This is a genomic window from Rhodothermales bacterium, assembly GCA_013002345.1.
Taxonomy (GTDB): domain Bacteria; phylum Bacteroidota; class Rhodothermia; order Rhodothermales; family JABDKH01; genus JABDKH01.
The window spans coordinates 1-53182 of sequence record JABDKH010000059.1 but is presented as its reverse complement, the minus strand read 5'-3'; the positions used below and the strand labels follow the sequence as shown (position 1 = coordinate 53182).

The window sequence follows — 53182 nt, the reverse complement described above, 5'->3', positions numbered from 1 at the left end:
ACCTCTGCCGCAGTTCACGGTAATCCGCCTGAGGGTTTCTGCCACCACTTCGGTCAATGCGCCCGGTTCGAATCGCCACGACCAGTTGCCCGTCGCTTCTCCGGGGACATTCATTCTGGCTTCGGTTCCGAGCCCGAGTACGTCCTGCAGCGGGAAGACCACCGAGTCGGCTACGGACATGGCCAGCGCGCGAATGAATCGCCAGTGCAGATCGGGTTCATTGCCTGTCGAAATGTTCAGGTAATCGCGACAAAACCGACGCGCCTGCGCGACTTGCTGCTCGTCCTGAGTGCTCAAGTCGCTCCGGTACCAACCGTGAACGGTGTCGTTGTCATGCGTACCCGAGTAGGCCACAAGATTCCGATGGAAGTTGTGCGGAAGGAATTTGTCGTCTGCGTCGTTGTCGAATGCAAACTGCAATACGGCCATCCCCGGGAAACCGTATCGCTGCATGAGCTCCACCACTTCCTGGGTGATCAGGCCCAGATCCTCTGCTATGATTGGCATGGAGCCGAGGCGGCGTCTTAGCGTCTCAAACAGATCTGGCCCCGGACCTTTGGCCCACCTGCCTTTGATTGCCGTAGGTTCGGTGGCCGGCACCTCCCAGTATGCTTCGAAACCTCGAAAGTGGTCCAGGCGCACGACGTCAACCTGTTGAAGGACAGATTGAAGTCGGCGCGTCCACCATTCGTACCCACGCTCCTCCATGATGTCCCAGCGATAAATCGGGTTACCCCATCGTTGGCCCGTCTTGCTGAAGTAGTCAGGCGGTACGCCCGCTACGACGGTCGGCTCACCATCAGCATCAAGCTGGAACAGGTCCGGATGCGCCCACACGTCCGCACTGTCATGAGCAACATATATCGGGATGTCACCCACCACCCGGATATCACGATCGTTGCAGTAGCCACGAAGCCGGGCCCACTGATCGGAGGCAATGAACTGCCAGAAACGATGTTGTTCGACCTTGTCCGCCAGCTCAGCCGACGCGTTCCTCAATGCGTTCGCATCGCGGTCGCGCAACTCCTCCGGCCATTCCGTCCACGGAACGTCGTCGAACCGGGCTCGAATCGTCATGAACAGCGCGTAGTCGTTAAGCCAGCCGGACTCACGCGCGCAAAACGCACTGAAGGCGTCGCGCATTTCCGCCGGGTCCGCTGCCTCGAAACGAGCATGCGCGGCGCGGAGTAAACGCGACTTGTACGAGATCACCTCTGCAAAGTCGACCTGTGATGTGGGCAACAACGGAAGAGAGTCAAGGTCGCGATCCTCAAGCAGGCCGTTCTCCAGCAGCAGGTCGGGACTGATAAGAAGCGGATTGATGGCAAAGGTCGACGGGCTGGAGTACGGAGAATATCCGTGGCCCACGGGTACAAGCGGAAGCGATTGCCAGAGCTTCTGGTCTGCGCGGACAAGGAAATCAGCGAACTCGTAGGCCGCGGGTCCAAAGTCACCAATTCCGTAACGGCACGGAAGAGAAGTGATGTGCAGGAGAATTCCGCTTGCTCGGTAATCGGCCATGAAGTGAACGGTTCACGGAGTTTCGAGTGAGATCCCGACGATACATCCGGGAGGGCGTTCAAATATAATCGAGGGTCCGCCTAAGGAACGGTGAATGTGACAATAATGTCTCATTTGGTGAGTTACACTGTGGGCTTCCCGGGTATCGTAACAACCGGGATTGTATGTCCGTACCCGACCCGGTAACCTGATGCAACCATGAAAGAAATACTCAACTCGCTGGAAGTGGCCGACTACGACTTTGTAGCGGCTCTCATGAAGAACTGGGTCAATTTCACCGATGATGCCGAGGTGGACCGACGCATCCGAGCGTTTGAGGCGTCGGGATCGGAGGAAGATCGGGCGCGGGTGGTGGAGAAGCTTGAACGGGAAATCCGTTATCTGGGGAGCTCCGATATCGCCTACGTGATGCGGTACGTCACAGGTCGCGAACCCGGCGTGAGTTTTCGGGAGATCCTTCGCGACGTCGCCCATACGCTGAAGGTGCGACCCGACCGGCTCGGTACGGATCGGGAGGTCACGATTGACCTGGTGCATCAGTATGCGACAAGTCAGTTTGCCGATCTTTCGGCCGACGAGCAGCAACGAATGCTCGAGGATCTAGGAGTGGAGAAGGAGAAGGCCACGGCGTTTCTGATGCGCTCCGCCGGTGTGTTCGCGCTGCCGGTCATGATCGAGGCGTTCAGCGCCGTGATTGTCGAAGGCCTGATCAAGCGCGTCGTGCTCGCGACGATTGCGAAGTTCCTGGGCGAGCAGGCGGCGCAGAAGATCTTCCTGTGGGTCGCGGGCCGATTCCCGTGGTGGCTGAAGTGGGTAGGTCCGGCCGCCTGGACCGCATCGGTCAGTTGGACTGCTCTCGATCTCCAGGGTCCGGCAATGAGGAAGACGGTCCCGGTCGTTCTGTATCTGGGATTGTGTTGCGTCCGTCAGTCGGTACCGGCGGCTGAATAGCGGAATCATCGGCATGACCAGACTTCTGGTAGACCTCGAACAGCTGCCGGAGCAGCAGGTCGGCCTGGTCGGCTGGCAGATCTACAATCATCGGGAAGTGCATGGCCGATGCGCCGGCGGTATCCACATAGAACGTCTTCAGATTAAGGCGTCGCTGGAAGATGGATTGGGTCACGTAGAAAACGTGGAATTTCTCGATCGGGATGTACCACATCATTCGCCGGATGAAACCGCGCCGAATCACGAGGGCATGATCGGACGCGGCATAGCCGTGATGCCTGTACTGGAGATAGGCCCACGCGATGATCAGCGGAATTAGCGTGAACGCCCAGACCGCCGGCTGCCACCAGAACGAGACGGTCGTCGCAATCGCCGCCAGCACGAAGCCGTATCGTATCGACATTCGTCGGATCGTGAGTCGGGACACCGGCAGCAGCCTCTCGGGCCACACCACCGGGAAGATCAGCTTTTCAATCGGTCGGATCTCAGCGGCTTTTGCGAACGGGACAGCTACCTGGTGCCCATGCTCGCGGACATTAAGTCCCATAGTTTGCAGTTCCAGAGCTCGCCAGCCAAAACGGCTCATCAACGGATTTGTCCGATAGATCAGCGTCTGGATCTTCTTGAGGGGGATCGTTCCCTCGGCGATAGTCAGCAGGCCATGTTTCTTGTGGAGCCGGTTGCCTTCCAGGCTCAAGCGGAAGTCGTAGAACTTGTTCAGGTTGACAAGGATGCCGCTGGCCCACGACAACAGCGCAGCAGCGACGATGCCGCCAAACGCTGCCATCCACGGAGATCGAATGACCATTGCCGTCCATTCCCCGAAGCGACCTCGTGTCAGGAAGTCGGCGAGTACTTCCGGGTCCGGTTCAAAGAGCTGCAGTGCCGAGAAGATGATGGCGATGTAGAGCAGGGAAAACCGAAAGACTCCCGACAGAAGAACACGTTCAAGCGTGAGGCGGATGAGCGGCTGTACGTCCGGCGTGGCGACAGCTGGTGCCACCGACGAGTCAAGGACGGTTGTCTCGCCGGGGTCGTCGCCCTGCACGTGTAGCTGGAGAATCCGGATGGCTTCCCGAATGCGATTTGCCTCGGGCACCGAAACGTATTCGAGCACGCCCTCGGCCGAATCGCTGCCCGCCGTCACGACTTTTACTCGTGCCGTGCCAAGCAGGCGGGGGAGGAGCTTCCGCTCGATTTCGATGTTCTGGATTCGATCGACGGGAATATTCCGGCGTCGCCGCGTCAGTACACCGCTGTGAATCACCAGCTCCTTTGGCGTGATCCAGTACCGGAACCGCTGATACTGCAGGAAGATGAGGGGGAGCGTGATCAGTCCGTACAGAACCGCGAACCCCAGGTTGAACCAGCTTGTCGTCGACGGCGAACGCACAACCGGAAGCAGCAGAATGACGAAACCGGGGAGACTGAGGATGACTCGCTGGATCAGCGTCATCGGATGAAGACGCTTCACGTCCACGCCGGGTACGTCTGTTTCCATCGGCTTCAGGGCGCTAGATCGTGTCTTCCAGGATGAAGTTCTTCAATTCGTCTCGCAGCCGTTCGGCCTCCTCGAAGTCGAGACCCGGCAGGACGACGTCACTGCTTCTCGTGCCCGCCGTGTGGACGATGAGCTTCCCGAGGTCGAACTCTCTCTCGATGATGTCCTGCGAAACATCCAGGTGCTGGATTCGCCGCAGCGGAACGACCGTACGCACCCGATTGAAGACGCCTCGCTCAAGGAACAGCACTTCGTCGCGCAGAGCGTATCTCCAGAAACGATACCACAGTCTAGGAAATACGACCCCGAACAAGACAGTGATCACAATCGCGACTCCTGTAGCGAGTCCCAGTGGAAGCAGACGCTCGTCACGGAAGATCGATGTAACATCGTACACCAGGGCTAGAAGGATGAGAATGGACCCAAACAGCATCATCTTGATCATCCAGACAGTCCGCGCTGACGGATGCAGCGGCTTTAGCGCGGTCGACAGATCGCCTCGCGGCGTTGAAGTTGTCTGGGGCATGACCGGTTCGAGCATCATTGTCGAGGGGACGTGCGCTGGTGCACTCCCGTGGGTGGAGGCCGATTGGCTTTCTGGAATCCGACGGGTCAGCGGTGGACCGATCCGCCGTTTCGTCCAAAATACGACATCGGATGCGCCTGAACAGGAGATCGGTTCACTTCACACAGAGCACGCACAGTCGCAGGGTGCGTCCTACTGTCTCCGATATTGTTCGCGCGCGCGACTACTGCGGCTGGTCGCTCGAATTCGCAGGGGACAGCAGTGCTGCCGCCCGGGCCTTTACTCGCACCTCCTCGGAGCTACGGGGCGAGAGCACGCGCAGGAAGCGAAGGTGTGAGTCGGCCTTGTCCGGTTTGCCGAGAGCGATGTACGTTTGTGCCAGCTCGAAATGCGCGATAAGAAGGGTGTTGTCCAGTTTGAGGGCCTTTTCAAGATATGCTTGCGACTGCTCGAGGCTTCCGTCCGGAACTCCTCCAAACAACGCCCTGGCCGCAAGCTTCTGGATCCACGACAACTGCGCGACCTCGCGGTTGAAAATGCCTGCAACCATGTAGGCCAGCGCATAGGTCGAGTCGAGGGTGATTGCGCGCGTGTAGTACTCCTCGACGGCTCGTCCAATTTTGACCTTGTCTCTGCCGCCACTGAATTGCGCCATCTTGCCGTTTGTCGCGGCCAGAATGAACCACGACGCCGCCTGCTCCGGATACGCGTCACGGAGCTTTTCTGCATGATCAATCGCCACGCGATACATCTCTTCTGCCTCGTCCCGCCTGCCCTCTGCCTCCAGATCCTGTGCTATTTCGTTGGCTGCGACGGCTGTCTTGAACAACACGGACAGAGTGGGGGTGGCGGTGCGCGCCTTCGAGTACGCCTCAAGGGCACCGACATTTTCGAAGTGGGCATATAGCGAATCGCCGACCTCCTCGAAGGATCGCTGTCCCAGGGCCGGCGCGTTGATCAGCAGGCACACCAGCAGAAGGGTAACCGTCAGGGCGCAATTTCCGTGCGTTCGATTCTGAATCATGTAGGGGGCACCTTTGTGTGGGCGGATGCGTACGCCGAGCCTCTGCTTCGGTTCGCGATGCGGGCCACGCTTGATTCCGGCAGGGGGGCATCTTATTTATGAAACGTATTCACGCCGAGAGCAACCCACCGTAGTAACCCCGAATAGACGTACCAAACGAGTCCCAATGCAGGTTCAAACAGTCAAGAACGGCGCTGCAGCGGCTGACCGCTCCATTGCCTCTCTCGCAGAACGCTATCGGCAAATTCGTGCCATGACACGCGCGCTGTGCGCACCGCTCGTGACGGAGGATTACGTCATACAGTCGATGCAGGACGTCAGCCCCACAAAGTGGCATCTCGCTCACACGACGTGGTTTTTCGAGACGTTTGTCCTGACTCCGTTTGCAGAGGGATACCGGCCGTTCAATCCAGATTTTGCCTATCTGTTCAATTCCTACTACGTCCAGGCGGGTGACCGGCATTGCCGCCCGAAGCGCGGATTGTTATCCCGTCCGACGGTCGAAGAAGTGTATCAATATCGGAAGTTCGTAGATCAGCAGATGGCGCAGCTCTTTGAAACCACGAGCGACGCCGAATCGACGGAGGCCCGCCGCCGGATTGAGATTGGTTTGAATCATGAGCAGCAGCATCAGGAGCTCATCCTGACGGACATCAAGCATGTCTTGTCCGAAAACCCGCTACGACCGGTCTACGCGGAGGGAGCGCAGATTGGCCACACGGCACTTCCGCCGCCTGCGGAGTGGATCGAAAACGAGGGAGGGCTTGTTGAGATAGGTTATCAGGGCGACGGCTTCTTCTACGACAACGAGGGTCCGGTCCATCAGGTTTTCGTCGAACCGTTTGCGTTTGCATCGCGACCGGTCACGAACCGGGAGTACATCGAGTTCATGGAGGCGGGTGGGTATGATCGCACCGAACTGTGGTTGTCGGAGGGGTGGACTGCGGTCGAAACGAGCGGCTGGAAGGCGCCCGGCTATTGGGAAAGCAGCGACGGGCAGTGGTGGAATTTCACCCTGCGAGGATTCAGACCCGTCAACCTCGACGAACCCGTTTGTCATGTGAGCTACTTCGAGGCGGATGCGTACGCGCGCTGGGCGGATGCTCGCTTGATGACGGAGTTCGAGTGGGAAGTGGCGAGTCGAGACGTAGTCATCGAGGGGAATTTCGTGGAGCGGAAGAACTTTCATCCGATCCGGGCGCAGGGCAGAAGCGGCGCGGTGGAACAGATGTTTGGTGACGTATGGGAGTGGACGCGCAGCCAGTATTCGCCCTATCCTCGCTACAAGCCGGAGCCCGGTGCGCTGGGCGAGTACAACGGCAAGTTCATGTGCAACCAGTTCGTGTTGCGCGGTGGCTCGGTGGCCACGTCAGAGACGCACATACGCCGGACCTATCGCAACTTCTTCCATCCATCTGCGCGTTGGCAGTTCACTGGAATACGGCTCGCACGCAACTGATCAGCGCGACATCGTCCCTGTCTATCGTGTGCTTCGACTTGTGCTCGCACCCGTGGTCCAAACCCGGACAAGATTGTGATGGAAGCCAGTTTTCTGAACGACGTGCTGACCGGTTTGTCCGGCTCGCCCAAGAGCTTGCCGTCCAAGTATTTCTACGACGCGACCGGATCCGCACTCTTCGATAAGATCACTGAACTCGAAGAGTACTACCCGACGCGGACAGAGCTGCAGATCATGCGCGAGAACATCGATGCGATCGGGGCATCGCTCGGTGAGGAGCTCGCGATCATCGAGTATGGAAGCGGGTCGAGCACGAAGACTCGCATGATTCTGGAGCACATCCCGCCAGGTTCGACGTACGTGCCCATCGATATCTCGGGCGTTCATCTCAACCAGGTGGCGGATGGGTTGACGGCCGACTATCCGGATCTTCATGTGATCCCGGTTCACGCGGACTACACCACCCCGGTCGACCTTCCCGAATTCGATGGCCGGAGGGTCGTCTATTTCCCGGGCTCAACAATCGGTAACTTTCGCCCGGCGAACGCCACACGATTCCTGAAGCGAATGCACACCATTGTCGGCGATGATGGGGGAGCGATTATCGGAGTGGATTTGAAAAAGGATCCCGAGGTACTTCTCAATGCGTACGACGACGCGTCGGGAGTCACTGCGGAGTTCAATCTTAATCTACTGGCGCGAATCAATCGCGAGCTTGCAGCGGACTTCGATCTTGACGGGTTCGCACACCGGGCCATCTACGATGAGGACGAGGGACGGATTGAGATGCATCTGGTCAGCCGGAAAGCGCAGACCGTCCGAGTTGCGGACCGGGCTTTTCGTTTTGAGCGTGGCGAATACGTTCACACGGAGAACTCCTACAAGTACGGTATCGATCAATTCAGCGAGCTGGCGCGCGGTGCTGACTTCTGGGTCGAGCAGGTCTGGACGGATAAGCGTAGCTGGTTTGCCCTATTCTTATTGCACGCGAAACAAGCTGAGGTTTGAATGAAATATGTTGGTTTTGCCCTGACACTCGTCATGATGTTGACGCCGGGTGTTGACGGAAGTATTGCGGACGGAGTGCCCGGCGGTGACGACGACCATGTGGCTGCTTTTGACACGGTCGCGACGCGGTTGATAGCTGCTGCACTCGAAGACAGTTCGGCCTTCGTACGACTGGCGTACATGGCGGATACGTTTGGGCCGCGCTTCAGCGGTACGCGGAATCTGGAAGACGCCATTGACTGGATACTGGCCAGCATGGAAGCGGACGGTCTCGAGAATGTGCACGGAGAACCCGTGATGGTTCCGAAATGGATTCGGGGAAGCGAATCGCTGGTGTTGACGAGCCCGAGGCGACAGGAGATGCAGATTCTCGGGTTGGGAGGGAGTGTCGGAACGGGTCCGGATGGAATCGAGGCGGATGTCCTGGTTGTCGGTTCGTTCGACGAATTGTTGTTGCGCCGCGACGAGGCCGAAGGCAAGATCATCCTATACAACGTGCCGTTCACAACGTACGGTGCAACCGTTCAATACCGGGGTCTCGGCGCAACGCGAGCGGCCGAAGCAGGCGCGGTGGCAAGCCTCGTACGGTCGGTGGGACCGGCTTCGCTCTATACACCGCACACCGGAGCGATGCGTAGCTATCAGGACGGAGTTGAACGAATACCGCATGCGGCTGTCACGCTCGAAGACGCGGAGATGATGCAGCGCATGCAGGACCGCGGGCAGCGAGTTCGAGTCCGGCTGCAAATGGATGCCAGGACGGAACCGGATGTTCTATCCCGAAACGTCGTCGCGGAGATCGTCGGATGGGAGCGACCGGAGGAGGTGGTAATAATGGGCGGGCACATCGACTCCTGGGATGTGGGCCAGGGGGCGATGGATGATGGCGGCGGCTGTGTTGCCGCGTGGCAGGCGTTGTTGCTGATGAAGAGGCTCGGGTTGCGACCCCGCCGAACGGTACGCGTCGTGCTCTGGACGAACGAGGAAAACGGACTTCGAGGTGGAACGGGTTATCGCGATGCGCATCTCGATGAGATCGCAAACATGGTGCTGGCGATCGAGTCCGACTCGGGTGTGTTCAAGCCTCGGGGGTTCGGTTTCAGTGGTTCGGACGAGGCGTTCGAGACAATAAAGAAGATTGGCGGACTTTTGGAGCAGATCGGTGCGGGTGAAGTGACGCGCGGTGGTGGAGGTGCAGATATCGGCCCGCTGATGCGAGAAGGCGTACCGGGAATGGGCCTGCGCGTCGAGCGCTCCAAATATTTCTGGTATCACCACACGAATGCGGACACCATGGACAAGCTGGATCCGCACGAGTTGAACCTGTGTGTCGCGACTCTGGCCGTCATGGCGTACGTGGTGGCGGATCTGCCTGAGAGGCTGGGAGGGGAGAGAGCGGCCACCAACTGACTCGCCCCCCGATCATGCTACAGTAGGCCGTAAACAAGAAAGACGCAGAAGTGGAGACCGAACAGCAGCCACAGTCGGACAAACAGCGGTGGACGTTCTGCAAACCAATCCAGGACCGCCCCGAACCGTTCCCGCCCGACAACCGGGATGGCGATTGCGGCAACGATGGCGATCCCGCCTAACGCCGTGAAGACGCCTGGAAATCGGGAGGCCGGAGCTGCGTAGATCAGCGCTGCGCCAAGGATCAACCTCACAACGACGGCTACGTACATCGCCCAAGGTTTGTCCCACTCCGTCTGGACGAACCGCATCAATCTGTCTGGCGAGTACAGCGAGATGATACACGCGGAGCCGATTGCGATTGCGAATACCAGGACAAGACCACTCGCGAGCGATTCAAGAATCATGTTGTGTGCTCCCGGCTACAGGAGTTGGCTGAGACTCATTCGGTGGTCGTCTGGCCCACTGCGTCGAGCAACGCAATGCCGACTATGAACGTCGCATTCGGTGGGATGCCGGCATTCGGTACGCCCTCAGCACCGTATGCGAGATCGGGCGGCACAATGAGTTGTCTCGATCCCCCGACTCTGATTCCAATCATCCCTTCCTCCATTCCCGGTATCAACGTGCCTTCTCCCAGGACGACGGTCGCTGGAGATCCACGGTTGAGACTCGTATCGATGACACGGTCATCCTCAAGCCACATCACGTAGTGGAACTGAACGATGGACTGCGGTCGCACGCTGATTCCCTCGCCGACCTTCAGGTCGAAGTACCGAAGACCACTCGCCGTAGTCGTGTAGTCCTCGGGCCTGACGTCCTCTGGAAGGAGAGGGTCGCTGTTCACGGTTTGTGGCTCAGCCGAGTCACACGCGGGGAGCATTAAGACGAGCAGGAGGAACACGGAAAGTCGCAAGATTCTTGTGGCGATCACGCCATTTCGGCATGCGTTCCCGGCTTTGCCCTCCACGTCACGCTGACGAGGTCCTGCCGCAAGGGAGAGTCGAGGGAAATCAAACATAAACAACGAGATGGGTCCTGGAATTGCGCAAACTGGTAGTCCCTGAGCTGCCAGTTGTTCCCATCGCCTGTGTCGCGTGATGCGACGTCATCACTCCGTTCTGCACCCAATTCCGGTTGAATCCGCTGCGTCCCTGGAGGCGCGTAGAGCAACGAATCGGGCAGTCGGTGTAGCGATTGTCCGGCTCATCTTCGCATGATCCGGTAGCCTCCGGTTCCGTCGCACCGGCGCAGATATGTCGCGTCAGTCCACGAAATTTCCGGTCAGGGTTATGCCGGAGTCATTACCGCGCAATTTCTTGAGGCAGTTCAGAGGCTTGAAAAATCCGGACTGCTGGCGTTCGGAGAAGAGACTGCCCTGCGCGATTCCAATGATCTGTCCGGTCTCGGAGTCGATGACTGGAGACCCTGATGTGCCCGGCAGAAAGGGTGTATCGATCTGCACCACCATTCGGCCGTCACACCGACCGACTCTGTCACGAGACGGAGGAGACTCGCCGATCCAGGCATAGTCAAGAACGCGGCCTCTCTTGATGACGACCTGCCCATCAAACTTGCGGAGCCAGAAAACTTCTTGTCCTTGCTGTACCGTGACGTGCTCATTGAGAGACAGGTCGTTGCAATGACTCTTACAGAGTTCGTCAGGAAGCGGAAACACGGCAAGGTCGTGGTCTGCACTCACACGCATTGCCCGAACGACCACACCGTTTACGTACGACGTCTTTCGAAGCTTCGGCACATGGTTGGAGGACGCAAGATTGTGGTTGACGGTGTAGAAACGATTCCCAACGATGAATCCGTTTCCGTTGTTGTACTCGACGATTCCATTCGCGTACTCGGTCGCCGTCGTGATGGGCTGGATGATGCGGTACAACGTGCCCGCGTCAATCCTCGGTTCGATCACGGCCGCGATGGGCGTGTCGGGAAGGAATGACGGCGAGTAGTAGGACGTCTGAGCCGTTGCATGGAATTGTGGTACGGCTAGTGTCAGACAGACCAGAGCCGCGATGGGCAGCGTTGAGGGAATCATGGCCGTCACCTCATTATTGAACCCGGAGGACGCCGCCCGTAATCGGCTTCCGAAAATCGGACCCCCTTATGTTGGACATCGGCGGTTGTGAACTGAGTTTTAGACCAGCGGGCCTCCACTCGGCCTGATGCAGGGGTAATTACATGAGCCCCAACGCGAACGAATCATGGGTAGACGCGGCCTTACAGTGCATGTCGAAGGGTGATCGGGCTGATGCGTGGTATGTGCCTTGCGCCGAAGCGGCATCGTGTGGCTTCTCGCACGAGGAACGTCGACTGATCTGGCGTCAGGGTACACGTCTCCCGGAATCAAGAAAGTGACCTCGCAAGACACCGCCCCAGCCATGCCGTCGCCGTCTTCTGACATCTCATTCGTTTGCGGTCACGGACATGCTGAACTCAGACGCTTCACCGACGAATGACAGCAAGCAACGCCGGCCGCAGATGACAGTGTCCATCACCCGGTGTACATTTGCGACGTGCAGCGCAGACGTCGCGCTGCGGTCGAATCCGGCAGGTCGAATGCGCTCGCCAGACCTGTGGATCGACGGCCCGTGATGAAAGACGTTATCGTCAGGCTCAAGAATCAATGGATACGAAACGCATTTGTCTGTGGTCGGGGCCGCGCAATGTTTCGACGGCATTGATGTATTCGTTCGCGCAACGCCCGGGTACACGTGTCATCGACGAGCCGCTTTACGCTCACTACTTGCGGGTCTCTGGCGTGGACCACCCGGGACGGGAGCGGATCATCGCGAGCCAGGACAACGACGGCGAACGTGTGATCGCTGACGTCATTCTGGGTGACACGGCCGACGGAACCATCTTCGTCAAGAACATGGCGCACCACCTCGTAGACGTCAGTTGGGACTTTCTGGAGCGAACGGCCAACGTCATTCTTACAAGAGCGCCCGCTCAGGTACTTCCGTCCCTTGCACGCAAACTGCCGGATCCGAGAATTGATGACACAGGCTTTCCCGTTCAGGTCCGGTTAGTCGAACATCTCGCCTCCATCGGACAGAATGTGGTCGTCATTGACGCGCGCGAGCTGCTGGCGGATCCGGAGTCCGTTCTCCGGCAGGTCTGCGAGCGAATAAGCATTCCGTTCGTGAAAGCGATGTTGCACTGGCCGAGTGGTCCGCGACCGGAGGACGGCGTGTGGTCGGACATCTGGTACCATGATGTTCACACCACGACGGGATTCGCGCCGTATCGGCCGAAAACGACTCCGCTGCCGCCCAAGCTCGGTCCGCTGCTGGTTGAGTGTGAGCCGTACTATGCACGCCTGTCCGAGCTGGCGATCCGTGCGACGCCGTCCGCGCACACGAGCGTCCGTCCGGTTACAATTGAAAAGGCGCAGCGCTCCGACGTCGCGCGTGTGAATGAACTGCTGTCTGCGGCCTCGCTACCGGTCGACGGCATCGAAGATGTCTTTGACACTTTGCTTGTCGCGAAGCGCGGCAACGTGCTTGTTGGTGCGGCGGCTATTGAAATCCACGGGTCGCAGGCCCTGCTGCGGTCTGTCGTTGTCGCGTCATCCGAGCAGTCGGACGGAGTAGGGGCGCGACTCGTTCGGGATGCCGTCGAGAGCGCGGCATCTTTAGGGATCTCGGAAGTGGTCCTCTTGACAACAGATGCGTCGGACTATTTCAAGCGCTTCGGTTTCGAGGCCGTGAGCAGGGAGTCGATCTCCGGTCCGGTGATCGAGTCGAGAGAATTCACCACACTCTGCCCGAGCACCGCCACCGCCATGAGGCTGTTGCTTTCCGGGTCGCATGGACTCGCGGATCGATGAGTGCCGAATCCAAAGTCAACGTCGAGATAAAGGCTCACTGCGATGATCCGGAGGGCGTCTGCGATCGGCTGAAGTCGGCGGGTGCCCGGTACGTCGGGCTTGATCATCAAACCGACACGTATTTCAGGGTTCGCGAAGGCAGGCTGAAACTGCGCGAGGGCAACATCGAGAACACGCTGATCTACTACAGGCGCGGGGATGAGGCGGGACCCCGGCCGTCGTTCGTTCGGCTCTATCACCCTCCGGATCCCGAAGGTCTTCGCGCCCTGCTTGTGGAGGCACTCCGCGTCGAAGTGGTGGTCAAGAAGGCGCGTCACATCTACTTCCTCTCAAATGTTAAGGTGCATGTGGACAGCGTCGAGGGCCTGGGACACTTCCTCGAGATCGAGGCGATAGGGGACCCCGGGCCGGACGTAGAGGCAGTGCTCGAGCAGCAGTGCCGGCGAACGATGTCTCTGCTCGGCGTTGAGGATGATCAACTGGTCGATCGATCCTACAGCGATATGCTTGCGGAGATCAGGCGGTAGAGGAGCGGCCGTGCACGGCAACCTGTGACTGTCACTCGGGGGCCGCCAAACGAGGCTCTTAAGTCTCCAGACGACTTTTTTGCAGCCCGATTTCATCTAAAGTTTGGGGTATGGCATGCCGATACAACGCGATGTAGCCAGCGGGCCATTTTCGTACTTGTATACTCCGCATGAAGTTAGAGCCGTCCCCACTTTCGCCGACCGGACTGGGAGTAGTCGGTTCACCCAACCCTGGAGCCCTCGACGTGCGCCAGGTCGAGACGGGCTTTCTGGAAGAGGGACCCGACGGCCTCATTCGACATCTCAACGTTTCGTTCTGTCGGCTACTCGGATTACCTGATCCCCCGCAATCGTATGTGACGAGATCTCTCAGCGAAGTACTGGGATCAGCGTCTCGTCCGCTGCCTGAGCTCACGGCATTCCGCAACCAACTGGTGGGTCAGCCTCACGGTGATGCCACCACGTCTCGCACTACCGAGATTGATTTCGGCCCTGGACGACGACTCGAGATCACCTACGTCCCGAGAATGCGCGACGGCGACGTTATGGCACATCTGTGGATGCTTCGTGATGTCGGCGACAACCGTGCAGCCGTCGAGAAACTGCGGTTCCAGGCTGAGGTTCTTGCGCAGGTGAGCGACGCCGTTGTAACGGTGGGCTCAGACATGGCCATCAAGTACTGGAACAAGGGTGCTGAGGTACTGACTGGTCTAAGCGTAGAAGACACGCTGGGGAGAGGTCCGGAAGAGTTGCTACAATTTCGCTTTGAGAAGCCCGAAGAAGAGCACGCCGCCTGGGGTCTTCTGGCAGACCGCGGAACGTGGTCGGGAGAGATCATTATCTCCACACCTCATACCGAAGGTGAGCGCCACATCCACGCATCGGCCAGTGTTCTCTACGGTCCTACCGGCGAGTTTAACGGTCTGCTCGCCGTGATGCGAGACGACACCGAGCGGCGTGAGATGCAGGATCGATTGATCCACCACGCATATCACGACACGCTGACCGGCCTGCCCAACCGTATGATGTTCCTGCGATCGCTCGACAGCGCGACCGCGGAATCTCGGGATGGCGAACCGGACTATGCGGTCGTTTTCCTCGATCTGGACCGCTTCAAGATGGTGAACGACAGCCTCGGCCATCATGCCGGAGACGCGCTACTGAAGATGTTCGCGTTCCGCCTCAAGCAGGCTGTTCGTGATGGAGACGTGATCGCGCGGCTGGGCGGAGATGAATTCGCTGTCCTGTTGAGTGGAGTCGGTGGCCAGGATGGGGCGCTGTACGTGGCCGAGCGAATCCTGGAAAGCCTGGCGTCGCCATTTATCATCGAGGGGATGGAGGTCTTTTCGTCGGCAAGCATTGGCATCGTGATGGGCGACCCCCACTATGATCTGGCCGAAGATCTGCTTCGCGATGCAGACGCCGCCATGTATCAGGCCAAGCGCAAGGGCCGCGCATGCTTCGCCGTGTTCGACGAAACGCAGCAGATGCAGGCGTCCGCGTTGCTACAGCTCGAGTCCGACCTCCGACGCGCGATCGAACGCGACGAACTTCGCGTGTTCTATCAGCCAATTATCCATCTTGCATCCGGGACACTGTACGGGTTCGAAGCACTTGTGCGCTGGTATCATCCGCATAGAGGACTGATCACGCCGGCCCAGTTCATGTCCGTAGCGGAAGAGACCGGATTGATCGTCGACCTGGATCGATGGATGTTCCAGCAGGCGACCGAGCAGGTTGCCGCGTGGGATCGCCGCTTCGGTGATCTAGATCTGTCCATCTCCGTGAACTGCTCGAATCGCAGCTTCCACGATCCCGAACTGGTCGACTACATCGCGTCGGTCATGGATCTGACGGGACTCGGAGACTCGCGAGTTGCACTGGAGATAACCGAGAGCGTTCTGATTGACGACGGAGAACGGGCGGTGCGTGATCTCGAGCGTATCAAGGCGCTCGGCGTCAAGATCAGTCTGGACGACTTTGGTACAGGATACGCGTCACTGAGCATGCTGCATTCTCTGCCGATCGACATTCTGAAGATCGATCGCTCGTTTATCAAGAGAATGGAACGACAGGACGACGGACTGAAGATGGTCAAGACCGTACTGGATCTGGCCAAATCGCTGAACATCCACGCCGTAGCCGAAGGTGTGGAAACGACGCGTCAGCTGGACCACCTGCAGTCGATGGACTGCATGTTCGGGCAGGGCTACCTCTTCTCGAAGCCGCTGGATGCTGACATGACGGGCGCGCTCATCGCCCGCCGTTCGGAGTGGCTGGGAGAGATCTTTCAGCAGCCTCCGGTGCCGATCCGATCAGTCGCGTAGACCGGGCGTCCGACGCTCCGCAGGTCGCCCGAGCACGTCACTGAACCTTCCGCACAATTACGCCGCACGCGAGTCGCTTGCCCGCATTGCCGGTTGGCTGTGTTACAAAGTCATCGGCGCCAGAGTGTACGATCACCGCCTTGCCCTCGATTGTCTGCTCCCCGGTGAGCCGAATCACGGAGTCGACTGACTCGAACTCGGCGACGCCTTCGGCCAGTTCTTCCAGGTTGCCCAGATCCCCGGCATGTCGCTCAGTGGCAGGGTTGCCGGGCGCTCCGTGTGGAGAGCCCATCGGATTGTAGTGACCGCCTGCCGAACTCGCATCGGGCGCACTACAGTCTCCAAACTCGTGGACGTGAAAGCCAAACCGTCCGCCAGATTCCAGCCCCGAAACAACAGCTGTGACGAGAACAGTCCCGTCTGCCACGGATGAGAATTCAACTGTGCCGGACACCCCGCTCTGGTTGGCGGGGCTCAGCGAGGCACTATATACCGCATCGACCTCTGTCTGCGGAGCGGGTTGTGCTTGTTCTTTGTCACCGCTCTGGCAGGCCACGCCGGCGATCATCAGCGGAAGCGACAGGAGGAGGGTTGATTTCATAGAATGATAACCGGGCCGGGATGCGTTTGTGGTGCGGGATTGAAGAGGCGCGGGGAAATGAACGCCTTTTCACAAGGTAATGATCAGAGCCGACGGCCACACGCAGTACATTGCGGCGGACAAATGTGCTGGATGCGCCGGTTACTACTCATCAACGGAGGGACCGTTGGCCTTGCTTCTGAATCGCTTGACAGCAGTCGACATCGGCAAACGATTTGGTCGCCGTTTCATCTTCCGACATGTGCACGTCGAATTCGCGGCCGGAGAAGTCGTCGCGATTACCGGTCCGAACGGATCCGGGAAATCGACTTTGCTCAGGATTCTCGCTGGACTTCTGACGCCGACGGAAGGGCATATCGATGCGAGTTGGAACGGGTCCGAAAGCGTGGACGATCTCACGAGGCACGTTGGCTTTGTGGCGCCCTACATCAACGTGTACGACTCGTTCACCGCCGCTGAGAATCTGGCGTTTCTCGTACGACTTCGACGGCTCGGCGGTGGCGACGCTACGATAGAACGCGCGCTCAGGGAGGTCGGACTGGAAGCAGCGGCCAACCAGGAGGTCGGCACGTACTCGAGTGGCATGAAGCAGCGGCTCAAGCTCGCAATGGCAGTCATCCACGATCCTGCGGTGCTGATGTTCGACGAGCCCAGTTCCAACCTGGACGCAGCTGGCCGGAGGGTCGTCACGGAACTGATAGAAGCCCACAGGGAGAGGGGGCGGATCGTACTTGTGGCTACGAATATCGATGACGAGGCTGCTGTCTGTGACCGGCAGGTGAACGTAGCTGAGTTTGTTGCGTTAATCGCGCGCTAGGCCCACCGCCGCAATCGTGACGTGCTCGAAGCCTACTGCACGGAGAGCAACGGCTGCCGAAAGGGCCGTGGCCCCGGTCGTGACGATGTCGTCTACCAGCACGGCGTGGGAATGCCCCGGACCGGGCGCTGACGCAGCCCGGAACGCATCTTGCACGTTCTGCCATCGGTCGTCACGATTTAAAGTCGTCTGTGTGTGCGTCGGCCTCGTCCTCAGTACCAGGTTTTCATGTACGGGTATCGAAATCCGTTGTGATACGGCCGCGGCGATCCAGGCGGCCTGGTTGTAGCCCCGATCGAGGCGTTTGATTGGATGCAGAGGAAGGGGGGTGACCACAGAGGCCGGGCTGTCCAGCGCCAGCGTGACCGCCAGCGCGTCGCCAAGAAATCTTCCGTACCAGGGCCGATTCTGGTACTTCAGAGCATGCGCAACGTCCCGGAGCGGGCCGTCCTTGTCGAAATACCACAGGCACTGTACCTGAATGCCGTCCGCATCGCGGGGAAAGGGCTCCAGCAGCCCTACAGTATCGCACGCCTGAACGCGTTCCAGGGTGCGGAGGCACCTCCAGCAGAGGGGCGCCGCATCCTCGGATCGTGCACCGCAGTGCTCGCAGACTGAAGGATACAGCAGACTTATTAGTCCCCGGCGGGCGCGTACCAGCGTGTTTCGCATAGACAGCCATGATCCGAAACGGCAGCTGCCAGGTCAATTGCACGGCCATCTTCAAGACTTCTTGCCGACCATGCAGCGCGGACCGCTCGTAATCTTTCGTATTATGCTGTAATTGAGACGAATTCCGGCAACGAGAGCTGATCCGATGGTTACGAGAAAAAGACGGGGAATGATCATCAAGAACACCCACTTGAGTTCCGTCGAGATCAAAATGAAGTCGCGCAAGATTGTGGTGGACCCTGGCGAGGAGATGCTTCTGACGGCCGACGAGGTACGAGATCCCGTACTGCGAGAACATCTGCAGGTAAGGTCTGTCTCGATCGTCCGACCCGCGACGGAAGAGGAAGAGCAGGAATTCCGGAAAAAGCAGGGGATCCGGGGCTGATCGTTGTCCCGCGTCCTGAACGTCCTTGCGCTCGAACCATGGTTCGGTGGCTCCCATAAGAGTGCCCTGCTGGGTCTTTCGTCCCACAGCCGGCACGACTTCCGCCTGATCACGCTGCCAGATCGGTTCTGGAAGTGGCGAATGCAAGGAGCCGCTGTCTCGCTCGCGCAGGCGACACTCGATGCGGTGTCAAGCGGATATCGGCCGGACCTGTTGTTCGCGAGCAGTATGGTCAACGTGCCGGCATATGTGGCGTTGACACGCGACGCAGCTCCGCGACTTCCCATTGTGCTCTACATGCACGAGAATCAGCTCACCTACGTCCTGCCCGACAGTGGGCCTCCCGATTACACGTACGCGTTCATTAATTATCTGTCGTGTCTGACCGCCGATGAAGTGGTGTTCAATTCGGAATTTCACCGGTCCGAATTCCTCGGAGCACTACCGGAGTTTCTCAAGCGTTTTCCGGATCACACTCACGGTGACACGACCTCCAGGATTCTATCGAAATCATCTGTGCTGCATCTCGGCATAGACGCTGCCGCGATCGACGCGCGGCTGACTCCGAGGACTGCCACTCGGACATCCGGTCCGACACCCGCAATTCTCTGGAACCACCGGTGGGAGTACGACAAGAACCCGGAGTCCTTTTTCAGGGTGCTGAACAGACTCGATGATGCCGGCCTGGAGTTCGATCTTATCCTGATCGGGGAGAAATTCGAAAATCGACCGACGGTTTTCGACGAAGCGCGGGATCGGTACGGGAGCCGGATCCTGCAGTTCGGATTTGCACCCACGTTCGACGAGTACTGTACCTGGCTGGATCGGTCGGACGTTGTTGTGTCGACGTCCGACCACGAGTTTTTCGGGATCTCGATGGTTGAGGCGATACACTGCGGGTGCCATCCTCTCGTGCCGAATCGCCTTAGCTATCCCGAGATCGTGAGCAGCGTGGAACGGCCTCCCGCCGGCGAGGCCCGGATATTCTACGAGACGGAAGAGCAGCTTTATCAGGCCCTCGTGTCGCTGCTGAGCGGCGAGACGCAGATGCTATCCCGCAGCAGGCTGCGGAGCCTGGTTGCGCGTTTCGACTGGAAGACCCGTGCGTCCGAATTTGACGCGATGCTGGACCGTGTGGCCGGAGCGTCAGTTCGCCTCGGGTGACACGACGGGCCGCGTGACGCCTAGCCCATATTCTCGATCATCGCCGTCGCGAACTCGCTGGTCTTCAACAAGGTTGCACCATCCATCAGACGGTGGAAGTCGTAGGTGACCTTCTTCTGAGAAATCGTTTTCTCCAGCGAGGCAACGATGGCGTCAGCGGCCTCGTTCCACCCCATGTACCGGAACATCATCTCCCCAGAGAGAATGACGGAGCCTGGATTCACCTTGTCCTGATCCGCATACTTCGGAGCAGTTCCGTGCGTCGCCTCGAAGATGGCCAGTCCCGTCTCATAGTTGATATTGGCACCCGGGGCGATTCCGATTCCGCCGACTTGTGCCGCGAGGGCGTCTGATATGTAGTCCCCGTTGAGGTTCATGGTCGCGATCACATCGTACTGGCCTGCACGCGTCAGTATCTGCTGCAGAAATGCGTCTGCGATCACGTCGTTCATGATGAGGCCGCTCGGAAACTTGCACCATGGCCCACCCTCATATTCGACCGCGCCGAACTCCTCTTTCGCGAGCTCATATCCCCAGTCACGAAAAGCACCCTCGGTGAATTTCATGATGTTTCCCTTGTGGACGAGGGTGATGTACTTGGCCTTCGACTCGAGCGCGTGCTTGATTGCGGCTCGCACGAGGCGGCGAGTTCCCTCTCGAGATATCGGCTTAATTCCGAGTCCGCTCGAATCCGGGAAGCGGATCGACGTGACGCCGAGTTCCTCCTGCAGGAATCGCATCAGCTTCGCGTTCTGCTCAGTGCCGCTTCGATACTCGATGCCCGCGTAGATGTCTTCCGAGTTCTCCCGGAAAATAATCATGTCCACCAGCTCCGGATTTTTCACCGGAGACGGGACACCTGTGAAGTACTGGATCGGCCGCACGCAGGCAAACAGATCGAGTATCTGGCGAAGCGCTACGTTGAGCGATCGGATTCCGCCTCCAACAGGCGTGGTGAGCGGCCCCTTGATCGCTACCAGGTGATGCCGAATCGCTTCGAGGGTGTCGTTCGGAAGCCACTCACCCGTTTCGTTGAAGGCCTTCTCGCCCGCCAGAACCTCGAACCAGACGATTTTTCGATCTTGACCGTAAGCCTCCTTGACGGCGGCGTCCAGAACGCGCTGTGACGCTCTCCAGATATCAGGTCCGGTCCCGTCGCCTTCAATGAACGGGATGATCGGGTCAGTGGGGACGTGAAGGCCGGAGCCGTCTTTCTTGATCAGGTGTCCTTCGGTCGGCGGCGTGAGGTGCGTGTATTCGGGCATCTGTAGAGATCTCAGGGTCGTGGAGTTGGGGTTGTGGAGTTGGGAGACGTGGGAAGGTAGATCAGTCCGCGGTCATGGCTCAAGCGGGGAGGGCCGCCACAAGCTCATTTCACGAAGATTTGGGCTATCAGAGCCGCCGGAAGATCGACCGCAGTCTCAATTCCCACACCTTGAGTGTCGCTTCTCTTACGATCTGTCGGTTCATCTTCGACAGGCCTTCCGTTCGTTCGGTGAAGACGATCGGAACCTCCTTCAGCCGGAAGCCCATTCGCCAGGCCTTGTAATTCATTTCGATCTGGAACGAATAGCCGTTCGAATTAACCCGGTCCAGGTCGATCGCCTCGAGCACTCGCCGATGGAAGCACTTGTAGCCCGATGTGACATCCATAATCGGAATGCGAGTTACGAGCCTCGTGTAGATTCCGGCTCCGTACGAAAGCACCAGCCGTGGCAGGGGCCAGTTCATGACGCGAACGCCATCGATATAGCGCGAACCGATCACGAGGTCGGCATCACCCGCGCGAACCGGGGCTACGAGGCTGGGCAGATCGTGCGGGTCATGCGAGCGGTCGGCGTCCATCTCGCACACGTATTCAAAACCGCGTTCCAGAGCGTATCTAAACCCGGCGATGTACGCCGTCCCGAGTCCTTTCTTGCCATCTCGAACGAGAAGCTGAACCCGTCCCTCGTGCCTGGTCGCGAGTTCCTCTACGGTCTTGCCCGTGCCGTCGGGCGACGAGTCATCGACCACGAGAATGGCCATATCGTCCCCCGCCTCGAAAACGCGTTCTACGACGGCTTCGATATTCGCTGCCTCGTTGTAGGTAGGCACGACGACAAGCACCGGCCAGCGAGGGTCGCGCGCCGCCGGGCCGGTAGACGTTGATAGCGTGAAATCCGTCAAATCGACGTATGGGATCTTAATTCAGATATCGGGAAGATAAGCCGGACCGTCGAGAATGGGTGATTCTCGTTCAGCGCGTGGATCGCGGCGTCCGGGCCGGTTACGCAGGATCTGGCAGCGTCCGTACATCAAATCAACGTCAAAGGGGGCATTCACTTGCGTTCACGCTCGAAAATTTCTAACTACAGTAATTCCCGAGACCTCAATGCGTACGGGATTTCGGGACGCCCATCTCGATCTTGATCCTTATCTCAAGTTTAGTCGGAGGCGACTGATGAACAAACTGATATCGCTGCTCACGAGCACCCTTTTCATTTTGGCGGGCTTTCTGACGACAGAGCTCGTCCTGCCACAGACTGCTCAGGCACAGTACACTGTTGGTGACGATTACAAATTAGCCTGGAGTCTGGATCCGCGTGATGATGCGGTGTTGTTTCCACGTGGGCCGGCTTTTGGTGCGCGCAGTGTGCTGGCCGGCATGGATCTGGACAACGACGGGAACAAGGAGATTCTGTTCTCGACCGACGAGACGCTTGCTCCAAGTGGACCGGATCCGGGTTTTCTGGACGTGTTCCTGTACGAGAACAACGGCAATGACTCGTTCGAATACGTCTGGCACTACACACATCCGGACGGATCGAATTCGTTACCTGCCATGGCGTATGGAGACATCGACTCCGACGGCAACTGGGAGATTTATTTCGGTATTCCGACGATCAACGATGATCCTGAGGATGTATTCATCTTTGAGGCTGAGGCAGGTGTGTTTCCGGCTACACCGACGGTGTCACTCCAGGTGCGAACCGATGGGACCGTCGATTTTCGTCCGTCGGGATTTCAACTGGTTGATGTGGACAAAGATGGAGCGACCGAGTTGATCATCCAATCGCGAACGGGTGGCAACAGGGAGCTGGTTGTGATGTCGCTTGCGACGCCTCAGTTGGACGCGTTTGCGACCTTCAACATCGAGTTTGAGGCCGGTGAGGCGGTGCTCGGCGGTGGCGGCACGTACGATGTGGATGTCGTGGACTTTGACGGCGACGGCAACAACGAGATCTGGTACAACACGTGGGACAACTGGACGATGGCCATCTTCGAGGTGACGGGTCCGGACACGTATGCGTTGCAGGTGGAGTTGGACGGTGTGATCCCGGTGGCCGATCCGGGTTCGTTCAACTCGCACGACATGGCCTTCGAGGACTACGACGGTGACGGGAAGATGGAGGGATACTTCCCGATGACCGACGGCAAGTTGTACTACGTTGATGACATTGCGGACATCTCGACGATGACGGTTGCGGACATTCAGACCGTGGGGACGTTTGACGCGACAGCGCGGTCAAGAGGGGCTGATGTTGGCGATCTGGATGGCGATGGTCTGACGGACATCGTGGCGTCGCACGGTACCAGCGAGAAGGTCTCGTTGATCGAGTACGACGGTGTTGGCAATCGAGCGGACTCGACGAGTTATTCATGGTCGCTTCTTCTGGACAGTTCGGGTGGGACGCCGGAGCGTTACTATCCGATGCGTATCGCGAACGACCTTGACGGCGACGGGAAGAACGAGGTGGTCTTGACCAACCTGTTCGCTTCCGAAGCAGGACAGCCGATGATCATCGTCCTCGAGTACACGGGCGTGCCAACGGCGATCGACGATCTTGCCGAGGTTCCGGACGGGTTTGTTCTGGATCAGAACTATCCGAACCCGTTCAATCCGACAACTTCCATCGAATTCGAGTTGCCTTCAGCGACGGCAGTGACCGTTCGCGTGTACAACGTGATGGGGCAGCTGGTCCGGACGCTGGTAGATGGTGAGATGAAGGAAGCCGGTCGTCATGGCGTCTCGTGGGACGGTCGGAACGCGAGCGGAATGCAGGTTGCGAGCGGGACATATGTTTACGCCCTCGAGTACGGCAAGACGCAGATGGCAAAGACCATGGTTCTACTCAAGTAGTCGAAACACGACGGCGGGGTTCGGTCTCCGAATCCTGCGTTGATAAAGGAATGGCCCGTCGCAGGTGTTGCGGCGGGCCATTTCTTGTCTGGCTGGCTTGGCCGACTTCTGGACTCGCTTCAGTCCGAGGCCGAAGCGCCATCAGCCCACCTCGTCCGGAGAAACGCGAGCGTCTTCTCGACGAGCTCCTGAGGCGGTGTGATGTGGCCCGCCTCTCGCGTCACATCGATTGTCGCCGTGTATTGCTCAAAGAAGCGGCCGCAGGTTGGACAGTCGCCAATATGCGCCCAGAACTTCTTCCTGGTCTTCTCATCGAGTTCGCCGTCCAGGTACTTTACGATGAAGCCGTTGACTTCCTCGCACGACGGCTCCAGTCCGAGCATGATTTTTATTTTGTGCAGGATCATGAGTTCGGTCAGTACCTCATCTGTGGGTCGAGGAGACTCTTGAGGGCCTGTCGGGCACGATGCAGTCGGACGCGAACTGCTCCCTCGGTGATGTCGAGCATCTGTGCAACCTCCGCCGTGGGCAGTGCGCGAATGTCACGGAGTGTCACAACCATCCGGTAACTTTCTGGCAGCCGGTCGATGGCCTCCCTGACGATCCGCTGAGTTTCATTTCGCTCAGTGAGCTTGTGCGGATCCCAGTCCGCTCCGGCGTCCCGATACATTCCCTTCGCAAACTGCGGCTGCAGCCTGTCCAGATCCGCCTCGTCGAGAGCGGTCGTTCGCTTCGATTTCCGAAGCGCCGCACGGCTCAGGTTGATGCCGATCGCGTAGAGCCATGTCGTAACTCTCGACTCGCCCCGGAACGTGTGAATTCGCTGATATGCCTGCAGGAACGTTTCCTGCATAACCGAAGCAGCTTCATCGTCGTCACGCAGAATCCTCACGATCACCCTGAATAGTCTTGCCGACTCCTCGCGGACCAGCGCCTCGAATGCTCTCTTGTCGCCACGGAGCAGGGCGTCGAGCTCGTAGGACGCGCCCACCGCCTTCTCCGGGGTCTGATCAGCTTTCACGGGACTTGGTTTCATTCAGTTGGCGATCGTTACGGCACCAGACAACGGGTGCCAGGGCTATTATCACGCTGCCGAAACGGGAATAAGAACGGATCCACCGCACATAGTTTACACCTTGTTTCGTACCTTTAGCAACTTGCCGATATTTTGCTGTCGGCAAACATTTCGGCTTGTTTTGACGTTTTCGAGTCGTTTCTGCTGCCCGGCGGAAACGCGAATGCTTCGCAGCGGTCGCAAAACAAGCAGCAATCACCACAACCGTAAGAAGAGCGGACTATGACGAGGAAGACAGCAAGAGCCAGCACTCCTCCTGCCAATGGCGAGCAGGACCCGGCGAATGTTATCCGCACGGAGGTCGAATACAAGTCGTTTCAATCTGACGAAGTCAGCCACACGGACCTCGGCCTCGCAGATGACCAGCTGCTGGACATGTACCGGAATATGTTGCTTCAGCGCCGTTTTGAGGAGCGTGCGGCTCAGATGTACGGGAAGCAGAAGATCTCCGGCTTCCTGCACCTCTACATCGGTCAAGAGGCGGTGTCTACGGGCGTGGCTAATGCGATGAAGATCGGCGAGGACTCGGTGATCACGGCGTATCGCGATCACGGTATCGCTCTCGCAATGGGCATGACCTCCAACGAGTGTATGGCCGAGCTTTTCGGGAAAGTCGACGGCTGCTCAAAGGGCAAGGGCGGGTCGATGCACTTCTTCAGTGCAGAAAAGAGATTGTTCGGCGGGCACGGTATCGTCGGAGGTCATATTCCGGTGGGAGTCGGCATTGCGTTCGCACACAAGTACAAGGAGGACGGAGGCGTTTGCATCTGCTTCTTTGGTGATGGTGCGATCAACCAGGGTTCATTCCACGAGGCCGCCAATCTCGCGTCGCTCTACAAGTTGCCGGTTGTTCTGGTGGTCGAGAATAACGAGTACGCAATGGGCACAGCCGTACATCGCGCGTCGGCCGAGACGGACCTGTTCAAGCAGGCTACCGGTTACAACATGCCCGGCGCTCTAGCCGATGGAATGGATGTCTTCGACTGCTATCGTGCGTTCTCGGATCACATCGCGATGGCGCGCGACAATCAGCCGTCGCTGCTCGAGGTCAGGACGTACCGCTACCGCGGTCACTCCATGAGCGATCCCGGCAAGTACCGGACGAAAGAGGAGATGGAAAACAAGAAGAACGCAGATCCGATCATTCGTCTGAAGGCGTATCTCGTCGGCCATAACCTGGCAACGAACGAGTCACTAGACGTCATCGACGAAGACGTCAAGCGCGAAGTGAAGGCGTCTGTCGAGTTCGCCGAGAAGAGCCCGCAGCCTCCGCTGGAGTCGATCTACGAAGATGTCTATGCCCAGAAGGACTACCCGTTTCTGAAGTAGCACTCCGCTCCTTCCAGAGTAGAATTCAATTTGACGAGCACGAGTTTACGATATGGCTGAAATGCAATTCAGAGAGGCGCTCCGCGCCGCGATGGTGGAGGAGATGGAGCGTGACGACACCATCTTCCTGATGGGAGAAGAAGTGGCGGAATACGATGGTGCGTACAAGGTTAGCGAAGGCATGCTGGCTCAGTTCGGTGCCAAGCGTGTCATCGACACCCCCATCAGCGAGAACGGATTCGCCGGTCTGGGTATCGGAGCCGCTCTTAATGGTCTGCGACCGATCGTCGAGTTCATGACGTGGAACTTCTCGTTCGTCGCCATTGACCAGTTGATCAACAATGCGGCAAAGATTCGGTACATGTCCGGCGGTCAATTCAAGGTCCCGATTGTATTCCGTGGGCCCAACGGTGCGGCCGGCCAGCTGGCCGCTACGCACAACACATCTACCGAATCCATCTACGCAACGTTTCCAGGTTTGAAGGTCGTGGCACCATCAAACCCGGACGATGCGAAAGGCCTTCTCAAGTCAGCAATCCGGGACGATGATCCGGTGATCTTCCTTGAATCCGAAGTCATGTTCGGATGGAAGGGAGATGTCTCCGAGGAAAAGAACTACCTGATTCCGATCGGCAAGGCTCGAATTGCGAGACAGGGAGACGCGGTGACGATCGTCGGCCACAGTAAGAGCTACTGGGTAGCGATGAAGACCGCAGAGATGCTTGCCGAGGATGGTATCGAGGCGGAAGTGATTGACCCTCGAACCATTCGACCGCTCGATATCGACACGATCCTTGAGTCGATTAGAAAGACAAATCGATGCGTCATCATCGACGAGAGCAATCCGTTTGCGAGTATCTCATCGGAGATGACGTATCAGATTCAAGAGCGTGCGTTCGACTATCTGGACGCGCCCATCATGCGGATCACTGCGAAGGATACTCCCGCGCCTTATGCGAAGAATCTCATGGAGTACTATATGCCGAGTGCGCAGGATGCGTATGACGCATGCCGCAAAGTGATGTACGTTGACTAGGCACCCGTTGTGCTACTTACCTCAAGCCAACCCCGAAAGTAATGGCCATTCCTGTTGAGATGCCCAAGATGAGCGACACCATGGAGGAGGGTGTGCTCGTAGCATGGCTCGTTGACGAAGGAGCCGCCGTAGCGGCCGGAGATATCATAGCCCAGGTCGAAACCGACAAGGCGACGATGGACCTGGAGGTCTATGACGACGGCGTGCTGTTGAAGAAAGTAATCGGCGAGGGTGACGCGGTGCCGATCGGCGCGTTGATCGCAGTTCTCGGAGACAAAGGAGAGGACGTATCGGATCTTCTCGAACGTTATTCCGCAGGTGCGGCGTCGCGAGACACCTCGGCTGCCGAGAATGTTGGAGTCGCCTCGGGCAATGGCCAGGACTCCCTGCCGGCCCTCGCTCCGGTAGCCGGAGACGGCTCAAGAGTAAAGGCGTCGCCGCTGGCAAAGAAGCTGGCTCAGGAGCACGGACTTGATTTGACGCGCATGAGGGGTAGCGGTCCCGAGGGTCGTATTGTGAAGCGCGACATCGAACTGGCGATGGGGGGAGTGCAGGTACCGGCACAGACACAGGCGCCTGCGCCGCTGGTGCGTGAGCCCGAGCGCGAGAAGAGCGCTGCGCCTGCTGCCACTCGCGTCCCAACACCGGCTCCGTACCAGCCGACCGCCTTCAGCGATGCGGATCAGCCGGGCGAGACCGTTCGAATTTCGCAAATGAGGAAGGCCATCGCACGGCGATTGGCACAGAGCAAGTTCACCGCCCCTCATTTCTATCTCACAATAGATGTTGACATGGACCGCGCGGTCGCAGCACGGGCACGGGTCAATGCCATCGCGGAGAAAGAGGGGTCGGAGCGGATTTCGTTCAATGACATTATTACGAAGGCATGCGCAGTCGCATTGCGTAGCCATCCGGCGGTCAACGCGTCTTATCTGGAGGATCAGGGAGAGATCCGCTACCACAAATCAATTCACGTAGCGGTGGCGGTCGCCATTGACGAAGGTCTGATAACACCGGTCATCCGACATGCGGACCGGAAGGGTCTCAGTGAGATCGGAGCTGAGACACGCATGCTGGCCCAGAAGGCCCGCGATCGACGGCTTCAGCCCGAAGAGTTCGAGGGGTCGACCTTCACCACGAGCAACCTCGGAATGTTCGGTATCGAGGAGTTCACGGCCATCATTAATCCACCCGAAGCGTGCATACTGGCTATCGGTGCGATTCGGGATGAGGCGATCGTTCGAGACGGGCAGGTAGTGGCGGGCAAGCGCATGAAGCTCACCATGTCTTGCGATCACCGCGTCGTGGATGGCGCGACCGGTTCTCGCTTTCTCGAAACTCTTCGGAAGTACCTCGAAGAGCCGCTGAATCTGCTGCTTTAGAAGCGTCTTCGGAGGCGGAACTGCGCAACAAAGAAGGCTACGCGTGGTCCAAGTATTGCGACCGTTGATCACGAATTGTCGCCCCTGACCCGTGTCACTCCGGATAGCTCACATATCGGATATCCACTTCGGCAAGATTGCCCAGCCAGCGATCGTAGATGCACTTGTGCACGAGATTAACGGTGCCGACGTAGATCTGGTATCCGTATCGGGCGATCTGACGCAGAGGGCGAGGCCGCAGCAATTCGCAGACGCAGCAGCCATGCTCTCGCGGCTCGAAGCGGACGTGCTCGTCGTTCCAGGCAACCACGATGTGTTCGCCTGGTGGTTTCCCATTCGCCGATTGCTCGATCCTCTCCAGCGTTACCACCAGTACATCTCCGACGATCCAACGCCGTCGTATGTCGCCAACGGTGTAGCCGTCCTGGGTATCAACTCAGCAACGGGACTTACCATAAAGGGCGGCCGTATCGATGGTAGTCAGCGCGATCGCATGCGAGAGTTCTTCACGGGTCGACGCGACAGCAGTTTCAATATTCTGGTGGTCCATCATCATCTCAGCAGGATTGAAGCTCTGGGTTGGCACGACATTGCACGACATTCTCAGCATACGCTGGACGTCGCGGCTGATTCCGGGGTCGACTTGATTCTGTGCGGCCATCTCCACATCTCCCACATCGAGCCGGTCGAAATAATTCCCGGCGACCACCGACTCGTTGTTGCAAGCGCGGGAACGGCAACGAGTTCGAGAGGAAGGAAGGAGCATCGGCGATCCAATTTCTACAACCTGGTTACCGTGGAGACGGACCACTTCCTGATCGAGGAGAGGCGGTTCGACGGCCGCTCGGGCCGCTTCATCAAGGATTGCGAGACTCGATTTGAACGTGATCCGTCAAATGAACCTCCTGATTCGTGAACACCGATGGTGACGTGATTTCGCTTCAATATCCGTCGCATCGGATTCCGTGAACCCGCAATCGACCTTCGGCGTAAACTCCCGTCACGTCGTCGTTTGACAATTCTGCTCACTAGAACGCATTCGGGTGCCGCTTGACCTGGCTGGTGCCGGTATGAGTTACATCAATATTATGGCCGTGTTCTCCGCTCGATTCCTGTCACATTGTGCCCATGCCGCGCTGCTGGTCGTGGCAATTTCGTCCGTGGCGAAAGCTCAGGACTTGCCTGTCCAGGTGGACCTGGATGTCGCCTCTTTTGCGTACGACGACGCAAGCTCCCTTCTTGAGGTCTATCTCGCATTCGAGGCTCCGTCACTCGACTTCGTCAGGACCGACCAGGGGTATCTGGCTGTTCTGCCTATCGACCTTGTCGTCTTCAGAAGCACCCAGGAAGGACTGGAGGGTACACCCGTGGACCCGGTGTGGTCAGATTCCATGAACCTCTCATTCGTAGTTCAGGATACGGTCGGCCTTGCTCAGGGCCAACATTTCCTGCATCAGTTGAGGACGGCGATCCCGCCGGGCGAATATGAGATGGACGTCGTCATTCGTGGCGACGCGGCATTCGATCGGGCGGAGGTTCGGGTACGTCGCGACGTGGTCGTTCCCTCATACTCGTACAACAATCTCGCTTCGATCTCTGATATCACGCTGGCGTCGCAGATCGAGCGCTCGGACGATAAGTCCAGTCCCTTCTACAAGAATGGTCTGTCGATCCGACACAACGCGAATCAGCTGTTCGGCGAAGGATTGGGACGGCTGTTCTACTATGCCGAGACGTATAACATTGACGCGCTGCCGGGTGTCGACAGCGACTACACGCTGTTTTGTTATATCGCCGAGGCCAATCTCTCGAATCCTCTGGACGGACTCAGTCGACGCATCACCCGACCTGCCCGGTCGCCGGACGTGATCGTGGGTTCATTCGACGTCAGCCAGGTGCCAAGCGGCTCGTACTTTTTGCGAATGGTGGCGCTTAACCGTGACAATGTGGCGGTCGTGGAGCAGGCTCGGAAGTTCTTTGTGTTCAATCCGAATGTCGTTCGAGAACAACCGGTTGGCGTAGAGGGGGCTTTCGAGTCAAGTCCGTTCGCGTCCATCCCGGAGGCTGATGTGGAGCGCGAGGTAGAACTCATTCAGTCTATTGCAAGTGAGCGAGAACGCCGCCGCGTCAAGGGAATCCGCGACCTTGACGAAAGGCGCCGATTTCTAATGGAGTTCTGGGCGAATCGAGACCCCAATCCAAGTATGCAGGGGAATGCGTTCCGAGAGGAGTTCTTCCAGCGCGTCCAGTATGCGGATGACCGGTACACGAACAGTTTCGAAGAGGGCTGGAAGACAGACAGGGGACGCGTGCTGCTTCAGCACGGTCTGCCGAGTGGCATCGACCCGCATCTCTATGAGCGCGATACGGTTCCGTACGAGGTGTGGGACTACAACAACATCCCGGGCGAAGGTCAGGCCATGTTTGTCTTCGCCGATCGGTCGGGGTTTGGTCGGTTTGAGATCATACACTCGACCGTATCGGGAGGAACGACGCTTCCCAACTGGCAGGACGAACTACGCAGAAGGTAGAGCCGGAACAGACAGGGCAGCTGGCGCCGCTTCGTCGGTCCACCCGTCCATGTTAAACTTCCTCGCACTCAGTCATTCGAAAGATCTGGTTTCACCGCATGTCCGACTACGTTAGCATCGACGATCTCCATGCCCACGTTGGATCGACGGTGACGCTCAAAGGCTGGGTGCACAACAAGCGGGATTCGAAGAGCCTGATCTTCCTGATACTGCGTGACGGTAGCGGGCTTGCGCAGTGCGTTGTATCCAATGAGTCGGTGAGCGCAGACATGTGGCAGGTTGCTGCCGAAGCGACCCAGGAATCGGCGCTTGAGTTGACAGGTTCCGTGCATGAGGACGAAAGACAGGTCGGCGGCTATGAACTCCAGGTCACCGGCGTGCAGTTGATCGGCCGGTCGGACGACTACCCGATAAGTCCCAAGGCGCACGGCGTGGAGTTTCTGATGAACCACCGCCACCTCTGGCTTCGAAGCCGCAGGCAGTGGGCCATCATGCGCGTTCGAAACAGGATAATTATGTCCATCCACGGATTCTTTCAGGATCGTGGTTTCGTGCAGATGGACGCTCCGATCCTCACCGGAAACGCCGTTGAAGGGACGTCGACGCTGTTCGAGATTGACTATTTCGGCGACAAGGCCTACCTGACGCAAAGCGGACAGCTTCACGGAGAAGCGATGGCGTTGGCCATGGGCAAGATCTACACGTTTGGGCCGACGTTTCGAGCGGAAAAATCGAAGACACGTCGGCATCTGACGGAATTCTGGATGATCGAGCCTGAGATGGCATTTTACGATCTCGATCTGAACATGGACCTCGCCGAAGCACTGCTGGTGCACATCGTCGCAGAAGTACTGGAGAGTTGCACGGCCGAACTGGAGATTATCGGGCGAGATGTTGATTTGCTCCGCCGGTGCACACCACCGTTTCCGCGAATCACCTACACCGAGGCCGTGGACATTCTCAAGAGTGCGAAATCGGCCGACATGATAGACGCCCGTATTTCCTCCCACAAGTCGGAGTTGGCCGACCTGAAGGCTGAACTCGAGAGCAATCAGAAGGCATACGGTCAGGCCAAGAAGGCGGTCAAGCGGCGACTGGATGCTCGCGAAATCGAGATAAACGCGCGCGTCGAGGAACTGGAGGAAGCGCTTCGCAATCTTCCGTCATGGAAGGAATCCGCGATGGGATTTGAGTGGGGCGGGGACTTCGGGGGAAGCGATGAAACCGTCATCACCTGGCATTTCGACCGGCCGATAATCGTCCATCGATATCCGGCAGCGGTGAAGGCGTTCTATATGAAACGCGATCCCGAGGACGACAAACTGGCCCTCGGAATGGACGTGCTTGCACCCGAGGGTTTCGGAGAAATAATTGGAGGAGGAGAGCGGGCGACTGACCTCGCATTCCTTCGCAGACAGGTGGAAGCTCACGGCCTTCCCGAGGAGGCCTTCGACTGGTATTTCGATCTCCGCAAGTACGGTTCCGTACCGCACGCGGGGTTCGGGCTCGGATTGGAACGAACTGTATCGTGGCTGTGCGGCGTGACCCACGTGCGCGAGACCATTCCTTTTCCAAGATTGCTCGGCAGGCTGCACCCGTAGCCGGAAGTCAGGCCGCGACGACATTGCGCTAGACGTGTTCGAGAACGAAGTCTGACATCAGAGCAAGTACGCGTTGTCCGCCAGGTTCGTTGAACGTCTCGTGATACATATCCTTGAATAACGACACGGATTTATCCTGAGATGCTGCCGACCTGAAGAACTCACCACTCGCCTGAGGAGAAGTGATTCGGTCCTCTCTGCCGTGCACAAGAAGCAGAGGATGCGAGATACGCGGAGCGGAGTGGAGTGCGGCCTGTCCGATTCGGATGATTTCCGCAGCGGTGCCGATAGAAAGCGCCTTGCAGAAAGTCAACGCATCGTCCTTAAATGCCAGCGCGACACGGCCATCTGTTGCTAGAAGTGTTTGGTCCAGCGGCTTGACCGGCAATCGCGGTATGAGATGCGACAGCATCAGGGCTGTCTTCTGAAGCCATGGCGGTTCCATCAGGGCGATGGCCGGGCTGCTCATGATCAAGCCGCGTATTTCGTGCGGGCAATCGACGGATGCCAGAGCCGCAACGGCTCCACCGAGACTATGGCCGAGAAGAAACACCGGCGTGCCCGGATATCTGTCGACCACGCGATCAATGAAATCCCTGGCGTCGCGGACGAGCGTCTCGTAAGCCGAGATGTAGGCGCGCCGCCCTCCCGACATGCCGTGCCCGAGTTGGTCGTACGACTCCACCGCGATGTTCAGATCAGTAAAGTGCTTTGCATGCTGCTCATACCGACCGGTGTGCTCGGCAAGTCCGTGCAGTAGCGCTACCACTGCACGGGGACGTGCGACAGGCACCCAGCATCGCTCGCGCAGGCGAATGCCGTCCCGGTTAACAAAGCTGTTCGATGAGTCTTCCACACGCGGCAGTCGAGGAGGTTAACTGGCAAGATCTCGGGATCCACTGGTCAGGCCAAAGATAGGGCGGTGTTGACGAATTGGCGCACGATTCAGGCTAGTGTCAAAGTAGACCTGCCTCGGTATCTTGGGCGGGTATTGGATTGATTAAGTGTGGTTACAAATGTCGAAGAGAATCCTGATCGCATCGATTAGTGGAATACGGGGAGTGTTCGGTGCAGGACTGGGCCCGCGCGAACTCGTAGAATACGCGGCCGCTTATGCACTGTGGTGCAGGGAGCAGCAGGGGAGCAGGTCTCTGGTGGTCATTGGACGCGACGCGCGCACAACGGGTGACATATGTTCTCGGATCGTTGCGGGCACGTTGTCTGCGGCCGGGATTGATGTCATTGACGCCGGCCTTTCTTCAACGCCCACGGTCGAGATGGCCGTGATTAAGGAAGGTGCTGTTGGCGGCATCGTACTTTCAGCCTCGCACAATCCGGGCGAATGGAATGCGCTGAAGCTGCTCAATGGAGCAGGAGAATTTCTTTCCCCCGATGAAGGAGCCAGAGTGCTCGCACTGGCTGCCGACGGACTCGATCCGACCGTTGGTTTTGAGACCATTGGCAAGATCGAAGAGTCTGACTATCTACAGTATCACATTGATCAGATACTCGCGCTGCCGTTTATAGATCGTGGCGCGATCGCAGCGCGCGGATTTCGGGTTGTGGTCGACGGTATCAATTCCGTCGGTGGCATTGCGATTCCTGCGCTGCTCGCTCGACTGGGACTGGCCGAGGAGCAGATTATTCGCCTCAACTGCGATCCGACGGGGCTATTCGCGCATCCTGCGGAGCCGTTGCCGGCCAATCTTACCGAGACGATGCGGGCAGTCGCAGATTCGGGGGCCGATCTTGGAATAGTGGTGGATCCTGATGCCGACAGGCTTGCTTTGATTGAGGGTGGGGGCCGGTACATGTCGGAGGAGTTGACGCAGGTTGTGGCCGCAGACTTCATGTGGCGGTTCAGGCCTGGCCCGTTTGCGACGAACCTGTCATCGTCGCGGGCGATCGAGGATGTCGCAGCCCGGCACGGGCAGAAGGTGTACCGGTCGGCGGTGGGTGAGATCAACGTGGTCCGGAAGATGCAGGAGGTGGGCGCCGTGCTGGGCGGTGAGGGGAATGGTGGCGTGATACTTCCAGACCTTCATTACGGCCGAGATGCTCTCGTCGGGACTGCGATGTTGCTTCAACATCTTGCCAATGAACGCTGCTCGCTCACGGATGTGCGGGAGGGGTTGCCCGTGTATCACATTGCCAAGAAGAAGACGGCGATCGGTGCGGTCGATCCTGACGTGCTGCTTGCGTCACTGGCGACTGCGCACGAAGCAGAACGGGTTGATACGACGGATGGCGTGAAGATCGATATGGAAAGCAGCTGGGTCCATGTGCGGCGGTCGAACACGGAGCCCATCGTGCGGGTTTATGCCGAGGCGCCGAGCGCGCACGAGGCAGAGGAGCTCGGCGAGCGGTTGGTGGGGGAGGTCAACGGGTTGGCGGCATCGCTCGACAGCTGAAACGTGGGTCCGTGGTTGCCGGTGGTGGCTGGCGGTGCCGTGAAAGGTGGGTTGGGCTGAACTGATGGGGCTACGCCCTCCTCCCCGACAATCCAGGTCATCAGGAAGACCGAGCGCGAGCCCGGACGGGTCCTGGGAGACACTTCCTTCGTTCACCCTTCGAAACGACCGGGTCCGCTACCGCGAGGGCTGCGGACCCGGCACAACGACCCCGAAACGAAGAAGACCGGACAAGCTATCTGACGACCAATGTAAGTCGGTTCGTGAGGTTGCAGCGCTCGGCACTGTCGGCTCGGCCTTCAGGATTGATCGCGGCGGCTCAATTGCATTTCCAATCCCACACAAATCGGGCGAGTGTGAAGTTTCCTTCCGAATCCTCATGTCCCGTCCAGCTGGCGCGGAGGTGCAGCCTGTCGCCATCCTGGTTAGCATACTTCTCATTGAGTTGGAAGTGGTCGATCACGGACGGACCGTTTTGTTTACGGACCGTGTGACTGATGTCCTCGCCATTTGTAAGCCTCCAGATGCCCGACTCTGGTGCCTGTCCCCATTGCGGAGACGCGGTATCGTAGTTGAGTTTAAGATGCTCTATTTGATTCCCTGAAGGAAGGGTAGTCGTGACCATGACGTAGTCAGCGAACCCATGCCAGGTCATAGTTTCGTCCAGGCATTCGATATATTCTTCAACACCTTCTATCGAGACGATTTCCACCGGTCCGACGGTTCGCTGGACTTTGTATGCCGCGCTAGCGCCGGCGGCGACGCCACCTTGAGATGCCTCGGCATCTGCGACTACGGCTGATTCAGTTGGCATCGTCTCGCTGCATCCTGTCAGTGCGAATACGAGCAACATTGTGGAGAGTAAGCAGACGGTTTTCATACCAATACCTCTTGCGGAGCTGGCTGGGACCTGCATGCCGCGCTTGGACGTGCTCAATACTGACGAACGGGTATCCTGCTTCGAGGAGGCGCGGCGAGGGTCCTCAATAGGATTGTAATGGTGTTTCAGATACGAAATGAGACCCACGACTGCTGTGCGTGGAAGTACGCGGCGCAACGGCGGGAATACCCTGAACAACGTAAGGACCGACAAACGACTAAACGGCTACGTCGACCGGGCGACTCGCGGATTCATGGCCATCCGACCGAGTGCGTGGCCTGCCAGGGTGGACGCCATGTGTCTGTCGATCCGCAGCGTGTCGACTCATTGACCGTAAACAAAAAAGGCGGCACCCATTCGGGCACCGCCTTTCCTGAAGTCGCTGGGCGACGGACTAGAAGTCCATGCCACCCATGCCACCCATGTCCGGAGCGCCACCCGGCATCGCCGGCGCCTTCTCCGGCCGATCGGCAACAACGGCCTCAGTCGTCAGGAGAAGTCCTGCGACGGATGCCGCATTCTCGAGCGCCGTCCGTGTGACCTTGGTCGGGTCAATCACGCCGAGGTCCATGAGCTTGCCATACTCCTCGGACTGGGCATTAAAGCCGAAGTCTCCCTTGCCCTCTTTGACCTTCTGGACAATGATCGATCCTTCGTGTCCGGCGTTGGCTGCGATCTGACGAAGCGGCTCTTCGAGCGCCCGTCGAATGATCGAAACACCGATCAGCTGATCCTCATCCTCGATCTTCAGCTTGTCGAGGGACGTCAGAGCGCGGATGTACGCAACACCACCACCCGGTACGATTCCTTCCTCGATGGCTGCGCGTGTAGCGTGGAGTGCGTCTTCGACTCGCGCCTTCTTTTCCTTCATCTCAGGCTCTGTGGCAGCACCGATCTTCAGCACCGCAACGCCGCCCGACAGCTTCGCCAGACGCTCCTGTAACTTCTCACGATCGTAGTCGCTGGTCGTGGACTCAACCTGCTGCTTGATCTGATTGGTGCGGGCCTTGATCTGCTCGCTGTCACCTGCGCCGTCAACCACGACCGTGTTGTCCTTGTCGATCACGACACGCTTGGCACGGCCCATGTAATCCAGCGTCGAATTCTCGAGACGATAGCCCTTCTCTTCCGACACAACGGTTCCGCCGGTCAGGATGGCAATATCCTCGAGCATTGCCTTGCGACGATCGCCAAAGCCAGGAGCCTTAACTGCCGCCACCTTGAGCGTGCCGCGGAGCTTGTTGACTACCAGTGTGGCAAGAGCCTCGCCTTCCACATCCTCTGCAATCACGAGGAACGGAGCGCCCATCTGGGCAACCTTCTCGAGAATCGGGAGGAGATCCTTCATCGTCGAAATCTTCTTGTCGTGGATCAGGATGTATGGATCCTCAAGAACGACCTCCATATTCTCCGCATCCGTCACGAAGTAGGGGGAGAGGTAGCCGCGATCGAACTGCATACCCTCGACCACTTCCAGCGTGGTCTCGGTGCCGCGAGCCTCTTCAACGGTGATAACACCGTCCTTTCCGACCTTCTCAAATGCATCGGCAATCAGTTCGCCGATTGCTCCGTCATTGTTGGCCGAGATGGTCGCGACCTGAGCGATGCGGTTCCGATCCTGGATGTCCTTGCTCTGGCTCCGGAGGTTCTCAACAACCGCCGTAACCGCATGGTCTACGCCACGCTTGAGGTCCATCGGATTGGCACCGGCCGTGACGTTCTTGAGTCCAGACGTCATAATGGCCTGTGCAAGAACTGTCGCCGTGGTCGTGCCGTCACCGGCAACGTCACTGGTTTTCGATGCGACTTCCTTCAGCATCTGTGCACCGACGTTCTCGAGCCGGTCTTCCAGTTCGATCTCCTTGGCAACCGTGACGCCGTCTTTCGTGACGGTCGGTGCTCCAAACTTCTTCTCAATGATCACGTTTCGACCCTTGGGGCCTAGCGTAACCTTCACCGCTTCTGCAAGCGCATCAACTCCAGCCTTAAGCTTGGAGCGAGCGTCCGAATCAAAAACAATCTGCTTTGACATGGTATCGATAGTGTGTTTTAGTCTTTGATTGACCAACCCTTTACGGAGAGGTCAGCTACTTCTTGAGGATTCCGAGAATGTCGGTCTCCCGCATGATCAGATATTCCTCATCTTCGAGGCTGATTTCGGTACCGGAATACTTGCCGTACAGAACGGTATCACCTTTCTTGACCGTCATGTCGATCTTGGTTCCGTTCTCGACGCGCCCGGGACCGGCAGCGATGATGGTGCCTTTCTGTGGCTTTTCCTTGGCGGTGTCGGGAATGAAGAGGCCGCTGGCCGTCTTCTCTTCAGCCGCCTGGGCCCTGACGACAACTCGGTCACCGAGTGGTTGGATGCTGGCCATTGCTCAACTCCTCCAATTACATTGATTTATGAGAGTACATCTGATGTTCAACTTGTTAGCACTCGTGCGTGTAGAGTGCTAACCGCCCGGTAAAAATTTTTGCCGGGCAGCAAACTTGGTAGTAGGGTAGAACCTATCTCGCCGTTACCATGTTCCGTGAACGAATTACGAAGAAAACCGGTCTAGTGCCCATTCCTGCTCCGATCCCGCGGTCGAAATACGGCTCGCCACCGCGCCTCAATTCAAAGCAAATCCTCTGGCTTACGATCACCGGTCTCGCCGTCGGGGTCCTGGTTGCGGGCTCTTTTCTGCCACCTCTCGTGAGTGATAGCTGGCGCGGGCTCATCATGTCCGGCTATAGACCGGTCTGTCATCAGCTGCCGGGTCGGTCGTTTCACTTTGCAGGCGAACAGATCGCGCTCTGCCATCGGTGTGTCGGCATCTGGGGGGCGCTACCGGTCGCCATCCTGCTTTTCGCCGGGCTTCGCCGGTGGGATCGGTGTCTGTCCAACCGGGCGGGACTCGCGATTCTGCTCTCGCTCGCGCCGCTCGGAATCGACTGGGCGGGGGACTTCGCCGGAATCTGGCACAACACACCCGCCAGCAGGCTCATTACCGGAGCCATTTTCGGCCTGGTCGCCGGGTACTTTCTGGCCCGCGTTGTGATCAAGAGCGTCGGCGCCGGAGGCCGTGAAACAAAGGAACCTTCGGACACGAACACTTCCATCAAAGATGGTGGGTCGAGAGCTCCGAATTGATTGTTTTTCTCGGAGTCCGGCCGTTTCTTGGATCGACACGCTTTGTCACTCGCGTCGCGAATTCTTCAGACTATCCCTCCCGGACCCATGCCTGAAAAGAAACAATCGATCATTCTGGGATCGGCGCTCGTCGCTGTCCTGTCGACTTCCTACCTCGGGCTTATCAACTGCCTCTGCTGTGCTGGCGTTGTGATTGGAGCGCTCGTCGCCGTGTGGCACTACAGTTCTACGAACAGCATCACCCTGACGGGCGGCCAGGGAGCCGTGCTCGGGCTGACGGTTGCGCTGATCGGCGCCGCGATCAGCGCCGTGCTGGATTACGCATTGATGCAGGCGGGCATTCGCGTGGACCACACGATAATGCAGTTCATTCTCGACCGGTTCGGAGACCAGATGCCGCCGGAATCATATGACCAGCTCGTCGAACAGATGGAGGAGACCGTTACAGCAGGCAAGTTCGCGCTGCAGGCCCTGTTCGGAGTCGCACTATCTGCGGGCTTTGGAGCCATTGGCGGAGCGATCGGAGCGTCTGTGTTCAAGAAGGGCGGCGACGACCCGACCTATCCCCAGGGATAATCTCTCGATGGCCGTCCGGCGGGCTAGATTCGTTCGTCGGGCGACTGACGCCGAAGGGCGAGTGGAGGTCTCAGCACCTCTGATAACATCACTGCGTCACGTGCCGAGCGCCGAGAGCGTAACAGCGCGACGACTCCGTCGGCTGCTGTCGCTCGCTGTTCCGGAATGACTTCCTCAAGTTCGGGTGTCTCGATACGCGCAAGCTTCAGAGACTTGAACGGAACGGCGGCCGCGGGCGTGTGGGAACTGGACGGTGCTCTTTCGAACGATTCTTCACGCGTGAACCCGCTACCGGTCGCCGCTTCGTGCTTCGGTCCGAATTCGTCGGGGAAATACTCCGTCCGCTCCGCAGGGCGCGACTCCGGCTCCTGCCCACCAAGCGCCTCGCTGATTTCTCGAATAGCACGTGCGAATTCAGACTCCTCAGCCTCTTCGTACTCGGGCCTGTCGTCCACGGGTGGTGCCGACGTGGGTGTCTGCTTACCCTTGGTCTGGTTCCCGAACCAGCGGAACAGGGCGGGAAGAGCCAGTGCCGCCAGTATCAACAGATCAAAAAAGTCCATCGCTTACGCTGTAGTTCGTGCTTCAGGAAAGTACCGCGCCGCCGCCTGGCAGTCCAGAAGTACCGGACCGGTGTGCAATGAGGAGTTCAATCAGTCGCCGATTCGCCCTGGGGAAGGCGTAGCTGTCCAGTTCGTCAAAACGGGCCCAGCGGGAGTCCAGCGTGCTCACAGGATCACCGGCCACAAGCCGGCACACAAACGGATGCAGGGTCACCTTGAAGTGACTGTACGCATGTTCGATGGTGCTCAGTGCGGCGCCCGTCTCAACTTCCACCCCCAGCTCCTCACGTACTTCTCGCCGGCATCCCTCTTCGGGGGATTCGCCGCCCTCAATCTTCCCTCCAGGAAATTCCCACAGGCCCCCGAGCAGTCCATCTTCGGCACGTTTCTGAATGAAGACTCTGTCGTCGTCCACGAGAACGGCGACGGCGATTTGGTGGTGAGGCACCGGCCTTCTTTTTCGGCGAATGGGAAATTCAGCGGTCCGCCCGCTCGCAAACGCCGCGCACGCACTATTGACCGGGCACTCGTCACACTGTGGATTGCGCGGCGCACATACCGTAGCACCGAGCTCCATTATCGCCTCGTTGAAACGCCCGGGGTCTCGCTCGTCGAGCAGGTCATCGGCGAGTTGCTGGATAAGATTCTTTCCCTTTGAGGACGAGGGATCGTCACCGATCTCAAACAAGCGACTGATCACTCGCGTCACATTCCCGTCTACGACAGCGTAGGGTTCACCGTATGCAATCGACATGATCGCAGCGGCCGTGTACGGCCCCACTCCGGGCAGACCAATAACGCTTTTGTGGTCAGCAGGGAATACCGAGTCCATCTCACGGACGATCAGCTGCGCCGCCCTGTGCATGTTGCGCGCTCTCGCATAGTATCCCAGTCCTTCCCAGTCCCGGAGCACACCATCGAGTTGTGCAGCCGCCAGTGAATCAATGGTAGGGTAATTCGACGCGAATCGATTGTAATATGACTCGGCCTGATCGACCCTCGTTTGCTGCAACATGATTTCCGACAGCCAGATGCGATACGGGTCCTTAGTCCGCCGCCATGGCAGGTCACGTGCAACGTTGTTAAACCACGGCACAAGTCGCTCGCGGACCGTCTGGATTTGTTCTGCGACGTCCACCAACTCAGGGGATTACATCTACGGTGACCGTCAGCGTGTCGACGGTCAGGCCTCGACTGATCGCACGGAAGAGCAGGGTGTGCGTGCCGTCATCCCCAATCTTTGTCTGCCAGAAGAAAGCCGGGCCGCTGCGCCAGCTGCGAGCCGGGATGAGTAAGCTTTCGTAGACGTCAACCGGTTGGCCACCGACGGAGTCCGGCAGATGGGTGATGAGCAGCGCGCCGGCCTTCACGGCGTAGGAAAGCGAGTCGATACTCGTTACATGAAAGACGTCTTTTTCGCCCGGCGCGCGGACCGCCTCATCGACTGGCGCGTTTCCAGCCCACGCCGAAAGTGCAATCACGCCTGTCAGTATTCCCATCCAACCGAATCGTGCGAAAACGCCAAGCCACAATCGGAGGAGCCCGTGCCCGCCACTTGATGCAGCGATGGAGCCTCGGCGTGGTATTGGCAGGAATAATCGCATCATGTTCGGTGGCGGCGGCTCAGCCGACGGGCAGAGTACAGGTCGGGGCGGTCAGAATCTTTGTCGATGGTCGTCAGGTAAACCGGTCGCTGCCCGCTTCGTTTCCACTCGATTCGCTGGAAGTTGAGGGCCGTCGCGAAGTCGACAGAATCAGAACACGTGGCTTTCTGTATGCGCGGCTCGATTCCGTTGTTTACGGATCTTCACCGGCGATCTACTTAAGCAGGGGCTCTCTGGTGCGCATCGGTGAGATCCGAATCGAGGCATCGAGCCAGGGCGGCATAGACGATCCGGAGGAGTTCCTTCGCGTCCGCTTGGGAGATCCATTCGTCCCTTCCGTTGTTGAGCAGGATCTTGTCTTCCTGCTGGATGCGTACAACCGCGCCGGATACCCGTTCGCAGAGGCACGGATCGCCGGAGTCGAGTTGGTGCCCGGCGACAACCAGCGGGTACGACTGACCCTGGAACTGAATCCGGGTGACTCGATGCTGCTTGATCAGATACAACTACCCGGAGCCGTTCGAACGAAGCCCGGATACGTTGGCAGGATTACCGGAATGCGGCCGGGGCGAACGCTGACGGATTTCGATCCAGAGGAGATTCGCAGATCGCTGCTCGCAACAGATTTCTTTGATGAAGTGGGTCGTCCGACGCTGGCACGCGGCCGCGAGGGAAGCGTGATTGTGGTCATACCGATTGAAGAAGGTGCCCCCGGCAGCTTTGATCTTGTAATGGGTTACACGCCGCGAACCTCGGCCGTGCAGAGCGGCGGACTCGTTGGGACCGGACGTCTGGATCTGAGGAATCTGTTCGGTGGCGGCCGATCCTTCGATCTCAGACTGAATCGGCTCCCGGGTCGTGTCAGCACTGTGGATGTTGGCTTCGCCGATCCAGGTATTCTGCGGATTCCGCTTGGACTCGAGGGTCGATTCAATGGAGTGCAGCAGGATTCGACATACGACCAGCAGCGATACGCGCTCAATCTCAGCTACAGCCTGAGCAGAAATCTCAGAGTGGTGGCGGGGGCAAGTCGAGAGGTCACGAAGCCGGGGCAGGCTGGCTTGCGTCTTCGAGCCGGGACCCAGCGAATTCCGAGATCCACCGCGTCGTTTGTCGGCCTTGGCATTCGATTCGAGTCCGTTGACTGGCCGGTGAATCCGCGACGCGGTCTGGCTGTGGAGACGATGTTCGAGAGAGGAAACAAGAACCGCACGGGACGGCGCGCCGATGTTTCAGGAGACACCTTGACCGAGCGCACGAGGTCGGGTCAGGAAAGGCTCCGGGTGGAAGCACGATACTATGTACCGATCTTCCAACGGCAGGTCGTGGCCCTCGGTGTCGACGCACGACTTGTTTTCAGCGATGAGTATGACGAAAGCGACCTGATTCGATTCGGCGGAGCAAACTCGCTGCGCGGATACAACGAAGAGCAGTTTCTCGGGCGGATGGCAGGCCGCGCCGTAATCGAATATCGTTATCAGTTGGATCGCTATGCGTATGCGTTCGTTTTTACGGACATGGGAATCCTGGAGGTGCCGGAGACTCCGGAGCTGGAGGCGGTCAGGCAAATCCTCCCGGGATTCGGTTTTGGAATGCAGTTCCGCACTGTCGTGGGCTTGATCAACGCGACGTATGCGTTCAACGACTCGGACAGTCCGGTGGACGGGCGGGTTCACGTCGGGTTGTCGTTCAGCCTGTAGTTTCCGTGGGGTACAAAGTGAGGCATCTGTGAGAAGCAAGAGTGCGCCTGGTACGACGTTCTTTTTTGCGGCACCGGACGACTTCGACGGCGCGGTGGTGTCGCTTCGCGACGACGAAGCTCATCACGCTTCACGCGTGCTGCGCTTGCGCACGGGCGACGAGATTCAGATCGTGGACGGGATGGGAGGCTGGTACAGGGTGACGCTGGATAAGCTCGATGGCGGCGTGGTTCGTGGAAGCATTATTGAGCGCCGCCTGGGGGTAGGGGAGTCTTCGACCTACGTTCACCTTGCGGTTGCGGGTTTGAAGAGCCGGTCGCGCTTCGACATGATCCTCGAGAAGGCGACGGAGCTCGGTGTCAGCCGTGTCACCGTGCTCGATACTCAGAGGGCAGAGCGAGCAAGGGTGGATGTCGATCGTTCCACACGGCTGATGCGTGCCGCAATGAAGCAGTGCAAGCGCAGTCGAATTCCATTGCTGGAAGGTCCGGTTGGCCTGTCTGAATTTCTGTCCGCCGCCGAAGCGTCACGCAAATTGGTCTGCCACAACGGTGATGGGGACGTGTCCATCCCGAATGCCCTGGATGCGTCCGATCGCGACGTGACAATCGCGGTTGGCCCGGAGGGAGGATTCGCGGACGACGAGATTGATCAGGCGATCGCGCAAGGATTTCAATCCGTCCATCTTGGGCCAAGGCGCCTGCGCACCGAAACTGCGTGTCTCGTTGCCTGTAGCGCCATTCTATTGACAGGTATTGTATAATACACTGAAGCACAGCGGGTTATAGTTATCAAGAAATCCAATACTTTAATAGAGACAACAGTCTCGTCCGTCGAATTGGTGGACGGTGTGTTGATCAAGGCGAGGCGTGACGTCGTTCGCCTTCCGGATGGAAACGAGTCTGTTCGTGAGTGGATCGATCATCCGGGAGCCTCGGCAGTCGTACCGTTGTTCGACGACGGTTCGACCCTGCTCGTCAGGCAGTTTCGATATCCTCCGAAACGCGAATTCCTCGAGGTGCCCGCGGGCAAGATCGACATTGCGGGGGAATCTCCGGAGGACGTGGCGCGGCGTGAGTTGGAGGAGGAGACGGGATGGCGAGCCGGTCGACTGGAGTCACTCGGGTCCCTGTATCCGTGCATTGGTTACAGCAACGAAATCATCCATTTCTATGTGGCCCATGACCTTCAGCCCGGCACGCGTGCTCTTTCGGAAGGGGAATTCATGGAGAACGTCCGGATGCCGTTCACAGAGGCGGTTTCGGAGGCGAAGGCTGGCAAGATCATCGACATGAAGAGCGCTGTTGCGCTGATGATGGCGGCTGCGCGCCTTGAATTGGGAAGAATTGAATGAGAAAAGCGATCGAGGGCGTTCAACCAGTACATGAGTGGACGTCTTTGTCTGTATTTTAGACCTTCGTCCATTTTTCCTGTAGATCCGTCAATTAGGCCGCTTCAGGATGAAGAGTGGTCGAGACCTTTAACAAACTCCCGCACCCGACATGTTCACGCTTCTCGTAGTTATCATCGGACTCATTGCGATCATCATGATCCTTGTGGTTCTTTTGCAGAGCGGCAAGGGAGGCGGACTGGCCGGGATCGCTGCCGGCGGAGCGACGCAGAGCCTACTTGGCACGCGTACGGCGCCCGATATCCTGGAGAAAGCGACATGGGTGCTCGGCGCCCTGTTCATCTTCCTCTGCGTTGTCACTACGTTCTTTATTGGCGGCGAGGAGGGTAGTCAGAGCGTCATTCAGCAGGGCGACGCCACCGGACAGGCCGCGCCTGTTCTCCCTCCGGTCGACGCTCAATCGCTGCCTGCAGCTGACGACGCCGGCAGTGCCGCTACCGATACTCCCGACGAGTAGGCGAACCCGGGCGTGCGAGGTAGACGTCACTTCGTTGTGACATGCCGAATGTAATGACTCGCCCAATCACCCAGGCGCACCTTTTGTTCTGACGCAAATCCTCACAGAACAACAAGCGGCGACCCCGCTTTCGCAGAGCCGCCGCGGGGACGGTGTTATCGGTCTGTAAGCCGAATTCTGTCTTCCCGCCTGCCTTCCGCCGGGGCGCGTGCGAGGAGATCATCATTTATCTGGGACCTGCGTCACCGCAGGCCTCGAGCAGCCTACCCGTACTGCATTCAAGACGGGCCGTCTTTCCCACCTTGCGGTGGAGCAGTACTGCTTGGCCTTGCACCCCGTGGGGTTTGCCTGGCCGCAACGGTCACCCGAAGCGCCGGTGGGCTCTTACCCCACCATTTCACCCATCACCGGATCCCGGATAACCGGGACGTCGGCTGGTTTGCTTTCTGTTGCACTTGCCGTCAGTCGCTGAACGCAACTGCCTTCCCGTTAGGAAGCACGGTGCCCTGTGGTGTTCGGACTTTCCTCACCGCTCGATGAGCGGCGCGATGATCCGACCGATAACCAAATCCGACGATGCCTCAGAGCGGCATCTCCTTCGTCGTCTTCTGAAACAGTTCCAGATCGACAATGATTCGACCCGTGTGCTCGCACGCGACGATCCTGTTGCCCTGCCGGATCTCAACCTGACGCTGCGGAGGAACGGCAAAACCACCGGCGGCTCCACGATCGAGCGGTACCACCGCGCGTCCATCACGTAGTCGATTTCGCAACCTGTCGTAGGCTCGTAGATAGCGCGGGTCTACTTCGCTGGCAGCCGCCTTCCGCTTCTTCTCAAGATTCGACTGCTCAGATTTCGTGTCGTTGAGAACCTCTTCGAGCTCGGCCTTTTTACCCGAGAGAATGGACTCCATTTCGTCGAGTCGGAGCTTTGCCGCAGCTACAGCCTCCTCGCGCTCGTCCTTCGAGCCGTCAATGAGTTCAATCCGATTCTGAGCCTCGACGATGCGGTTGCGCTGGGCCTCGATCTCTTTCGTCAGAGCGTCGTACTCGCGGTTGTTGCGAACCTGAAGTTGCTGCTCCTCATACTTCTTGATCAGGTCTTCCGCGTCCTTGATATCTAACCCGGCCTGCTTCTTGCCGACTTCGTGCTCCTTTGCCTCCGTGTCGTATTTCTCGATCCGAGTCTCCAGGCCTGTTCGTTCATCCTCGAGATCCCGAATTTCGTCCGGAAGATCTCCCCTGAGTTTCTTGATCTGATCGATCTTCGAATCGACGAGCTGCAATCGAATTAAGGTCCGAAGCTGCTCACTGATACTTGATTCTACCGCTGTGACCATTCGTGATTTACGTGTCGTGTCGGGGGTTGGCGAACAAGATGATACGGCAGGAGATAGGTTATGTTCGAAGCATTTGGAGCAAAGATGCGCTAGGACCTGGTGAAGGTTCTGACGGGGCTCGTCCGAACGGTCGTCGGATGAAACTCGATCTCAGGCAGCGACTGTCTCAGTCGGTCGACTAGCAACTGCTCCGTTCCGGCTTCGGTCTCGTAGTGACCCGCATCGACGAGCAGCAGGTCGGCGGTCCCGTGCTCGTCCGACACCTCAAAAAACCGGTGGTACGAGACATCTGATGTGACGTAGGCTTGCGCACCCGCACGTCTGGCTGAATCCATGAGGTCAGCTCCAGCGCCTCCGCAGACGGCGACGCGCGAAATCCTTGCCTCATCGGGCCCTGAGAAGCGCAGCACATCCGCCTTGAGCGCTGCCGCGACGTGAGTCAGGAAGTCTGGCACCGCCATCGGCCCGGGCAGGTCTCCAACCGCCCCCAGCCCCGCACCCGAGTAGCGCCGGTTCTGCGGGTAGATGTCGTAGGCAACTTCTTCGTACGGATGGGCCGATCGGAGCGCTGCGATTGTCTGGGCTACCCGCCAGGTCGGCACCTCCGCCTCGACACGAACCTCCTCTACGGATTGCACCGTACCGTCGGCCGCACCGACGGCAGGCTGTGCACCCTCGCCCGCCCGGAAATAGCCGATGCCCTTCGTCCCAAAGGCGCATGAATCGTAGTTGCCGATCCGTCCGCCTCCGGCCGCCGCAATAGCTTCTCGAACCAACAACTCGTGGCTCTCCGGCACGAACGTCACCAGCTTGCACAGCGAGTCTTCAAGCGTTGTCAGAAACTCCACACCACGCAGATCCAACGCGGAGGCCAGGGCAAACGAAACTCCGTCACGCGCGGCATCAAGATTCGTGTGAGCCGCATACAGTGCGATGCCGGCCTCCGCCAGACGCAGCGCCAGTCCGCTTACGAAGTCGCCGCCGGTGAGCGACTTCAGCGGTCGGAAGAGAAGTGGGTGGTGCGTGATAATCAGATCCGCATCCTTCCGGATGGCCTCGTCGACTACTCCGGGCGTGAGATCGAGCGCCACGATCACCCTGCTGACGGATCGCTCCGCTCGCCCCACCTGCAGGCCTACGTTGTCGTAGGACTGCGCCGTCGACGGAGGCGCCCACTCCTCAATGATCTTCGCTATATCTGAAACTGATGCCATAAGAACGACGGTCAGCGACGGGCCGGACGACCGGAGAGTTCGATCCCCTCCGCTTCATCGACGCGAAGGGTCAGTAACGCTCCTATAATAAAAAACACCATGACGATCGCGACACCGAACCGCTGGTTTCCGAAGAACCCTGTCAACTGGCCCAGCAAAAGCGGGCCGAGAAACGCAGTCGCCTTGCCGGAGAATGCAAAGAAACCATAGAACTCCGTTTCCTTGTCGTCCGGAACGAATCGCCCCATCAGAGATCGGCTCGCCGACTGGTTTGGTCCGACCAGCAACCCCACAAGGATTCCCGACGTCCAGAAGAGCGCCACGGAGTGCGTGAGTACCGCGAGGAGGCTTGCAAACGTGAGTCCGACCAGCGTGATCAGGATCGTCTTCTTTCCGCCGATCCTGTCATCCAGAAATCCGAACAGATAGGCCCCGAGCCCCGCCGAGACGTTCAGCGCAATCCCGAAGATCATCACCTCTTCTATCGTGAAGCCGAATGTGCCGGCAGCGTAGATGCCACCAAAGGCGAATATGGTCACAAGCCCGTCGTTGTAAATCAGTCGCGCCACCAGCAAACGAAAGATCTGACGGAAGCGCCGGATGTCGTGGAACGTGCGGACGATCTGACGCGTGGCCTCTGTCATCACACCGTCGCCACGCCCGACGAGCCGGGGCTGCAGCTCCGGAACGAAAACGAACATGGGTATGCAGAAGATCGCGAACCACACGGCCACGAGAATATTGGTGGCGCGGACGTGTTCGCCCGTCGAAGCGTCTAGACCAAACGGAGGAACGTCTACCTGTACCAGGGCGAAGAGCGCAATCACCATGCACAGCAATCCGCCGACGTAGCCGAGCGCCCACCCGTAACCCGATATGCGACCGATCTTGTCAGGTGGCGCAAGGTCGGGGAGATACGCGTTGTAAAACACGTTGGCGAGTTCAAACGCGATGTTGGCAATCACAAACACCGTCAGGGCGTACAACACCTGACCGGGTCCGGGGAAGAACATGACGAAGCTCCCCACGATTACTACGATCGTTGAGATCAGCAGAAATCGTTTCCTGTATCCGCCGCGGTCGGCGATGGCCCCGAGGTATGGCGATGCAAGGGCCACCACAAGCGATGTGATCGTCACCGCCAGCGACCACTGCGCCGTTCCGGATACGGAGTCTGCTGCGATGGCCTTCGTGAAGTACGTCGCGTAGATGAAGGTCACGACGAGCGTGGTAAACGACGAGTTCGCAAAATCGTAGAGCGCCCAGGAGGCGATACTGCGGCGGTCGGTCGTTACGGATGAATTCATCAGGTGGACGTCGAGACGGATGTGGTCGGCGAAGGTAAGCAATTGGTTGAATCGGCGCGCCAGCCACGCGCCGTATGCGCAATATTTGGTACGCCGCAACCGATTTCCGCAATTGAATTCCAGACGCCAGTGACGTTTCTTGGGGCGGACTCACCCTGCTACCCTTCATGATTGGATCCACTTTCGGGCAGTACCGCATCCTGGAGCAACTGGGCCAGGGGGGTATGGGCATCGTCTATCGCGCCCACGACGAGAAACTCGATCGCTCCGTCGCCCTCAAGTTTCTTCCCCAGCATTTGCAGTCGGACGCCACGTCGAAGCAGCGCTTCATACAGGAGGCGCGTGCGGCGTCGGCGCTGGACGACCCGCACATCTGCACGATCCACGACATCGCCGAGGCCGAGGACGGGCGTCTCTACATCGTGATGACATTCTACGATGGTCAGACGCTTAAGTATCTCCTGGAACAGGGGCCCTTGCCGATCGATCAGGCCAACAGCATTGCGCACCAGGTTGCGCAGGGGCTGAAGACGGCGCACGACCACGGCATAGTCCACCGTGATATCAAGCCCGCGAATATCATGGTGACCCGGACGGGTCTGGTAAAGATTCTCGATTTCGGACTGGCCAAGCTTGGGGAGGCATCCGACATAACGAAAGCGGGGTCGACGCTGGGCACGGCGTCGTACATGAGCCCCGAGCAAGCTCGCGGAGGTGATGTCGACCGCCGCACCGATCTGTGGTCGTTGGGCGTGCTCTACTATGAGATGCTTACGGGGTCGCCGCCGTTTTCGGGCGGCTACGAAGCCGCGATCATGTACTCCATCCTGAACGAGGACGTTCAGCCGGTGTCGACCGGCCGCGCCAATGTCCCGGCGGAGTTCATCGATATCGTTGATCGGTGCCTGGCCAAGGAGCCCGATGACCGAATATCTGATGCCTCCAAGATTGTCGTGGCCCTGCGCGACCTGGTTTCCCACGAGGTATCAGCTACTACGTCCGCTGTTTCGGGCGTTCGACCGGCGGGAACGACGCCTGTAGGTCCGGATATGACGTCGACCGTCGGAAAGTTCGCGATCCTCGCTGCGCTCATACTTGGTGTTTCATACGCCGCCATGATCATGCTGGGGCTGCCCGGCTGGGTCTTCCCGCTTGCCGTGGTTGCGGTACTGGCCGGATTTCCGGTCGTTCTGTACGGCTTCCGGCTTGAGAAAGCGCGGTCCGAAATGCTGTCGGGCGAGCGACGCTCGCTCACCGGTTTGGCCTCGTGGCTTGATACGAGAAAGGCGTTTCAGGGCGGGTTTGTGGCGTCCGCGACATTGGTGGTGGCCGTGCTTGCCGCGATGGGTCTGCGGGCCGCAGGAATAGGACCGTTCGCAACGTTGATTACGTCGGGCGCACTGGACCGCGAGGACATGTTTATAGTTGCCGACTTCAATAATCGGACGGCCGTCGAAGGGTTGGGTGATACGGTGACGGAGGCGTTCCGGATTGACCTTTCTCGCTCCGAGGTTGTGAACCTGTTGGATCGGTCTGCAGTGCAGGCCACATTGGAGCAGATGCAGTTGGCGTCGGACACGGCGTTGTCTGAGTCGATCGCGTCGGAAATCGCGATCCGTCGCGGGGCCGCCGCAGTCGTATCGGGCGACATTCAGCCGGCGGGCGCGGGATTCGTATTGACCGCCCGCGTGAGTTCTGCCGACGGGAACGAGCTTGTGGCACTGCGCGAGAATGCGGCAGACGACGCATCCATTCTCTCGGCGATTGACAAGCTGTCCGGTCGCCTTCGCGAAGACATCGGCGAGTCTCTGGTCTCGATCCGTGCGAACGAGCCGCTGGAGGATGTGACGACGGCTTCGCTTGAAGCGCTTCGCGAGTATTCGCAAGGAGAAAGTGACGCCAGCGCCGCGCGGATCCGCGCGGCGATCCAGCACATGCAGCGGGCTATCGAGCTGGACACGACGTTCGCCATGGCGTATCGGAAGCTGGCAGTACTCCACGGTAATGCCGGCGATCCGCTTAGCCTCCAGTTGAGTGCTTCCGAAAAGGCCTTCACTCTTAGGCAGAATCTTCCGGTACGTGAGCGCCTGCTGACGGAGGCCTACTACTACAGCACGGTACTGGGCGACGACGAACAGGAACGAGTCGTTTATGAGACGCTTCTGGATCGTTACCCGAACGACGTTACGGCATTAAACAATCTCGCCATTGTGTACAATCAGCGTGGCCGACACGCTGACGCCGTCGGACTTCTTCGGCGTGCCCTTCGTGCCGCAGAGGGATTCACGTTCAGATCCAACCTCATCGAGAATCTCGTGGCTGAGGAGAGGTGGGCCGAGGTGGAGGAGGAGTTGGTCGCTTTCGACGTGGCGTTGCCAGGCAATGCGTACGTCCCGGCGTCCCGTGTCGGGATTGCCTATCTGAATGATGACTTTGAGGCTGCCACCGCCTGGGCAGACTCGGTCGCCGCGCGTTCAGGCGCCGACTTCTGGCAGCGGCGGTCCGTGGGTGCGAAGGCCGCGCTTTCGGCGGGGCAGGGTAGGATGACAGACTACCAGCGACTGAGTGCATCGGTACGCGAGCGAAGACTTGCAGCAGGAGACACAGTCGGTGCGATGTTTGAAGAGCTGAGACAGCTTTCTGCCGTACTCGAGCTTACGGCGTCTGACACGGAGATCCGCGCCGAGCTGGATCGCATTGTGGCAGCGTATCCGTGGGAGTCGTGGCCGGCGCAAGTCAGGCCCTATCCGTTCGTGGCGGGCATCAGCGCCTGGATTGGAGATGTCGACGTGGCGCGCGATTGGATTACTAGGTACAGGACCGAGATTCCGGCTGCCCTGCAGCGCAATGATCAGGCTGCGAACATCATCGATGCATTTGTCATGGCGCGAGAGGGCGATCTGGAGACCGCCATTCCAAAGATGGAATCGGCGTACAGGGACGCCGGGTGTCGACGCTGTTTTCAGGATCTCATGGGCACGGTCTACATGGCGGCAGGACAGAACGAGAAGGCGGCAGCCGCTTTTGAGCGTTTCACGAGTGCTCCTGAAATGTGGGGTGGCCTTATCAGTAATCCGGCGATGGTTGGACCGGTATTGGAATGGCGGGCCCAGCTGTACGAGCAGCGGGGAGAGACTGACCAGGCGATTGAGACGCTCGCAAGATTTGTCAAGCGGTGGGAGAGTGCGGATCCCGAGCTACAACCGCGCGTGCAGGCGGCGAAGAAGCGTATCGAAGCGCTTCTGGTCGAGAAAGCACGAGAGCCGGCCGCAACAGGCTAGCCGAATAGCTGGCGTTTGACCGGGGCCATCTACTCATCCGCGGACGCAGCGAACTAGTCCTTCGATTCGAGCGGCAGGTATTTCTGCGGGAGCAAGATCCCTGCTCCGGCCTGTTCCGGCTGCCACGCAAGATTGGCGATCCACCACCGGCCATCCTTGAACAGCACCTGGATGCTATTGACGCCACGAACTAACGGCGTCTCAAGATCGTCTCCGCGAAAACCTTCGTACGAACTGAAGGCGTGTACCAGATTGCCGAACCGTTCTTCGACCCGCGCAATCTCGGATTCAAAGAACCCCATCTCCACCAGACGGACACCCGACCGTTCGATGTAGTCCTCAGGGGTCATCTCGAGCACGTCGACTCTACCTTCCGGATTGCTGAAGATGGGTACGAGATTAGCGGTCGGCAGGAAGAGCGATCTGAATCGGTTCCAATCCCGTTCCTCACCGGCGGGCCCCGAAATGACATCGTACACAGCAGCGAT

At 58.6% G+C, this 53182-nt stretch carries 49 protein-coding genes and 1 other RNA gene; 25 read left to right on the top strand and 25 right to left on the bottom strand.

All coding sequences use genetic code 11. From position 1 onward, the window contains the following. Nucleotides 1–1521: 4-alpha-glucanotransferase (gene malQ, locus HKN37_03030; GenBank protein NNE45616.1), on the bottom strand; the 1521-nt coding region annotated here is incomplete at its 3' end. Nucleotides 1522–1719: 198 nt separating this feature from the next. Between malQ and HKN37_03025 the strand changes: the two genes are divergently transcribed. Next, nucleotides 1720–2472, top strand: a complete 753-nt coding sequence (locus HKN37_03025; GenBank protein ID NNE45615.1) for a hypothetical protein — start codon at nt 1720–1722, stop codon at nt 2470–2472. On the opposite strand, the gene HKN37_03020 is transcribed toward HKN37_03025, so the two are convergent. The 3 genes from HKN37_03020 to HKN37_03010 all read right to left on the bottom strand — a co-directional run bounded on the left by HKN37_03020 (nt 2363) and on the right by HKN37_03010 (nt 5523). After that, entirely contained in the window at nt 2363–3973 is a 1611-nt protein-coding gene (locus HKN37_03020; protein NNE45614.1) for a PH domain-containing protein, read from the bottom strand. The two genes, HKN37_03025 and HKN37_03020, sit on opposite strands and share 110 nt — an antisense overlap. Before the next feature lie 13 nt (nt 3974–3986). Continuing rightward, nucleotides 3987–4499 carry a PH domain-containing protein gene (locus tag HKN37_03015; GenBank protein ID NNE45613.1) on the bottom strand — a complete coding sequence of 171 codons (513 nt, stop codon included), beginning with the start codon at nt 4497–4499 and terminating at the stop codon, nt 3987–3989. Between the two features lie 223 nt (nt 4500–4722). Then, nucleotides 4723–5523 carry a hypothetical protein gene (locus HKN37_03010; protein NNE45612.1) on the bottom strand — a complete coding sequence of 267 codons (801 nt, stop codon included), beginning with the start codon at nt 5521–5523 and terminating at the stop codon, nt 4723–4725. 166 nt (nt 5524–5689) lie between these two features. Between HKN37_03010 and HKN37_03005 the strand changes: the two genes are divergently transcribed. From HKN37_03005 to HKN37_02995, 3 genes are all read left to right on the top strand, one after another. After that, on the top strand, nt 5690–6982 hold the full coding sequence (locus tag HKN37_03005) for an ergothioneine biosynthesis protein EgtB (protein NNE45611.1): 1293 nt from the start codon (nt 5690–5692) through the stop codon (nt 6980–6982). A gap of 78 nt (nt 6983–7060) precedes the next feature. Next, the gene (egtD, locus tag HKN37_03000; GenBank protein NNE45610.1) at nt 7061–7990 is read left to right on the top strand and encodes an L-histidine N(alpha)-methyltransferase; all 930 of its coding nucleotides are present in this window, start codon (nt 7061–7063) and stop codon (nt 7988–7990) included. A gap of 33 nt (nt 7991–8023) precedes the next feature. Beyond that, nucleotides 8024–9400, top strand: a complete 1377-nt coding sequence (locus HKN37_02995) for a M20/M25/M40 family metallo-hydrolase (GenBank protein NNE45609.1) — start codon at nt 8024–8026, stop codon at nt 9398–9400. Nucleotides 9401–9417: 17 nt separating this feature from the next. On the opposite strand, the gene HKN37_02990 is transcribed toward HKN37_02995, so the two are convergent. The 3 genes from HKN37_02990 to HKN37_02980 all read right to left on the bottom strand — a co-directional run bounded on the left by HKN37_02990 (nt 9418) and on the right by HKN37_02980 (nt 11450). After that, a complete protein-coding gene (locus HKN37_02990; GenBank protein ID NNE45608.1) occupies nt 9418–9807 on the bottom strand; it encodes a hypothetical protein in 390 nt (129 codons plus the stop codon). 35 nt (nt 9808–9842) lie between these two features. Then, entirely contained in the window at nt 9843–10421 is a 579-nt protein-coding gene (locus HKN37_02985; protein ID NNE45607.1) for an FKBP-type peptidyl-prolyl cis-trans isomerase, read from the bottom strand. A gap of 243 nt (nt 10422–10664) precedes the next feature. Further along, the gene (locus HKN37_02980; GenBank protein NNE45606.1) at nt 10665–11450 is read right to left on the bottom strand and encodes a trypsin-like peptidase domain-containing protein; all 786 of its coding nucleotides are present in this window, start codon (nt 11448–11450) and stop codon (nt 10665–10667) included. A 588-nt stretch (nt 11451–12038) separates the two neighbouring features. Between HKN37_02980 and HKN37_02975 the strand changes: the two genes are divergently transcribed. From HKN37_02975 to HKN37_02965, 3 genes are all read left to right on the top strand, one after another. Beyond that, the gene (locus tag HKN37_02975) at nt 12039–13244 is read left to right on the top strand and encodes a GNAT family N-acetyltransferase (protein ID NNE45605.1); all 1206 of its coding nucleotides are present in this window, start codon (nt 12039–12041) and stop codon (nt 13242–13244) included. Next, nucleotides 13241–13771, top strand: a complete 531-nt coding sequence (locus HKN37_02970) for a class IV adenylate cyclase (GenBank protein ID NNE45604.1) — start codon at nt 13241–13243, stop codon at nt 13769–13771. The genes HKN37_02975 and HKN37_02970 overlap by 4 nt, the downstream gene beginning before the upstream one ends. A 170-nt stretch (nt 13772–13941) precedes the next feature. Next, nucleotides 13942–16098 (top strand): EAL domain-containing protein, encoded by a 2157-nt coding sequence (locus HKN37_02965; GenBank protein NNE45603.1) that lies wholly within the window; start codon nt 13942–13944, stop codon nt 16096–16098. 37 nt (nt 16099–16135) lie between these two features. On the opposite strand, the gene HKN37_02960 is transcribed toward HKN37_02965, so the two are convergent. Continuing rightward, on the bottom strand, nt 16136–16699 hold the full coding sequence (locus HKN37_02960; protein NNE45602.1) for a superoxide dismutase family protein: 564 nt from the start codon (nt 16697–16699) through the stop codon (nt 16136–16138). Nucleotides 16700–16877: 178 nt separating this feature from the next. On the opposite strand from HKN37_02960, the gene ccmA reads away from it, so the two are divergent. Continuing rightward, the gene (ccmA, locus tag HKN37_02955) at nt 16878–17516 is read left to right on the top strand and encodes a heme ABC exporter ATP-binding protein CcmA (protein ID NNE45601.1); all 639 of its coding nucleotides are present in this window, start codon (nt 16878–16880) and stop codon (nt 17514–17516) included. Here ccmA and HKN37_02950 read toward each other — a convergent pair. Next, nucleotides 17502–18188 carry a ComF family protein gene (locus tag HKN37_02950; protein NNE45600.1) on the bottom strand — a complete coding sequence of 229 codons (687 nt, stop codon included), beginning with the start codon at nt 18186–18188 and terminating at the stop codon, nt 17502–17504. The two genes, ccmA and HKN37_02950, sit on opposite strands and share 15 nt — an antisense overlap. Before the next feature lie 145 nt (nt 18189–18333). On the opposite strand from HKN37_02950, the gene HKN37_02945 reads away from it, so the two are divergent. Both HKN37_02945 and HKN37_02940 read left to right on the top strand, forming a co-directional pair. After that, nucleotides 18334–18573, top strand: a complete 240-nt coding sequence (locus HKN37_02945) for a hypothetical protein (protein NNE45599.1) — start codon at nt 18334–18336, stop codon at nt 18571–18573. Nucleotides 18574–18576: 3 nt separating this feature from the next. Continuing rightward, entirely contained in the window at nt 18577–19737 is a 1161-nt protein-coding gene (locus HKN37_02940; protein ID NNE45598.1) for a DUF3524 domain-containing protein, read from the top strand. A gap of 20 nt (nt 19738–19757) precedes the next feature. Here HKN37_02940 and icd read toward each other — a convergent pair whose 3' ends face one another. Both icd and HKN37_02930 read right to left on the bottom strand, forming a co-directional pair. After that, a complete protein-coding gene (gene icd, locus HKN37_02935) occupies nt 19758–21002 on the bottom strand; it encodes an NADP-dependent isocitrate dehydrogenase (GenBank protein NNE45597.1) in 1245 nt (414 codons plus the stop codon). Nucleotides 21003–21129: 127 nt separating this feature from the next. Further along, nucleotides 21130–21927, bottom strand: coding sequence for a polyprenol monophosphomannose synthase (locus tag HKN37_02930; GenBank protein ID NNE45596.1), 798 nt, complete (start codon nt 21925–21927; stop codon nt 21130–21132). Nucleotides 21928–22180: 253 nt separating this feature from the next. Between HKN37_02930 and HKN37_02925 the strand changes: the two genes are divergently transcribed. Continuing rightward, nucleotides 22181–23860, top strand: coding sequence for a T9SS type A sorting domain-containing protein (locus HKN37_02925; GenBank protein NNE45595.1), 1680 nt, complete (start codon nt 22181–22183; stop codon nt 23858–23860). Between the two features lie 119 nt (nt 23861–23979). On the opposite strand, the gene HKN37_02920 is transcribed toward HKN37_02925, so the two are convergent. Together HKN37_02920 and HKN37_02915 are read right to left on the bottom strand one after the other, a co-directional pair. After that, nucleotides 23980–24264, bottom strand: a complete 285-nt coding sequence (locus HKN37_02920; protein NNE45594.1) for a hypothetical protein — start codon at nt 24262–24264, stop codon at nt 23980–23982. Nucleotides 24265–24275: 11 nt separating this feature from the next. Further along, entirely contained in the window at nt 24276–24896 is a 621-nt protein-coding gene (locus HKN37_02915) for a sigma-70 family RNA polymerase sigma factor (GenBank protein ID NNE45593.1), read from the bottom strand. Nucleotides 24897–25157: 261 nt separating this feature from the next. Between HKN37_02915 and pdhA the strand changes: the two genes are divergently transcribed. The 6 genes from pdhA to HKN37_02885 all read left to right on the top strand — a co-directional run bounded on the left by pdhA (nt 25158) and on the right by HKN37_02885 (nt 32814). Continuing rightward, on the top strand, nt 25158–26264 hold the full coding sequence (gene pdhA, locus HKN37_02910; GenBank protein NNE45592.1) for a pyruvate dehydrogenase (acetyl-transferring) E1 component subunit alpha: 1107 nt from the start codon (nt 25158–25160) through the stop codon (nt 26262–26264). Between the two features lie 52 nt (nt 26265–26316). Beyond that, the gene (locus HKN37_02905; GenBank protein ID NNE45591.1) at nt 26317–27300 is read left to right on the top strand and encodes a pyruvate dehydrogenase complex E1 component subunit beta; all 984 of its coding nucleotides are present in this window, start codon (nt 26317–26319) and stop codon (nt 27298–27300) included. 41 nt (nt 27301–27341) lie between these two features. Then, on the top strand, nt 27342–28682 hold the full coding sequence (locus tag HKN37_02900) for a 2-oxo acid dehydrogenase subunit E2 (protein NNE45590.1): 1341 nt from the start codon (nt 27342–27344) through the stop codon (nt 28680–28682). 91 nt (nt 28683–28773) lie between these two features. Further along, nucleotides 28774–29598 carry a transcriptional regulator gene (locus HKN37_02895; protein NNE45589.1) on the top strand — a complete coding sequence of 275 codons (825 nt, stop codon included), beginning with the start codon at nt 28774–28776 and terminating at the stop codon, nt 29596–29598. A 154-nt stretch (nt 29599–29752) separates the two neighbouring features. Then, complete coding sequence (locus tag HKN37_02890) at nt 29753–31213, top strand: GWxTD domain-containing protein (GenBank protein NNE45588.1); 1461 nt, start codon at nt 29753–29755, stop codon at nt 31211–31213. Between the two features lie 98 nt (nt 31214–31311). Then, nucleotides 31312–32814: an asparagine--tRNA ligase gene (locus HKN37_02885; protein NNE45587.1), complete on the top strand. Its 1503-nt coding sequence runs from the start codon at nt 31312–31314 to the stop codon at nt 32812–32814. 28 nt (nt 32815–32842) lie between these two features. Here the strand turns inward: HKN37_02885 and HKN37_02880 are convergent, their stop codons facing one another. Continuing rightward, the gene (locus tag HKN37_02880) at nt 32843–33670 is read right to left on the bottom strand and encodes an alpha/beta hydrolase (GenBank protein NNE45586.1); all 828 of its coding nucleotides are present in this window, start codon (nt 33668–33670) and stop codon (nt 32843–32845) included. A 160-nt stretch (nt 33671–33830) separates the two neighbouring features. On the opposite strand from HKN37_02880, the gene glmM reads away from it, so the two are divergent. Continuing rightward, nucleotides 33831–35225, top strand: a complete 1395-nt coding sequence (gene glmM, locus HKN37_02875) for a phosphoglucosamine mutase (GenBank protein NNE45585.1) — start codon at nt 33831–33833, stop codon at nt 35223–35225. Between the two features lie 319 nt (nt 35226–35544). Here the strand turns inward: glmM and HKN37_02870 are convergent, their stop codons facing one another. The 3 genes from HKN37_02870 to groES form a co-directional block, all read right to left on the bottom strand. Continuing rightward, a complete protein-coding gene (locus tag HKN37_02870) occupies nt 35545–36039 on the bottom strand; it encodes a hypothetical protein (GenBank protein ID NNE45584.1) in 495 nt (164 codons plus the stop codon). A gap of 460 nt (nt 36040–36499) precedes the next feature. Then, complete coding sequence (gene groL / locus HKN37_02865) at nt 36500–38137, bottom strand: chaperonin GroEL (GenBank protein ID NNE45583.1); 1638 nt, start codon at nt 38135–38137, stop codon at nt 36500–36502. Between the two features lie 55 nt (nt 38138–38192). After that, complete coding sequence (gene groES, locus HKN37_02860) at nt 38193–38483, bottom strand: co-chaperone GroES (protein NNE45582.1); 291 nt, start codon at nt 38481–38483, stop codon at nt 38193–38195. Nucleotides 38484–38632: 149 nt separating this feature from the next. Here groES and HKN37_02855 point away from each other — a divergent pair, with 149 nt between their 5' ends. After that, complete coding sequence (locus HKN37_02855) at nt 38633–39241, top strand: DUF2085 domain-containing protein (GenBank protein ID NNE45581.1); 609 nt, start codon at nt 38633–38635, stop codon at nt 39239–39241. Nucleotides 39242–39328: 87 nt separating this feature from the next. Continuing rightward, the gene (locus HKN37_02850) at nt 39329–39817 is read left to right on the top strand and encodes a DUF4199 family protein (protein ID NNE45580.1); all 489 of its coding nucleotides are present in this window, start codon (nt 39329–39331) and stop codon (nt 39815–39817) included. A gap of 23 nt (nt 39818–39840) precedes the next feature. On the opposite strand, the gene HKN37_02845 is transcribed toward HKN37_02850, so the two are convergent. Genes HKN37_02845 through HKN37_02835 form a run of 3 tightly spaced genes read right to left on the bottom strand, consistent with a single transcriptional unit; the run spans nt 39841 to nt 41879 of the window. Further along, nucleotides 39841–40380 carry a hypothetical protein gene (locus HKN37_02845; GenBank protein NNE45579.1) on the bottom strand — a complete coding sequence of 180 codons (540 nt, stop codon included), beginning with the start codon at nt 40378–40380 and terminating at the stop codon, nt 39841–39843. A 22-nt stretch (nt 40381–40402) separates the two neighbouring features. Then, nucleotides 40403–41500 (bottom strand): A/G-specific adenine glycosylase, encoded by a 1098-nt coding sequence (mutY, locus tag HKN37_02840; protein NNE45578.1) that lies wholly within the window; start codon nt 41498–41500, stop codon nt 40403–40405. A gap of 22 nt (nt 41501–41522) precedes the next feature. Beyond that, nucleotides 41523–41879: a hypothetical protein gene (locus tag HKN37_02835; protein ID NNE45577.1), complete on the bottom strand. Its 357-nt coding sequence runs from the start codon at nt 41877–41879 to the stop codon at nt 41523–41525. Between the two features lie 11 nt (nt 41880–41890). On the opposite strand from HKN37_02835, the gene HKN37_02830 reads away from it, so the two are divergent. From HKN37_02830 to secG, 4 genes are all read left to right on the top strand, one after another. Next, entirely contained in the window at nt 41891–43684 is a 1794-nt protein-coding gene (locus HKN37_02830) for a BamA/TamA family outer membrane protein (GenBank protein ID NNE45576.1), read from the top strand. 28 nt (nt 43685–43712) lie between these two features. Further along, nucleotides 43713–44447, top strand: coding sequence for a 16S rRNA (uracil(1498)-N(3))-methyltransferase (locus HKN37_02825; GenBank protein ID NNE45575.1), 735 nt, complete (start codon nt 43713–43715; stop codon nt 44445–44447). 27 nt (nt 44448–44474) lie between these two features. Further along, entirely contained in the window at nt 44475–45038 is a 564-nt protein-coding gene (locus HKN37_02820) for an NUDIX hydrolase (GenBank protein NNE45574.1), read from the top strand. Between the two features lie 148 nt (nt 45039–45186). Further along, entirely contained in the window at nt 45187–45552 is a 366-nt protein-coding gene (secG, locus tag HKN37_02815) for a preprotein translocase subunit SecG (GenBank protein ID NNE45573.1), read from the top strand. Between the two features lie 150 nt (nt 45553–45702). Here secG and rnpB read toward each other — a convergent pair. From rnpB to HKN37_02795, 4 genes are all read right to left on the bottom strand, one after another. Continuing rightward, nucleotides 45703–46117: RNase P RNA component class A (gene rnpB / locus HKN37_02810), an RNA gene on the bottom strand. Between the two features lie 16 nt (nt 46118–46133). Next, on the bottom strand, nt 46134–46892 hold the full coding sequence (locus HKN37_02805) for a hypothetical protein (protein ID NNE45572.1): 759 nt from the start codon (nt 46890–46892) through the stop codon (nt 46134–46136). Nucleotides 46893–46981: 89 nt separating this feature from the next. Then, nucleotides 46982–48106: a Nif3-like dinuclear metal center hexameric protein gene (locus HKN37_02800; protein NNE45571.1), complete on the bottom strand. Its 1125-nt coding sequence runs from the start codon at nt 48104–48106 to the stop codon at nt 46982–46984. 11 nt (nt 48107–48117) lie between these two features. Beyond that, nucleotides 48118–49413, bottom strand: a complete 1296-nt coding sequence (locus HKN37_02795) for an MFS transporter (GenBank protein NNE45570.1) — start codon at nt 49411–49413, stop codon at nt 48118–48120. Between the two features lie 167 nt (nt 49414–49580). Here HKN37_02795 and HKN37_02790 point away from each other — a divergent pair, with 167 nt between their 5' ends. After that, a complete protein-coding gene (locus HKN37_02790; GenBank protein NNE45569.1) occupies nt 49581–52694 on the top strand; it encodes a protein kinase in 3114 nt (1037 codons plus the stop codon). A 53-nt stretch (nt 52695–52747) separates the two neighbouring features. On the opposite strand, the gene HKN37_02785 is transcribed toward HKN37_02790, so the two are convergent. Beyond that, nucleotides 52748–53182: hypothetical protein (locus HKN37_02785; GenBank protein ID NNE45568.1), on the bottom strand; the 435-nt coding region annotated here is incomplete at its 5' end.

Bases quoted from the DNA above. Each gene is read 5' to 3' on its own strand.
- HKN37_02805 (NNE45572.1), bottom strand. From the start codon at position 46,892: ATGGTCACAGCGGTAGAATCAAGTATCAGTGAGCAGCTTCGGACCTTA.
- HKN37_02990 (NNE45608.1), bottom strand. From the start codon at position 9,807: ATGATTCTTGAATCGCTCGCGAGTGGTCTTGTCCTGGTATTCGCAATC.
- HKN37_02950 (NNE45600.1), bottom strand. From the start codon at position 18,188: ATGCGAAACACGCTGGTACGCGCCCGCCGGGGACTAATAAGTCTGCTG.
- egtD (NNE45610.1), top strand. From the start codon at position 7,061: ATGGAAGCCAGTTTTCTGAACGACGTGCTGACCGGTTTGTCCGGCTCG.
- HKN37_02850 (NNE45580.1), top strand. From the start codon at position 39,329: ATGCCTGAAAAGAAACAATCGATCATTCTGGGATCGGCGCTCGTCGCT.
- HKN37_03015 (NNE45613.1), bottom strand. From the start codon at position 4,499: ATGCCCCAGACAACTTCAACGCCGCGAGGCGATCTGTCGACCGCGCTA.
- pdhA (NNE45592.1), top strand. From the start codon at position 25,158: ATGACGAGGAAGACAGCAAGAGCCAGCACTCCTCCTGCCAATGGCGAG.
- secG (NNE45573.1), top strand. From the start codon at position 45,187: ATGTTCACGCTTCTCGTAGTTATCATCGGACTCATTGCGATCATCATG.
- HKN37_02905 (NNE45591.1), top strand. From the start codon at position 26,317: ATGGCTGAAATGCAATTCAGAGAGGCGCTCCGCGCCGCGATGGTGGAG.
- HKN37_02980 (NNE45606.1), bottom strand. From the start codon at position 11,450: ATGATTCCCTCAACGCTGCCCATCGCGGCTCTGGTCTGTCTGACACTA.
- HKN37_02900 (NNE45590.1), top strand. From the start codon at position 27,342: ATGGCCATTCCTGTTGAGATGCCCAAGATGAGCGACACCATGGAGGAG.
- HKN37_02890 (NNE45588.1), top strand. From the start codon at position 29,753: ATGAGTTACATCAATATTATGGCCGTGTTCTCCGCTCGATTCCTGTCA.
- HKN37_03010 (NNE45612.1), bottom strand. From the start codon at position 5,523: ATGATTCAGAATCGAACGCACGGAAATTGCGCCCTGACGGTTACCCTT.
- HKN37_02925 (NNE45595.1), top strand. From the start codon at position 22,181: ATGAACAAACTGATATCGCTGCTCACGAGCACCCTTTTCATTTTGGCG.
- HKN37_02790 (NNE45569.1), top strand. From the start codon at position 49,581: ATGATTGGATCCACTTTCGGGCAGTACCGCATCCTGGAGCAACTGGGC.
- groES (NNE45582.1), bottom strand. From the start codon at position 38,483: ATGGCCAGCATCCAACCACTCGGTGACCGAGTTGTCGTCAGGGCCCAG.
- HKN37_02985 (NNE45607.1), bottom strand. From the start codon at position 10,421: ATGTTTGATTTCCCTCGACTCTCCCTTGCGGCAGGACCTCGTCAGCGT.
- HKN37_02960 (NNE45602.1), bottom strand. From the start codon at position 16,699: ATGAAATCAACCCTCCTCCTGTCGCTTCCGCTGATGATCGCCGGCGTG.
- HKN37_02800 (NNE45571.1), bottom strand. From the start codon at position 48,106: ATGGCATCAGTTTCAGATATAGCGAAGATCATTGAGGAGTGGGCGCCT.
- HKN37_02915 (NNE45593.1), bottom strand. From the start codon at position 24,896: ATGAAACCAAGTCCCGTGAAAGCTGATCAGACCCCGGAGAAGGCGGTG.
- HKN37_03005 (NNE45611.1), top strand. From the start codon at position 5,690: ATGCAGGTTCAAACAGTCAAGAACGGCGCTGCAGCGGCTGACCGCTCC.
- HKN37_02885 (NNE45587.1), top strand. From the start codon at position 31,312: ATGTCCGACTACGTTAGCATCGACGATCTCCATGCCCACGTTGGATCG.
- glmM (NNE45585.1), top strand. From the start codon at position 33,831: ATGTCGAAGAGAATCCTGATCGCATCGATTAGTGGAATACGGGGAGTG.
- HKN37_02965 (NNE45603.1), top strand. From the start codon at position 13,942: ATGAAGTTAGAGCCGTCCCCACTTTCGCCGACCGGACTGGGAGTAGTC.
- HKN37_02855 (NNE45581.1), top strand. From the start codon at position 38,633: ATGTTCCGTGAACGAATTACGAAGAAAACCGGTCTAGTGCCCATTCCT.
- HKN37_02945 (NNE45599.1), top strand. From the start codon at position 18,334: ATGGTTACGAGAAAAAGACGGGGAATGATCATCAAGAACACCCACTTG.
- icd (NNE45597.1), bottom strand. From the start codon at position 21,002: ATGCCCGAATACACGCACCTCACGCCGCCGACCGAAGGACACCTGATC.
- HKN37_02970 (NNE45604.1), top strand. From the start codon at position 13,241: ATGAGTGCCGAATCCAAAGTCAACGTCGAGATAAAGGCTCACTGCGAT.
- HKN37_02995 (NNE45609.1), top strand. From the start codon at position 8,024: ATGATGTTGACGCCGGGTGTTGACGGAAGTATTGCGGACGGAGTGCCC.
- HKN37_02845 (NNE45579.1), bottom strand. From the start codon at position 40,380: ATGGACTTTTTTGATCTGTTGATACTGGCGGCACTGGCTCTTCCCGCC.
- groL (NNE45583.1), bottom strand. From the start codon at position 38,137: ATGTCAAAGCAGATTGTTTTTGATTCGGACGCTCGCTCCAAGCTTAAG.
- HKN37_02795 (NNE45570.1), bottom strand. From the start codon at position 49,413: ATGAATTCATCCGTAACGACCGACCGCCGCAGTATCGCCTCCTGGGCG.
- HKN37_02835 (NNE45577.1), bottom strand. From the start codon at position 41,879: ATGGGAATACTGACAGGCGTGATTGCACTTTCGGCGTGGGCTGGAAAC.
- HKN37_02870 (NNE45584.1), bottom strand. From the start codon at position 36,039: ATGCCAACTGAATCAGCCGTAGTCGCAGATGCCGAGGCATCTCAAGGT.
- HKN37_03020 (NNE45614.1), bottom strand. From the start codon at position 3,973: ATGGAAACAGACGTACCCGGCGTGGACGTGAAGCGTCTTCATCCGATG.
- HKN37_03025 (NNE45615.1), top strand. From the start codon at position 1,720: ATGAAAGAAATACTCAACTCGCTGGAAGTGGCCGACTACGACTTTGTA.
- HKN37_02975 (NNE45605.1), top strand. From the start codon at position 12,039: ATGGATACGAAACGCATTTGTCTGTGGTCGGGGCCGCGCAATGTTTCG.